Source organism: Acetobacter okinawensis JCM 25146 (assembly GCF_000613865.1).
Taxonomy (GTDB): Bacteria; Pseudomonadota; Alphaproteobacteria; order Acetobacterales; family Acetobacteraceae; genus Acetobacter; species Acetobacter okinawensis.
In genome coordinates, this window is the sequence record NZ_BAJU01000021.1 from 1 (window position 1) to 45240 (window position 45240).

Genomic DNA, 45240 nt, shown 5'->3' on the forward strand with positions numbered 1-45240 from the left:
GGTGGGCAGCCCGCGTTCCGCACTCTCCCGCCATGTTTCAAGTGCTGCCCAGCCTACCATGACGGCATTGTCAGTGCAGAGTTTGAGCGGTGGGGCAGCAAAGCGCAGGCCGCGCTGTTGGGCAACCTCTTCCAACCGGGTGCGCAGGGTGGTGTTGGCCGCAACCCCGCCCGCTGCGACCAGCAGACGGGCCTGCGGCATCATGTCCAGCGCATGGTTGATGCGATCGACCACAACATCGGCCACAGCCTGCTGGAAGGAGGCAGCCAGATCGGCGGCAAACTGGTGGGGCAGGGGCTCCTGACCAAAAGGGGCCAGTTTTTGCGCAATGGCGGTTTTAAGCCCGGAAAACGAAAAATCGCAGCCGGGGCGGCGCAGGAGCGGGCGGGGCAGGGGAATGGCGTTGGGGTTGCCCTGTTGGGCCAGTTTTTCCAGCGCCGGGCCGCCGGGCCAGCCAAGGCCGAGCATTTTTGCAACCTTGTCAAATGCCTCCCCCGCAGCATCGTCTATGGTGCCGCCAAGTTTGCGGTAATGGCCGACGCCATCCACGGCAATGCACTGGCAGTGCCCGCCCGAAACCAGCAGCAGCAGGTAGGGAAAAGGCGCGCCATCAGGCACAATACCGGGCAGGCTGGCGGTGAGCGCGTGGGCCTCGACATGGTTGACGGCAACAAAGGGAATATCAAGCGCCAGAGCCAGCCCCTTGGCAAAACTGGTGCCAACGATCAGCCCGCCAATCAGCCCCGGCCCGGTGCTGGCGGCCACAAAACCCAGATCCGTTGTGCTCAGCCCTGCATCGGCCAGCGTGGCCTCGACCAGAGCGGGTAGAAGGGCCAGATGGGCGCGCGCTGCAATCTCCGGCACCACGCCCCCAAAGTCTGCATGCCCATCTTGCGAGACAACACGCTGGGCAAGGCAGACACCCGTAGGGGAGAGGATGGCGCAGGCGGTCTCATCACATGAAGATTCGATGGCCAGAACAGGCCCGGGAGGCTGAGCTGTGGCGGAAAGGTGACTCATGGACGCACCATAAAAAAAACGGTATTCTTGCACGAATGCAACGGATGGGGAGGGGCGGAATGTTTTTCCGGTCGCGCAAGTTTTTCAGACCAGCCGGGCTTCATCGTATCTTGTCCTTTCTCCATTCCCGGTAATAGACACATCTTATGGATTCAGCCTACCCTTCCTCACCCGTCCTTTCTCCCGCTTTGCAGGAGATCGCCGCGGAAGCCGCCGCACGCCAGAAAAAAGCGGGCAGTCATTCGGGGCGTCACTCCCTGCCTTTGCGCGTGGGTACCCGTGGCTCCCCTCTGGCGCTGGTCCAGACGCGCGCCTTCCTGACCACGCTGACGCGCTTTTGCCCTGTTCTGCGTGACATGAACGCTTTTCAGGAACACCAGATCAACACTACTGGCGATCAGGTGCAAAACCGGCGGTTGGCGGAAATTGGCGGTAAGGGCCTGTTTGCAAAAGAAATTCATGAGGCACTGGCCGACCGGCGGATTGATTTTGCCGTGCATAGCCTCAAGGATCTGGAGACAACACTCCCACCGGGGCTGGTGCTTGCCTGCACGCTCAAGCGTGAAGATGCGCGTGACGCGCTGATCCTTGGCCCCCGGTTGGAACAGTCGGACCCGGATGATCCGTACTCGGCTCTGCCCGAGGGAGCACTGGTTGGCTGTGCTTCTGTCCGCCGTCAGGCGCAGATGCTGCATGTCCGCCCGGACCTGAAGTTTGGCCTGCTACGTGGCAACGTGCAGACCCCGACTCGACAAGCTTGCCGCCCGCCAATGCGATGCCACCCTGCTTGCGCTCGCAGGTCTGCGCCGCCTTGGCATGGCGGAACGTGCAAGCATTGTGCTGTCCCCCACCATTATGGTGCCAGCCGCAGGGCAGGGCATTGTGGGTGTTACAGTGCGCGAGGACGATGTGGAGCTGCGCGAACTGCTGGCCGCGATCGAGGATTACGAGGCCCGTGCCGTAGCAACGGCAGAGCGCGCGCTGCTGGCCGAGCTTGATGGTTCCTGCCGGACCCCCATTGGCGGTTATGCCAGATGATTCCCGTTGTGGCTGGGGATGCGCCCAAACTCCACCTGACCGGCCTTGTTGCGCGGGAGGATGGGTCCTTCCTGCTCAAACGCAGTGTGAGTGGTGCGCCAGAAGATGCCGCTCGCCTTGGACGTGAACTGGGGTGCAGCCTGCGCAAGGACAGCCCGGCAGATATTTTTGAGGAAAACGCATAAAAGCAGGCCAAGACCCCATGCCAGTGCCGCGTGGCGTTATTATCACCCGGCCGGAGCCGGGGCTGGGGGAGACGGCATCCGCCGTGGCGGGGCTTGGCTGGGAGCCTGTTCTTGCTCCTGCACTCCATATAAGACCCTGTCAGGTGGGCGCACTGCCACGGCAGGTGGCAGCTTTGCTGCTGACCAGCGGGCAGGCTGTTGCCATGGCGGCGGCGTGCGTACCGCCATCTGTTCCTGTCTTTGCTGTTGGTGACCGCACGGCGCAAAAAGCGCGGGAGGCAGGGTTTCCCACCGTCTATAGTGCTCATGGCAATGCGCAGGCCCTTGAGCGTCTGTTATGCCAGCACTGTGCTCCAGCACTGGGTAGTCTGCTGCTGTTTTCGGGCGTGGGGCAGGGTATGGAACTGGCCGCCAGTCTGCGTGCGCAAGGCTTCACGGTTGTAAGGCGGGTCGCTTATCGGGCGGACCCTGTGGCTGCACTGCCTGCATTGGTGGATCACGCGTTACTGGCCGGACAGATTGCGGCTATCCTGTTTTTTTCTGCCCGAAGCGCACAAAGCTGGCTCAAACGGGTTCCCTCGGTTGGCATGGGGGCGCGCGTGCGGGGCGTGCGCGCGGTTGTCATATCCGAAGCCGTTGTCAAAACACTGCGTCAGGCGGGCTGGCAGGGGCCTGTCAGTGTTGCGGCAACTCCGGATGCACCAGCCATGCTGCAGACCCTTGGAGCATGGAGCGCATAAAAAACCGGCATCACAGAGATGCCGGTTTTTTGTAAGTAACGCCAGAAAAGCCGGATAGGCTTATGCGTTGCCTGCCGCTTCGGGGAATTCGGCACGGCGTTCCTGCCAGAGTGCGACAAAGTCGATGGGCTGGAGCACAATGGGAGGAAAACCACCATCGCGCGTCACATCGCTGATGATGTTCCGTGCGAAGGGGAAGATCAGACGGGGGACTTCCACCAGCAGGATCGGTTCGATCAGCTCGGCAGGTGGGTTGGTCAGGGTCACTACAGCGGCATAAACCAGTTCGGTCAGGAATACGGTGCGCCCGGCGGGGCCGTTTTCCGTTTCCGGGGCTTCCTTGGCTTCAGCCTTGATGCTCAGGGTGACCTCGTAAATCATCTGGTCATCCTGCAGGCGGTTGGCCTGCACATCAATGTTCACACCGATCTGGGGCTGTGCGCGCAGGGTGGCAAAAATTTCTGCCCCGACGGGCACTTCAAAAGAAAGATCGCGCGTGTACTGGAGGTTAATAGCCAGTGGCAGGGCGGGCGGAACGGACTGGGCAGTATCGGACATTGATGACAGCTTCCTGCTCTCAAACGTATTGGGTTCTTCTAAGGCGGTAGCATGACCTGCGGGGTTAGCCAACACTCCAATCCGGGTATGTTGGGGCCGTGGTCTGTTGCGGCTGATGCATGTGGCGGAACAGGGCAGGCGCAATGGCGCAGGATGCGTGTGAATGCCTGCGTGGTTTTTTTAAAACACGAATACTCTTTTACAAGGGCGGATGGGCTGGTAGTCATTGTATCCGCACTCGGTCATGACTATGTGATGACAAGAACCTGAGGGAAAGAACGTTTTCCCTGTAATAGACAACCCTGCAAACAGTGTGTGCAGGCAGCTTGGTGGACGGTTAACAGATGGATTTTTCTCTCGACCACTTTCCGGTCGATCTGGTTCTTCTGGCTTTGGTAGCCGCTTTTCTGGCTCTGCGCCTACGCAGTGTTCTGGGTAAGCGCGTTGGCATTCAGCCTCCCCCCATGCCTGTAACCGCGCGTGCGGACGTGCCGCCACGTGTAGCGGAAAACAATGTTGAGCCTACAGGCCCCACCGTTGAGTATGATATTCCAGCACCCGGCACCAGAGTTGGGCAACTGCTTGTGGATATTCACAAGCAGGATGCCACCTTTACGCCCCAGCAGTTCCTGATGAGTGTGCAGACCGTTTTTGCACAGGTTGTGGGAGCCTATGCGCAGGGCAACCGTGATGTGCTCAAAACCTACCTGACCCCTGCGGTTTATGCTTCGTTCGATGCGGCAATTACCGCGCGGGAGGCAGCCGGCCAAAAGCAGCGGACCGAGATTCAGGCCGTGCGCGCACTGGCGATTGAAGATGTGCGGCTGACGCAACTGGATGTCGGGCTGGGTGCTGCGGTTGACGTGCGCATTGTGTCTGACCAGATCAGTCTGGTGGAAGATCAGGCGGGGCAGCCTGTGACCGGCACGGATGCAGTGACCGAGTTTTCTGACCTGTGGACACTGGAGCGCCTTCTGGGTGTTGGTGGCAGTGGCTGGCGTCTTGCGGCGGCGCGTAGTGCGTGAGTGCGCAGACACCGGCCGGGGAGGCGCTAGCGCCTCCTGCAAGGGCAAAACGGTATAAGGTTGGTCGTCAGGACATTGTTCAGGGCGATTGCCTGCGGGCGCTACGGCGCATGCAGGCGGAAAGTGTGGATGTTATTGTAACATCTCCCCCCTACAATATTGGCCTATCCTACCGCAGTTACCCGGACCGGCGGGAGGAAGACGACTATCTGGACTGGATGGTGCAGGTTGCAACCCAGTTGCAGCGTGTGCTCCGGCCTGACGGGTCGTTTTTTCTCAATATTTCCGGCTCCTCCGCCATGCCTTGGCTGCCGTTTGAACTGGCAGTGCGGCTGCGCGAACTGTTTGTGCTGCAAAACCATATTTCATGGGTCAAATCCATTTCCGTGGGGGAGGATAGCTTCGGCCATTTCAAACCCATGAACAGCCAGCGCTATCTGCACCGTGGGCATGAACATCTTTTCCACTTCACGTTGGAAGGGGATGTGCCGCTGGACCGGCTGAGTGCAGGCGTGCCTTACAAGGATAAAACCAACATTGCCCGGCGTGGACACCGTCAGGACCGCCGCTGCCGGGGGGATGCGTGGTTTATCCCCTATGAGACGGTGCGTGGACGGGCAGAAAAATTCGACCATCCCGGTACTTTTCCCATAGCGCTGCCCGAGCAGTGCATTCTGCTCCATGGCAAGAGCGGGGGTAGGGTGTTGGACCCGTTCATGGGTACAGGCACCACCTTGCTGGCGGCCCAGCGTCTGGGGTGCAGTGGCATGGGGATGGAAATAGACGCCGAATATGTGGCCATAGCCCGCGCACGGCTGATGCATGATCTGGTGAACAGCCCCCTCGCCTGATCGGTTTTATCAATTATTACGATAAAAATAATCGCTTTGACATTTTGATGTGTATCAAACACAACAGGCCAAAGAGTGAATAAAAGATACAAGAGAAAGAAATAGAACCGGGGGATCGGGGTTTGAAACGTATATTGGTATCTTTGGCTGGCGCAGGATTATTGGCATATGGTGGTACAGTTGCTTTTTTGCAGCATTACGACCATGTAACGGCAACGGAACTGGTGGCCAGTTCCCCAACACATAAGGACCCTGTTGCTCTGGCAGCATTTAATGCGCTCAACGAAGCGCGTTGTGATTACTGCCACGCAACCAAGCGTGACCTGCCATTTTACTTCCACCTGCCTGTAGCCAACGCCATTATGGAAAAAGACCTCCATGAAGGCTTGCGCCACTTCCGCATTGAGCCTGTTCTGCATGCTTTTGAGCACGGTACGGCACCATCGGAGGAGGAATTGTCGCGCATTGAGGAAGTGATTGTGCAGAACCGCATGCCACCCGCGCAGTACCTGCTGCTGCACTGGCATGCCCATCTGTCCAACGCCGAGCGGCAGGCTATTCTCACATGGGTAGAGCAGACCCGGCGTAAGTATTATGCCAATACAGGTGCGACCGAAGCACTGGCGGCGGAGCCCATACGCCCTGTGCCAGAAAGTGTGCCGGTGGACCCTGTAAAGGTGGCGCTGGGTAAAAAGCTGTTTTTTGATAAAAAACTGTCTGGCGATAACACACTCAACTGCGCAAGCTGCCATGGTCTGGACAAGGGTGGTGTAGATAATCTGGTCACGGCAACAGGGATTGGCGGCCAGAAAGGGCCGATCAATGTGCCCACCGTGTATGACGCCTACTTCAAGGTCGCCCAGTTCTGGAACGCCCGTGCGCCTGACCTTGCGGCACAGGCGGCAGGTCCGGTCATGAACCCGCTGGAAATGGGCTCGCACGACTGGTCGGAAGTGGCGGCAAAGCTGGAAGCAGACCCCGATTACGCAGCCATGTTCAAGGCAGCCTTCGGCCGGATGTGCAGGTTGGGCAGCAGAGCATTACGCAGGCTATTGCAGAGTTTGAAAAAACCCTGATTACGCCGGACAGCCCGTTTGATGAATACCTCAAGGGCAAGGAAGATGCGATCAGTGCGCAGGCCAAACGGGGTTACGAGCGGTTCAAGGCCATTGGCTGCTCGGGTTGCCACAGCGGCATTGGCGTTGGTGGTGGTGGCTACGAGGTCATGGGGCTGGAGGGCGATTACTTCAAGGATCGTGGCGGCAAGCAGACTGATGCGGATGAGGGGATGTATGCTGTTAGCCACAACTCTGCGGACCAGAACCGTTTTGTCGTGCCGACCTTGCGTAATATTGCCCTGAGCGCTCCGTACTTCCACGATGGCAGCGTGAAAACACTGGATGAGGCCGTGCGTAAAATGGCGCGCTACCAGACGCCCGATAGCAACCCGTCCGATCAGGATGTGGCGGATATTGTTGCGTTCCTCAAAAGCCTGACCGGTAAGTATGATGGGCATTACCTGACGGATATCAAACAGTAAAACAACAGCATGTGGGGCGGGTGTCGTTACTGGCACCCGCTTTCTTTGCTTGAACAACGGCTCGTTCACAGGCGATAAAGCCTGTTGGGCGGGCCGTTTGTGTTTACGGTTACCCTGCACAGGCCAGATCGGTTGGAATAAAGCGCGGTGGGTGAGACAGGGTGGTAAAAAGGCGGCGTCAGTTACAGGAGGCGGAAAAACAGCTCTGGGCGCTGGTGGTGCGGGATGTCGCCCCCCTGACCGGAGCAAGTCTTGTTCCCCCTGCCGCAGATACAGCTTTTGTGGTGGAAGGGGATGTTCCACCCCCCACCATTCCACAAAAAACTATAAAAAAGGATACACGCGGGCCAAACCCGTGGGGGGGCTGCTGTGGGCAGAACGTCCGCTGGCGGCCGAAGCTCCGGCTCCCCCTCCACTCACCGTGCAGCGTATGCCCCCGGTTGCGGAAAAAATTGGTCAGCGCCAGCCCGGTGTGGATGATTATAGTTGGCGTCGTTTCCAGCAAGGGGACATGCGGGGTGGAAAAACGGCTCGACCTGCACGGCATGGTGGCGCAGGAAGCGTTTGTCCGCCTGATGGAATTTATGGATGTCGCTGCCCATCGTGGCCTGCGCTGTGTGGAAATTATTACCGGACTAGGCACAGGGCAGGAAGGGGGTATTCTGCGGCGTGAACTGCCCCACTGGCTGGATCGCTCGGAAATACGCGCACGCATTCTGGGGCTGGCTTACCCCCATGTGGGCAACAAAGGGTCCGTGCGGATTTTACTGCGCAAGCGCAGGTAGCTGGGGTGGTGCGGATGCAGCACTTTTCCAGCGTGGCAGGTTCAGCGCCAGCCAGCGGCGGAGCGCCATGCCCACATTCATATCAGGGGTCGCCATATTGTAAAAGGCGATGCACTTTGCCCCCGACAGAACTGTCTGCTCACTGGCAAGCGCAATCTGTTGCAGGCTCAGCCGGGCCGCGCAGGTTTCTGCCGCATGGCGCCAGCGAGCCACTTTGGCGGGTGGGGTCAGTAGTGGAAGCACAAGTGCCGCTTTAAGGCTGGCAGCCGTGGCAATAGCCTGCCACGCAAGGGGCAGAAAAGCCGGGGCAGATGTCCTGCGCTCACGCAGCAGAACAGTTGGGAACGTGGGGGGTAACAGCATGTCCGCTGGCGCGGGAGCCTGCTGCGTGACCGTGTTGAGGAAAAGTGGCGTAAAACCTTTTGCTCCCAGCATGGCCAGCCGCTCCCTGAGTGCTGCGTCCATGGGGAGCTGTATGGCATCTACCACGCCGCTGGTCAGGGCAGCCATGGCGGCATCCGGTGTTGCGTAACCGCTGACGGGCAGAGGCCGCAGTGCCAGTAGGTCAAATGCCAAAAGGGTGGGGAGTTCCGGCCCGGTGGGGGTGGAGACAGCAACGCGGGTAGTCTTGCTGCCCAGAATGACCCCCAGTGAGCGATGGAGCTGACATGCCCGACAACCATGCTGGGCTGGCAGACACTCAGCACTGGTAGCCAGCGCTGGTAGGCGTAATGGACGCGGCTGTCCCCGGTCATGGAGGCCATGAGCGCGGTGCCGGGTACCAGCAGGCTGCTGGATGCGCTGCTCAGTTGCTCCTGTGCATCAAACAAATTGGCCCCCGTTACCCCGTCCCACCCGGTGGTGAAGGAGAGGTCAAAAGGGGGCTGCCCCAGTTCTTCCGCCATTTGGGGGGCCAGATGGCTGGCCCATGTGCCGCACGGTGTTTCCGCACTGCCAGCAACGATCAGCCTTGTGGTCTGCTCGGAGGTCGATGTGGCAACCGGACCGACAAGAATGTCATCCGCTGCACGGGCTGCTGTGGTGGTTGCCGCCAAGCAGCCCACAGCGCCCCCCAAAAACAGACGGCGAGAGAGGGTGGCACCCTGGCGTTGATGCATCATGGATGAGGCAGGAAGGAGATCAGACAAACACCAGGAGCCTTATTAAAGTTATTGCCGTTTCATATTATGCGAAATTAACGGCAGAAACACGGCCATTTTATTACGGCCATTTAACCTCTGGCGGCATGCTCATCAGAATGGCTTCTGTATGCCCCCCGGTTTTGAGTCCGAACAAGGTGCCCCGGTCGTGCAGAAGGTTGAACTCCACGTAACGGCCACGGCGTACAAGCTGGGCGTCACGTTGCTCGGGGGTCCATGGTTCCATCATGCGGCCGCGGATAATGCGCGGATAGGCATCCAGAAAAGCCAGCCCGACGTCTTGGTAAAAGCAAAGTCGGCCTGCGCATTGCCGCTATCCAGCCGGTCATAAAAAATGCCGCCCAGGCCGCGCGGTTCGTTGCGGTGGGGCAGGTAGAAGTATTTGTCACACCATGCCTTGAAGCGGGGGTAATACTCCGGGTCATGCGTATTGCATGCCTGCGCAAAGGCGGCATGGAACTTGGCCGCATCATCCTGAGCTTCCTCACTGGCGGGGAACATGGGGGTAATGTCCCCCCCACCGCCAAACCAGCCCTGTGTTGTAATAATCATGCGGGTGTTAAAATGTGCCGCAGGTACAAGCGGGTTGCACATATGCGCAACAAGGCTGATGCCTGTTGCAAAAAAATGCGGATTTTCGCTGGCACCGGGAATGCTGGCGGCAAAGTCGGGCGAAAATGTACCTTCTACAGTAGAGACATTCACCCCCACTTTTTCAAACACCCGCCCACGCATCAGGCTCATGACCCCGCCGCCACCGGGGGTTTTGTCCTCGTTCTGACGGGTCCAGCTTTTGCGCTCAAAGCGGCCGGGCTGCTCATGGCCGGGGAGAATGGGGCTGTTCTGGGCCGCCGCGTCTGTCTCAATCGCTTCAAAAGCGGCGCAGATGCGGTCACGCAGGGTTTCAAACCATGTGCTGGCCGCTTCCCTGAGTGTGTCGTGCGTGGGAACAGAGGCGGGCTTGGTTGGCGTCATGTATCAGGCTCTTTCCATAACAGGTCTGCTGCCTGAGGGGCAGAGAATCGGTTTTGGGCATTTTTCCAAGGGGTGCGCCTTAGGGGCGGTCATTGCAAGATCACGCGGTTCGTCGTTAAACGGAAACCTCGTTCGCCGGGTGGCGGGTCATGGGGGAGAGGTGCAATGGCTGGTAAACCAGTCTGCCACAACACGCAGGAGGCGGTGCCAACACTACGGGGCCAGCTTGGCGCACGTGTTGCGGCCTATGGTGGTCTGCCGTTACCTGCGGATTTGAACTGGTTGTGGACCGTGGGCGCCATCCTGTGCGCCATACTGGCCCTTATGCTGCTTAGCGGGCTAACCCTTACGCTGGCCTATACGCCTGATGCGGGGCTGGCCTTTGGCTCGGTCGAAGGGATTGAACGCCGCCTGCCCGCAGGTTGGCTGCTGCGCGCGATGCACATGACGGCGCATCCTTTTTTATGCTGGCTCTGTATGTCCATCTTTTGCGCGGCCTCTATTACCGTTCCTATCAGCCGCCGCGCCGGGCGGTGTGGATGAGCGGGTGCACCCTGCTGGTCATGGTCATGGTTACGGCATTTGCGGGTTACGTGTTGCCCTGGGGGCAGATGTCCTACTGGGGGGCGGATGTGGCGGGCAAGGCCGTGGGGGCGTTGCCGCTGGTGGGGGGCTGGCTGGAAGGTCTTTTTCTGGGAGGGGATGCACCGGGTACTCCAACCCTGCACCGTATGTTTGCCCTGCACTTTGGGCTGGCGTTCCTGATTGTTGGCATGGTTGTGGGGCATATTGCGTGTGTGCATGCGCGGGGGAGTTCCAGCCCCTCAGCCTCTGCGGTGCCGGAGCGTGGGATGCTGCCCTTCCACCCGTATTTTACGGTGCGCGACATGCTGGCCATTGTGCTGGTTGCACTCGCATTTGTCGCGGTCATGTGCCTTTGGCCGGAGCTGATTACAGAGCCCGCCAATTACCGCCCGGCCAACCCGTTGCACACGCCAGCCGATATTGAGCCTGAATGGTATTTTCTGCCTTTTTACGGAATGATGCAGGCTGTGCCGTTCAAACTGGGTGGTCTTTTACTGTCTGGTGGCGCGGTGGCCATGCTGTTTGCCGTGCCATGGCTGGACCCGGCACAAGGTGCCGGGCGATGCACACCTGCTCTGCTGCGGCTTGGGGCCGTGGTGGTCCTTGCAGGTTCGGCCATGGCAACTGCCTGTGCCGGGTTGCACCACATGCAGGGCGGCTGGCTGCTTGTGGCCCGGTTGGGAATGGTAGGGTACTACGCATATTTTCTGGTTTTTCTGCCTTTGTCGGGCAGGTGCGGGCAGGGGGCGGAGGTATGATGCGCCGCCAGTTTGCAGCCATTGGCGCAGGCGTGCTGTGGGCCTGTAGTGCATGGGCGCAGCCTGTAGGCGGTCCGGCGCATGCGCCCCGGCAGCACTGGTCCTTTGCGGGGCCATTAGGGTCTTTTGACCTGAGAGCGGTGCAGCGGGGCTATGCGGTTTTTGCTGGCTCCTGCGCGTCATGTCATAGTCTGTCCCAACTGCATTTTTCCGATTTTTCGGGCATGGGTCTGAGCACATCGGAAGTGGCGGCACTGGCGGCAACATGCAGGTGCCAGACGGGCTGGATGCAGAAGGTCGGCTGAAGCACCGCACCGCCCGCCCGGATGACGCCCTGCCATCGCCCTATTCCGGGCCGGAGGCGGCTCTTGCGGCTAATCAGGGTGTTGTGCCTCCCGACCTTTCGCGCATTCTCAAGGTCTACCCCGGTGGGCCAGACAGGCTGTATGGGCTGTTGAGTGGATATGCCCCACAGGCTGAACGGCAGAAAGGGCGCGGTTTTTTTAACCCCTATGCAATTGGTCACTTTACGGCCATGCCCCCGCCGTTGCATGGCAACGAGGTCAAATACGCGGACGGCACGGTGCCGGATGTGCAGGCCGAAGCGCGGGACGTTACGACGTTTCTCGCATGGGTTTCTGCCCCCCATCAGGACCAGCGCCGCAGGTTGGGTGTGGGAGCGGGGCTGTATCTGTGCTTTCTTGCCGTGCTGTTTGCCCTCTTAAACCGGAGAATCTGGTCTGATGTCAGAAAATGAAGTTGTGGAACCCGTTATCGGTCTGGTTGGCGGGTCCGGCCTGTATGATATTGACGGTCTGGAAGACAAGGAATGGCGTACGGTGGAAACGCCGTGGGGCATGCCCTCCGACCAACTTCTGTTTGGTCGGCTTGATGGCGTAAAATGCGTATTTCTGCCCCGCCACGGTCGGGGGCACCCCATTCCGCCCTCACGGCTGAACTACAAGGCCAATATTGCCGCGCTTAAAATTTCTGGCGTGACCGATATTGTCTCCCTTTCCGCCGTGGGCTCCCTCAAGGAGGAATTGCCGCCCGGCCGGTTTGTGATTATCGACCAGTTTATTGACCGCACCATTGCGCGCGATAAGAGCTTTTTTGACACCGGCTGTGTTGCCCATATTTCCATGGCGGACCCGCTGTGCAACCGCGTAGGCGATGTGCTCAAGGCCGAAGCTGACAAGCTGGGCATTGAGGCGACGCGCAAAGGCACGTATCTGGTCATGGAAGGTCCGCAGTTTTCCACACGGGCGGAAAGTGAGCTTTACCGCACATGGGGCTGCTCGGTTATTGGTATGACCAACATGCCCGAAGCCAGTCTGGCCCGTGAAGCCGAGATCTGCTACGCGACCGTCGCCATGGTGACCGATTATGATTGCTGGCACACCGAGCATGATAACGTGACCGTGGACAGTGTTGTCAAAATCATGCAGGCCAACTCCGCCAAGGCCAAGGCGTTGGTCAAGGCGGTTATTCCTGCGCTTGGTGGCAAAAAGCGTGGTCTGTGCAGCGCGGGCTGCGACCGTGCACTGGAATACGCCCTGATTACCGCGCCTGACGCGCGTGACCCGGAACTGATGGGTAAGCTTAAAACCATTGCAGGCCGGGTGATCTAAACCACAACAATACTGCTGGCCCGCAGGAGAACTGCCTGCGGAGCCACGGCTTGAGTTTTTGCTGTGCGGGCAGGTCTGGTTGGGGCCTGCCTGTTCTGCTTTGTGGGGAATGGCGCTCTGGGTGTTGCACGGGCCCCAAATGCCAGATTCACGACATTTGATAAAATGCCGTGTGCAAACAGAGAATTTTTCATTTGGAAACATGGTGGAGGGGGTTGGATTCGAACCAACGTAGCGTACGCCAGCGGATTTACAGTCCGCCCCCTTTAGCCACTCGGGCACCCCTCCGACTTGTTGAGCACTGATCTAAAGCCTGATCTGGGGGGTGTCAATGGCTTTGATGAATATTCTTTGCTCATGGTGAGTTAGGGGCTTTTGCCCCGTGTTATCGTATGGGCGGGCTGGTAAAAGATTTACAGTCATTGGGGTGGACATCCACCAAGGTTCGGGGAAAAGCTGCACCCGGTTTTGAGTGTCCGACAGCTACGGGGAGTTCAGGTTTTGAGCAAACACCACACAGTCCGGCGGCATACGCCCCGCTCGCTGGCGGCACTGGATACGCCCATTGTCTCCCTGACTGCCTACACAGCACCCATGGCCCGCCTGCTGGACCCGCATTGCGACCTGCTTCTGGTAGGGGATTCGCTGGGTATGGTGGTGTATGGCATGGACTCCACTCTGGCCGTGAGCGTGGAGATGATGATCGCCCACGGGCAGGCGGTTGTGCGTGGCAGCCAGACAGCCTGCGTTGCAGTGGACATGCCGTTTGGCAGTTATCAGGAAAGCCCGCAGCAGGCGTTCCGGGTTGCGGCGGACATTATGGCCCGGACGGGGGCTGGCTGCGTCAAGCTTGAAGGTGGGCGCGAAATGGCGCCGACCATTGCCTTTCTGGTCCAGCGCGGCATTCCGGTTATCGGGCATATCGGGCTTAAACCGCAGGCCGTGCATGCACATGGCGGCTTCCGCACCGTGGGGCGTGGGGATGAGGCCGAGCAGATTATGGCCGACGCGCTGGCGGTGGAGCAGGCAGGAGCCTTTGCCGTGGTGATTGAAAGCACGATGGAGCCGCTCTCGCGCGCGATTACCGAGGCATTGAGCATTCTGACCATAGGCATAGGGGCATCCCCCATGTGCGATGGGCAGGTGCTGGTGGCCGAGGACATGCTGGGCCTGTTCCCCGATTTTACACCACGGTTTGTGCGTAAATTTGCCAATCTGGGGCAGGAGGTAGAGCGTGCTGCGGCGGACTACGCCCATGCCGTGCGCACACGCAGTTTTCCCGGTCCTGCGGAATGCGTGGGCATGCCCAAGGTGGACTGACCTGCCAGCAGCAGCCCTCCGATGTTGGGGGTGTTGCGTAGGATTTACCCCGCGCAACCGGCGGGGCAAACCTTCCGCACAGGCAGGTAGGCCGTGCGGAAGGGGTGACGTACCTGTTACTGGTAGCGCGCAAGCCACCAGGCGTAGGAGGGGGGCAGAATGGTTTTGGCATCCTTGGCATGCAGGATACGTGCTGCCTCATGCGGCCAGTGCGGGTTGGCCAGCAGTGGGCGGCCTAGTGTGGCCACATCCACAATGTTGTTGCGGACCAGCGCATCGGCCTGACGCCCTTCGCTGATATACCATGAGGTGGTGACAGGCAGCCCTGCCTCCTGCCGGACCCGGTGTGCATAAGGGGCCATAAAGCCCGCACTCCACGGAATGTTGGCATCAGGTGTGGAAAAACCGATGCTGACATCAATGAAGTCCAGCCCGTGCTCTTTCATCTTACGTACAAGAGCAATGGACTCCTCGAGTGTCTGCTCGTCGTTCCCATCAAATTCAATCACGCCAAAACGTGCGCTCAGTGGCCGGTCTTCGGGCCAGACAGCACGGACAGCGGCCAGAGTTTCCAGCAAAAAGCGTCCCCGGTTTTCTGCCGAACCGCCATACTGGTCAGTGCGTTTGTTGGAATGCGTGGACCAGAAGCTCTGCGCCAGATAACCATGGGCAAAGTGCAGCATCAGCCACTCAAAGCCCACATCGCGCGCACGGATTGCAGCCGCCACAAAGTCGCTTTTAACGCGTTCAATGTCCTCAAGGGTCATCTCATGCGGCACGCGGGACAGGGCAGGGCCAAATGCTATGGGGGAGGGGGCAATGGGTTGCCAGCCACGCGGGTCGGAAGGGGGGATATGGTCATCACCTTCCCACGGTATATTAGCGCTGGCCTTGCGGCCCGCATGGGCGATCTGAATACCCGGCGTGGCACCGGTCTTGCGGATACTGGCAACAATGGGGGCAAAGGCCTGCGCCTGTGTATCGTTCCAAAGGCCAAGGCAGTTGGGGGTAATGCGCCCTTCGGGGGAGACAGCGGTGGCTTCCAGCGTGACCAGCCCTGCTCCGCCACGCGCGAGGGAGGCATAATGCACAGCGTGCCAGTCATTGGGTATGCCGTCCTGCGCCTGATACTGGCACATAGGGCCAACAGCAATGCGGTTGCGCAGAGTGCTGCCTTTTAGGGTATAAGGGTCAAAAAGCGTGGGCATGGACCATGTTCCTGCTTACGGGGCGTGATTGCCCGTTAGTTCGAATATAATCGAACTAACGGGCAAAGCAAGAGAAAGACAGGCCAGATCGTGACATGAAGCAGTATGACCACCCCTTGGCGCAGGACCTGCAACTGCCCTGCCTGCTTTACGCCCTGTCCGACCCGTTCCGGCTGGAGGTGGTGCGCAAGCTTGCCCTGTGCCAGCCCCAACCCTGCGCCCCCTTGCAGGACGGGCGGCCAAAATCCTCCGTGTCCCACCATTTTTCGGTCTTGCGCAAAGCAGGCATTATCCGCACCGAGGTGGTGGGCGTAACCCATATGAATTCCCTGCGTGAGCGGGAGCTTGAAGAGCGCTTCCCCGGTGTGCTGCGCGCAATCATGGCCGTAGCCATGGCGGAGAGCGCGCAGGGGTAGGTGCCTGCGGTCAGGGCACCAGCACGGCCGCACCGTCAAACCGCCCGTGGCGCAGGTCGTCCAGCGCCGTGTTGGCGTCCTTGAGTGCGTAAGTGGTTGTGGTGGTGTGAATGCCGATTCGAGGAGCGAGGGAGAGAAAATCCAGCCCATCCTCCCTGGTCAGGTTGGCGACCGAGACAATCTCGCGCTCCTCCCACAGGCTATCGTAGGAAAAAGCGGGAATTTCACTCATATGAATGCCTGCACAGACCACGCGGCCCCCTTTGCGCAGGGTTTTAAGGGCAGCGGGGACCAGAGCGCCATCGGGGGCAAAAATAATGGCGGCATCCAGTGGCTCAGGTGGCAGGTCATTGGACCCACCAGCCCATTTTGCACCCAGAGAGCGGGCAAAGTCCTGTGTTTTTGTATCTCCAGAGCGGGTAAAGGCGTACACCTCGCGTTTTTGCCACACCAGCACCTGCGCAATAATATGGGCAGCCGCCCCAAAGCCATACAGACCAACCTTCTGGGCATTGCCTGTTTTGCTTAGTGAGCGCCAGCCGATCAACCCCGCGCACAGCAGCGGCGCGAGCGAGACATCGGAGCCCTCCTCCCCCATGGGGAAGGCAAAATGCGCATCGGCCACCGCCATTGTGGCGTAGCCACCATCACGCGTGTAGCCGGTAAAAACGGGGTGGTCGCACAGGTTTTCGTGGTCGCTGGCACAATAGGGGCAATGGCCGCATGTGTGGCCAAGCCACGGAATACCCACGCGTTGACCAACCTGAAGGGAGGTCACGCCACTGCCCAGCATGTCCACCCGGCCAATAATTTCATGCCCCGGTGTTACGGGCAGTTTGGGGTGTGTCAGATCGCCATCGACCACATGCAGGTCTGTGCGGCACACGCCGCAGGCCAGCACCTTGACGCGGATCTGCCCGGGGCCGGGTGTGGGGTCTGGCAGTTCCTCCCATTGCAGTGGCGTGCGTGGGCTGTGCAGGCGCATGGCATACATGAAAGCTCTCCCTTTGTGGGGCTGCGGGTTTGCAGGCTGGCATGCCGCACTCCCCCGTGGCCGGGCCACGGTGTGGTGGTCCTTGTTCCAGTATGTGCCGCCATGACGGGGTGCGCAAAGGTCGGGTCTGTGCATTGCCGGGTTACTGTGGCGGCATAACCGTGTGGCCAGCGCCCCAAGGGCGCGGCTGGTGGGTCAGAAAGGTTTGAGCAGACGGTCCAGATAATCCAGTTCCTGCTGCGGGCGGGTCCGTTCTGAATCGCGGCGGCGCAGTTCCTGTTCAATCTCACGCGCGCGCTGGCGGGCTACCGTGTCGGGAATATGGGTGCTGTCATCGGTGTTCTGGTCCGTGCCTTCACCCTCTTTGCGGCCGAGCGGGTCTTTGCCTGTTGTGGTGTCGTCATCCCCGCTGTCGCCTGCGTTGTCTGTCGGCTGGCCGTTATCACTTTGCCCCGCATTGCCCGAACCGGAGGTTCCTTCGCCACTTCCCCCAAAGGAGGGCAGGAAGCTGGGGGGCGCGTTCTGGCCGCTACCTTTCATGCTGTCCTGCATCTGCTTGCGGCTCTGGCGCAGGGCTTCCAGTGCTTTTTCTTCCGCATTGGCGGCGGCGGCATCATCCCCATCGGCGAGCGCCTTGTGGGCTGCGGCCATGTTTTTGCGGGCCGCCTCAAACGCATCGGGGGTTTTGCCGGTGAGTTCTTTGAACTCGTCCTTCAACTCGCTCAGGGCCTGTTCCAGCGCATGCTGGGTCGCACGCTCCGTGCGGCGTGCAGCAGCCTGTGCCTCGGCCTTGGCCGGGTCGGGTAGCCCTGCGGGGGGCTGGGGGGTGCCAGTTGTTGGCGCCGGGACTACCGGTTCCCCCCATGTTCTGGGGACTGGCATCGGGCGGGGCGGGGAGCCCCAGCCTGCGCAGTAGTTCGGATGTGGGCAGGTTGGCGTATTCCGCCGCCTCTCCATCCCCATCATCCGCCAGATCGCTCTGTTGTTGGGAGAGGCTGCGCAGGTGCTCGTCAAGGCGGGACTGAGCGTGGTCCAGCAGGCTGGATTCTTTTGTTGTCAGGTCGTGCAGGGCGGCGGCCTGTTCGCGCGCTTTCTGCTGGGCCTGCATCTGCTGGGCCAGAGCGGCAAGGTCCTGCGGTGTGGCGTTGCGCATGCGCTCGGTTGCATTTTCCATATCCTGCAAACGTTGCATGGCATCGCCTGCGCGGCCATTGGCGGCATCGGCGCGTAACTGCTGCATCAACCGCTCAAACGCCTTGTTCCCGGCGGCAGAAAAACCGGGCAGGTCGGGGATGGCCGTGTGGTTGCGCAAAGCGCTCTCGGCCAGAGCCTGCATTTTGCGGGCAATGGCATCCTGTAGCGCCTTCAGGCTCTGTTCCAGCTCTTCCTGTGCCTGCTGGTTATGGGTGCCGTTACGCTTCATCTCTGCCAGCTTCTGGGCGACGTCGGCCTGTGCTGCCCGTACGTCAATGGAGGCCTGCGCACTGGCATTGTCGCCCGTGCGCCGGTCTTCTATGTCCAGCGCCAGATCCCACAGCAGGTTGGTCGCACTTGTGCGTGCGGTCTTGGCGTCTATGTCGGCATTGTCCAGCAGAGCCACAATGCTGGTTAGGTTGAGGAACATGCCCGTATGCTCACGCACAGGCCCCGGGGCCTCGCCCAGTGCGTCTAGATCCTGCGCTGTGTCCTCGCGCGTTTCCTGCTCCAGTGCAAAGCGCCTGCGAACATCCAGAATGGCGCGGGCGATGGGGGAGTGGAAAACCCGGCCCCCGAGCCTGAACGTAACGGGAGCACTCTCAGCCTTATGCCCGCTGGTAGCGGTGGCAACAATCTGCCCCGTGACTTCCTGCCCGGCCCATGGGTCCTCCGACAAGTCGGGGGATACAACATTTTTAACGGATTTAGGGTGCCCGGTTAAAGGCAGCGGCAGGCTTAGTTCCCGCTTTTGATTGGCGCCACGGGCAGGGTGGGCGGCATGCAGCACAACCTGAAGGTTGGATAGCCCATAGGCATGGCTGGCCGTGTAAGGCAGTCTGGTATGCCAGTCACCCTTTGGCCCGGCTCCGGGGGAGGGCCCCATGCAACCTGTGGTGCCAGATCGGGCAGTACTGTAATGGGCCAGCTTGCAAGTGTGCGCCCACGACCACTCAGGCGGAGCACACCACTATGGGTCAGTGTTGCTTCCAGCTTCCAGCTATGTGGGTCCAGCTTCTGGCGTTTTGCATCCTGCGCGACCATGCCCCGCAGCCCTTGCAGCGCGGGGTGGGACACCATGCCGTTGACAATAACGCTCAGTCGCGCCCCTTCCAGCACCTGCGGTATGGGGTGCCCAGCACTTAAAAAAATGGGGGCATCCGGCGCGTAAGAGGGGGGAGTAATCCACGCATCAATATGGGGGAGGGGTACGTCCGGGTCGTCCCGTCCGGGAATAAAGGCGGCCAGCACACGTCCGGGGGCCGAGGAGCCTGCCATAGCTGTGGCCAGCCCCAGTGCCAGCACCAGAACACCGGCAGTGATCTGGCGGGGGCGGCCCTTGGGCATAAGGTGCGGCCAGCCTGCACGTAATGTACCCAAAGAGGCCAGAAGGCGCTGCCTGTGCGCCTGCCATAAAATGGCGCTGCTGGTATGGGGGAGTGGGGCTGGTGTGTCCGCCAGACTGGCAAGGGGGCGGTTGCGCAGGCCCGATGCCTGCTCGATCCGGTGGTCTATGTCCTCCGGTGTGGCGGGGCGGAGATGTGCCAGATCGGTGTGGAGCCGCCAGCCACACAGGCTGAGCCAGCCCGCTACACCAACAAGGCGCAAACCATCGGGGAGTTGCTGGGGCAGGCGTAGCAGCCCGGCCAGAGTATAGGCGCCAAGCATGGCCAGCGTGGGCTGGAGTGCTGGCCAGAGCTGCTCGGTGTACAAAACAAGGCCCGCGTGGCGGCGCACATGGGCCAGACGGGCCGCCAGTGTGCCGTCCTGCGCGGTTGACGCGGTCAGATCATGCTTCAGACCGCGCATGCGTCATGCTTTTCCGGTCGGGGGGGCGGGCAGGGTTTCATCCTGCCACATTTCCTCCAGCGTCTGCCGGTGGCGTATGACTGTCCATTGACCGTTCTCCACCAGAACTTCCGAGGCCAGAGGGCGGCTGTTGTAGTTGGAACTCATGACTGTACCATAAGCGCCCGTGTCCAGAATGGCTATACGGGATGCGCGCCCAAGGGGGGGGAGCAGGCGGTCACGCGCAAAAGTGTCCCCACTTTCGCACACTGGTCCCACAACATGGATGGGGGCTACAGGCTGGTTAAAGTCCTGTGGTGCCAGGGGGAGGATACCGTGCCAGGCCTCATACATACTGGGGCGGACCAGATCGTTCATGGCGGCGTCAAGCACGAGGAAGGGGCTTGGCAGGCCCTCCTCCTTACGCAGGATAACGCTGCTGAGCAGCACGCCAGCCGGGCCTATGGGCCAGCGTCCGGGCTCAATGCTCAGGCGCAGGCCAAGGTCGCCCAGTTCCGCACGCATGGCGCCAGCCAGTGCTTCGGGCTGGCCTTCCACCTCGTTGCGGTAGCTGATGCCAAGCCCGCCGCCGCAATCCACCACCTCAACAGCCAGCCCGCTGGCGCGTACGCTCCGTACCAGATCGGCTATGCGGGCATAGGCGGCATGGTAAGGGGCGGTGGACAGAATCTGGCTGCCAATATGGGTTGCAAAGCCGACGGGGATCAGGCCCGGCAGGGTAAAGGCGCGCGCATAAAGGGCGGCCGCGTTGGCAAATGGAATGCCAAATTTGTTGTCGGCCAGACCCGTGGTGATTTTTGCGTGGGTCTCGGCATCCACATCGGGGTTGACGCGCAGGGTAATTCTGGCCGGCTTGCCAAGGCGTGAGGCAATGGCCGAGATAATTTCCAGCTCTTCAGCACTTTCCACGTTGATCTGGCCAATGCCCAGACCAATGGCGTGTTCCAGCTCCGCGTCACTTTTGCCTACGCCAGAGAACACGACCCGCTGCGCCGGAATCCCCGCCTTTTGTGTGCGGGCCAGTTCGCCACCGCTGACAATATCCGCGCCATACCCTTCCTGCCCGATAATGGAGAGGACAGAGAGGTGGTCATTCGCCTTGACTGCGTAGTGAATGCGCACGTCCAGCCCGGCATCCGTCATGGCGGTTTGCATGCGTTTGAGGCGCTGGCGGAGCGTGTTGGCCCCGACCACCCAGCATGGCGTGCCCAGAGCATCGGCAATGGCGTTAAGGGGAACACCCTCTAGCATCAGTCCGCAGAGCGGGTCTGTGCTCAGGTGCGGGTGTGTTGCCAGCAGTTCAGCCAGCGAGGGATCGGCATCGGTATAAACTGGTAAGTCAGCCATGAGGCAAACAGGGCCTTGGAAAAAAGAGGTCAGGGGCAGGGTTGGGCAGGCCGGGCAGCAGGCCACCCCCCTGCACGTTTGCGCAAGAGGGTTGGCCTGCGGGACCAGGTGTTATGCTCAGTCCGATGGGTAAACGCGGGGGTAGGTGACATCGCTATGAGGGCCTGGGGCCTGGTTTGGCCCTTTTTTGCCGCAGGCGGCCAGTGGCAGGCACAGGGCTGTTGCCAGAAACAGGCCTATAAACAGGCGGGGGGTCATTGCTCTCAGCCTTCCGCGGTGGTGTGGGTGCCACTGGTCAGTGCCTCAAGCCAGCGGGTGGCCTGTGCCTGCACGTTGGTGGCGGCGGTCCCCCCTTCGCTCGTGCGGGAGGCGATGGAGGCGTCAACACTCAGCACCGAGTAGATGTCCTGCGTAATGCCCGGTTCCTCGGCCTGCATTTCAGCCAGTGTCAGTTCAGCCAGACCAATGTTCTGGGCTTCGGCCCGTGCAACAAGGCGGCCGGTTACGTGGTGGGCCGTGCGGAAGGGCACCTTGAGCACACGGACCAGCCAGTCTGCAATGTCGGTTGCGGTCGAGTAGCCCGAGCCCGCCAGTGCGCGCATCTGCTGGGTGTTTGCGGTCATGTCGCGCACCATACCGTCACACGCAGCAAGGCACAGGGCGGCGGCATCTGTTGCGGCAAAAACGGGTTCCTTGTCCTCCTGCATGTCCTTGGCGTAGGCCAACGGCAGACCTTTCATGACCGTAAGCAGGCCGACCAGGCTGCCATTGATGCGGCCTGTTTTGGCGCGGACCAGTTCAGCGGCATCGGGGTTGCGCTTTTGCGGCATGATGGACGAGCCGGTGGTAAAGGCGTCGGACAGGCGGATGAAGGAGAAGGGGGAGGAACACCAGATCACGATCTCCTCAGCCATGCGGGAGAGGTGCATGGCCAGAATGGAGAGTGCTGACAGGTATTCAACCGCAAAATCCCGGTCCGAGACTGCATCGAGCGAATTGGCTGTCGGACGCTCAAAATGTAGGAGTGCGGCGGTCATTTTACGGTCAATGGGGAAGGACGTGCCAGCAAGTGCCGCCGAGCCAAGGGGGCATTCGTTCAGGCGGCGGCGTGTATCGGCCAGACGTCCGCGGTCGCGGGCCAGCATTTCCACATAGGCCATCAGGTGGTGGCCAAAGGTCACGGGCTGGGCGGTTTGCAGGTGCGTAAAGCCGGGCATGGGGTCTGCCGCATGCTCACGCGCACGCAGGGCCAATGCCCGCATGAGCGAGGCAACCTGCTGGTCCAGCCCGTCTATGGCGTCACGCACCCACAGGCGGAAGTCTGTTGCAACCTGGTCATTGCGCGAACGTGCGGTGTGCAGCCGCTTGCCAGCCTCGCCTACCCGTTCGGACAGGCGGGCTTCGATATTCATGTGAATATCCTCCAGCGCTTCGGAGAAGGTAAAGCTGCCTGCGGCAATTTCCGAGCCGATTTCGTTCAGTCCTGCGCGGATCGCAGCTTCATCATCCTTGGAGATGATGCCCACATGGGCCAGCATGGCGGCATGGGCCAGAGAGCCTGCTATGTCCTGCTTCCACAACGCCTTGTCAAAGCTGATGGATGCGTTGATCGCCTGCATGATGTCTGAAGGACCACCGGCAAATCGTCCGCCCCACTGCGCATTGGCATTGGCTGTGGTGGCGGTTTGGGCCGGAGGCTGGTTCGTCAAGGACATGGTTGGCTGACCTGTTTGGTTGCGTATAGTGTTGAGCCGCAGCCATAATACCGGAGTGGGCTGAATGCAAAGCCCATCCTACCGGCGCATGCCCCGTGGCGCAAACCGCCATGCGTGCGCCAGATCATGCCAGCGCTGCGGCGGATGAGGGCTTTTTATGGCTCATGGGGTGTTTGCAGGGGTGGCTGCACGGGCATTTCTCTGCTTATAAAGTGTTTAAAATACACAGAGTTCAGGAAAAGACCATGGTGCACAAACTTGCAACTTTTGGCGTAATTGACCCGGGCGCAAATGTGCTGCTCGAAGTGATCCGGGCGGAAAACCCGATTGCCGCAGTGCAGCGGCTGGAAGAAAAGATGCGTGGCCCCGAATACGTGGCGGCCCGCACCTACGCTCAGGGTGGAGAAGAATCGCTTGATGGTACGGACCCGGCCTATCTGGTCTATGCTCTGGATGACAGCGGGCTGGATGCGGAAGGCCTGACGGGGGAAGACGCAGGGCGCGTCAGGGCGCAGGCAGCACTTGCCGCCATTGTTGTCTCCTCCGTTAAATAAGACGCTTGAAAAATTGCAGGTCTGTGTGGGGTGGGGGCGTGCTGGCTCCATACCCCACCGGGCAGGCAGGCTAATATTTGGGCACTGATGACAGATATACTGGCTGAGAGCTTCAGGGTTTACGGGCAAGACGGTGGTGGCCCCTTTGTGCTGGTCAGTGACCACGCAGGGCAGGCCATTCCTCCTTCTCTGGGCGATCTGGGGCTGAGTGCCACTGAGCGCGCACGTCATATCGGGTGGGATATCGGCATAGACGGCGTTGGCCGCAGGCTGGCGGATGCTCTGCCAGCGGTGCTGGTTGAACAGGTCTATTCCCGCCTTGTTATTGACTGTAACCGCGCCCCCGGTCACCCCACCTCCATTGTCGCGCAAAGTGATGGCACCCCGGTCCCGCGCAACCAGAATCTGGATGCTGCGGATGTGGCATGGCGTGAGCAGACCATCCTGCACCCGTATCATAACCGGATTGCGCAGGAACTGGACGCCCGGCTGACCAATGGGCGTAGCGTGGTGGTTGTGGCGCTGCACAGCTTTACCCCTGTCATGCACAATGTCGCACGGCCATGGCATGTGGGGCTGCTGCATAACCATGACTCGCGTCTGGCCCATATCATGATCGAACTGTTGCGGGCTGAAGGGTTGGTGGTGGGGGATAATGAGCCTTACGCCCTGACCGATACATCGGACTACACGGTGCCCCTGCACGGTGAGCAGCGGGACCTACCGCATATTGAAATTGAAATCCGTCAGGACCTGATCGCCCACTCCGCTGGTCAGGCGGAATGGGCGGCCCGACTGGCGCGCCTGCTCCCTGAAGCCTGGCAGATTTTTTGCACAAGGTACGAACAGCAGCCATGACCACATCCGCCCCTTCCATTCCCGCGCAGATCATAACCGGCAAGGCCCGACTGGCAGGGGTGTTGGGCTGGCCGGTTGCGCATTCGCGCTCGCCAGCGCTGCATAACTACTGGCTGCGCCGCTATGGGGTGGATGGGGCCTATGTGCCACTACCTGCGGCTCCCGCGTGTTTTGAGGCTGCGGTCAGGGGTTTGCAGGCTGCGGGCTTTCGTGGGGCTAACGTGACCATTCCACATAAGGAGGCCGCCTATAGTCTGGCAGATGAGCTGGACGAGTCAGCCCGCCGGGCCGGGGCGGTCAACACGTTTGTGTTCCGCGAGGATGGTACAATTCTCGGCCTTTCAACCGATGGGGACGGGTTTGTCGCCAGTCTGGAGGCTGAAGGCCTGCCCCCACGCCCGCGGACGCGCGCCTTGTTGCTGGGGGCAGGTGGGGCGGCCCGCTCCGTTGCCGCGGCTTTGCAGGACAGGGGGATTGAGGTGTGCATCACCAACCGCACGCAGGAGCGGGCGACCGCCCTTGCAGCTGCCTGCCGGGTGCGGATGTGCTGCCATGGTCGGTGTGGGAGCGCGAGCTGGGCGCGTTTGCACTGCTAGTCAACACAACCTCGCTAGGTATGGAAGGCGGGCCTGATCCTCGGTTCAGCCCGTCTTTGGCCCATGCGGCGGATGATCTGGTGGTGGCAGATATTGTTTATGTGCCACGCATGACGCCTCTTCTGGCTTCCGCCCAGCAGCAGGGCGTGCGTACGGTGGGGGGCTTGGGCATGCTGCTGCATCAGGCCCGGCTGGGTTTTCGGGAGTGGTTTGGCGTTGACCCGCAGGTGGACAAGGCAACGCAGGACTATGTTCTGGGTAGCCTGTGAGTGCGTGCAGTTCCCTCTGATCGGAGCAGGGTCTGAGCATGAAGATACTGGGCCTGACTGGCGGCATGGGCATGGGCAAAAGCACGATTGCCACCTTGCTACGCAGGGCAGGGGTGCCGGTGTTTGATGCGGATGCGGTCGTCCACCATCTTCAGGCGCCCGGTGGCGCGGCCCTGCCGCCCATTGCACGGCTTGTGCCCGAGGCCGTAAAGGACGGGCAACTGGACCGCGCGGCATTGCGGCAGGCGGTGCTGGCACACCCGGCGTTGCTGAAAAAACTGGAAGCCATCATGCATCCGCTGGTGCGTCAGGCGCGTACGTGCTTTTTGCGCCGCTCTCGCAGGCAGGGGGCAGCGTGGGTTGTGCTGGATATTCCCCTGCTCTTTGAAACGGGGGGCAACAGGCTCTGCCACAAGGTGGTGGTGGTTTCTGCCCCCACATGGGTGCAGCGCAGGCGTGTGGCGCTCAGGCGGAATATGCCCCATACACAGGCCCGGCGGCTGATTGCCTGCCAGATGCCAGATGCCCGCAGGGTGCAAAAGGCGGATACCGTGATCCGCACGGGGTTATCTATTATGGAAACAGAACGGCAGGTCCGCCGTCTGCTCGGGAGTTTGAGGGCGTGAAGCGATCCATCCTGTTTGATACGGAAACAACGGGTCTGGACCCCGCAACCGGAGACCGGGTGATTGAAATTGCAGCCCTTGAACTGGTAGGTGACCTGCCCACCGGCCGGGAATACCGCACCCTGATCGACCCTGAGCGCGACGTGCCGGAGGAGGCAAGCCGCGTACACGGCTTTACCCGGGCAGACCTTGAAGGACAGCCAAAATTTGCCGAGATCGTGGATGATTTTCTGGCGTTTGTAGGGGACGATGCGCTGATTGCGCATAACGCCCGCTTCGACTTTGGCTTTTTAAACGCTGAACTCAAACGCATTGGCCGCAAACCGCTGGACATGGAGCGCATGGTGGACACGCTGGACATGGCGCGGGAGCGTTTTCCCGGCATGCCCAATAGTCTGGATGCGTTGTGCCGCCGTTTTGGCGTGGATCTGTCTGCGCGTACAACCCACAATGCGCTGCTGGACTGCAGATTGCTGGCCGAAGTTTATGTGGAACTTATGGGTGGCCGCCAGCACGGCCTTGGGCTGGTGGCAGAAGGGGAACAGGCCCCGGCTGTGGTGTACGACGGGCCAGCAGAGCGCAGGATTGTGCGGGTGAGCCCCAGTGCGGCCGAACTGGCAGCCCATGCCGGTTTTGTAGAACAGCTTAAAGACCCGATCTGGAATAGCTGAGCCGCCCGGTCATTCCCCCACGACCTTGGAATAAGGCTATGCAGCAGCAAAAGCCTATGCCATGTTTTGGGGGTCCCGACTACCAAGGAGCATTTTTGATGCGTTTAGCATCCCGTCATTTTCTTGCGGCTCTGGCCCTCTCCGGCGCATGGGCTCTGCCCGCAGGAGCAGAGACCCTGCTGGGCCCTGTCATGGCGGAGGTCACCTTCAAGACCCGTTCAGCCGATCTGGGCGTGGGTTACACTTGGGGGAATGGTGTGTTGACGTACGGCGGGCATGAATACCCGTTTGAGGTCAGCGGGGCTTCGGCTGCGGCTGTCGGTTTTTCCTCCGGCAACAGCGTGGGCAAGGTTTACAACCTGCAACGTCTGGAGGATTTTCCCGGCACGTACTGGTCACTTTCGGGCGAGACAACAGTCGGTAAGGGTGTTGCCGGGCATCTGATGGAAAATGATTCGGGCGTACGTATCCGGCTGGATGAAATCCGTACGGGGGGGCGTTTTGCTGCTTCTCCCTCCCGTCTGACCATCCGCTTTCTGCCCGAAGCTAAAAAAGCCACGACCACCCCTCCGGTCAAAAAAGACTAGGCACGGCTAACAGGACGTCTGGTTCTGTTGGCAATGGCTACACAGGCAGGGTGTCGGAGAGCATACCACTCTCCGTATCACCTTGTGTGCTGAGCAAATATTCTGCTGTGCCGGTTGAGGTGTCCCTGACTGCTTGATGCGGCTAACCGGCTCAGGGACGTGCCTACCATGCATCAATATGCCGCGCCTTCACGGTTTACGTCCCCAATTCTCCATGATTTTGCATCGGCCCCATTCTGCAATGGTCACCGGGTGGCTAGGGCTTATTGCCTGTGGTGCATCTATGCGTCCGGGTGAAATGCGGCTTATTCGCTTATAAGGGACAGCGCCCAGTGGATAGGCTTGGGAGGGGGCTGCCCGATTATGGGGTAAGGCAATCCGGTCGTGCCATTTGCTGCTGGCTGAGGTTGTGGAGGTGCGGCGGGGAAGGCGGTCTGGGCTTCCTGACCAGCAAACTGGTCATTCCCTGCTGACAGTAGCCCTACCTCCTGCGGTAAGGGTTGCGTATTCTCCGGTGCGTGGGCCCGTGTTTCAGCTTCTGCGCTGTCAAGCGGAAGGGGCGTGTGGGCTGTGTCTTCAGGCTCTGCCGGCAGCTCGGGGTCTGCGTGCTCTTCCGCTGTGTCAGGTTTAGTCGGGGCTGGCGTCTGTTCCTGTGGCAGGGGTGGGGTCAGGACAAGCTGCAATGTTGCGGTGCGCTGGCCTTGGCCAAGGTAGATACTTTCTTCCACACTGACTTGCCCATCGGACTGGAACAGCCAGCTTTCCTCCTCGCTATGGAGCAGATGCCCGTTTTCCGTCGGTTCTACCATAATGTCGGGGTGGAGGTGGAAGCGCACGCAGGGGGCACGGGCCAGAGTGGCCCCTTCCAGTTTTTCTTCCCCGCGCAGGGTACGCCCGTCTTTGCCCAGATAAAGCTGGCGATGGTACACGCCCCCGCCCTGACTTTCGTACCCATTATGGGTCATGTCCAGCCAGTGGGCACCATCCTGCGTGGCGTGGGTACGGCTAACCTGTGGAGGTCTGCTGGTGCCGCCTCCGGGTTCAAATGTCATGGGGGCCATGTCTACCAGTTCCAGCACGGAATGGGCGGCGGGGTAACGCAGGGCTTCCGCCCAGCCTTTTTGCCTGCTGGCACCGCAATTGACGATCAGCCGCTGTTTGCCGGATGAAAATTCGAACGACAGCATGCCAGCATGGGCCGTATGGTCAAACCCTTTGGGGGCAGGGGCGGCAGCATCGGCTATGAGCAGGGCGCGCCCACTGCTCAGGCGGGCAAACCCGCTTTCTGGCAGTCCAGCGGCCACGACCCGTGCGCGGGAGGCACGGTTGAGCACAAGCTCCACCAGATGCGGGTCGCGCTCGCTGCTTCCGTTAAACAGGGCCAGCCCGCCATCTCCATGTCGCAGGGCGCGCAGGGCGGGGACCGTACGGTTTGCCGCTTCGACCAGCGTTGTGGGCAGGGGTAGACGCGCGGCCTGAAGAATATACAGCATTTCCGCCAGTTCCTTTACGCTCAGGAACAGGCTTTCAGGGTTGCGGGTAATGTGTCCACCATCTGGCAGAATCTGGCTTGTAATCACCTCATCAATCAACCGCAGGTAGCGGGTCAGGAATTCGGGATAATCGGGGATGGAAACGGCAACCGCCAGCAGCCCTTTGAGCGCGCAAAGCGCCTGCCAGCCAGAGGCTGCCTCGGGCATGAGCACCATGATGGAGCGCGCTTCCATCATGAGCGATGCCATAAGGTGCTGGCGAAAACTGTCGTCTGCCGAGGCAGCAAAAAACTCGTAACAGCCAAGCCATGCGCTCAGGCGCGCACCAGTAATGGAGGGGTCAATAACGGCCCGCTCCGCAGCAGGTAGGCGGATCCAGTGCGAAACAAGGGTGCGTGCCTTGATCCGTGCGGATTCTGCACCCAGTTCACGCAGATCCTGTAACCAGGTAAAGCTCTGCAGCCACCGGCGGTAAGCTGCGGGCCATGCCGGGTCGTCCCATACGCCAGACTGGAGTGTGCGTGAGACGCCATCAAACTCGGTTCGGTTCCTAACCAGTTTTTCCCCTACCGTGGCGTTGCCCGGCCACAGGTCACGTAGCACCACCGCCGGTGCGGCAGGAACACGCGCAAATCCACCAAGCGGGTTGCGCATGGCGTAGGCAAGGCGGGGTCCACGGGTCCAGCGGCGAAGGGGCATCAGGCGAGTGTAACTCCAGAGCTGGGGTGTAAGCGATGCTACTCTAAGGGCACTTTATGACAATATTGGGTGTAATTCTGCTTAATATGCATACGGCAGCTCAGGCGGGGCGGAGGGCTGCAATGGCGGCGGCGTAATCTGGCTTGCCGTAAACCGCACTGCCCGCAATGAGCACATCCGCCCCGGCCTGTATGGCCAGAGGGGCCGTTTTTGCATCTATGCCGCCATCAACAGCCAGACGGATATCGCGGCCACTGTGGGTGATCATCTCACGCAGGCGGGTGATTTTGGGCAACTGGCTGCTCAGGAATTTCTGGCCACCAAAACCGGGGTTTACGGTCATGACCAGAATAACGTCCACAAGGTCCATGACTTCGGCAATGGCGTCTGCCGGGGTTGCGGGGCAGAGCACAATGCCCGGCTTGGCCCCAAGCTGGCGGATTAACTGGAGCGAGCGGTGCGTATGTGGCCCTGCTTCGATATGAATGAGAATCTGGTCCGCCCCGGCCTGTGCAAATGCCTCCAGATAGGGGTCTACTGGGGCGATCATCAGATGCACGTCAAAGGGTATGGCGGTGTGCTTGCGGAGTGCCTGCACCACGGCTGGTCCAAAGGAAATGTTGGGCACAAAATGGCCGTCCATGACATCCAGATGGATCCAGTCCGCACCGGCTTGGGCAACGGCTTGTACCTCTTCTCCCAGCCGCGCAAAATCGGCGGCCAGAATACTCGGAGCGATCAGGGGGAATGATGCAGAACTCATTCCCCGTTTATCCGCAATAGCAGCCGCCTGCGCAACTGGAGAAAAACGGATTATGCACTTTTACAGGGCATCTGCCCAAGCAGCGGGCAGGCCATTAAAGTGCGCGGGTAAAGCGGGCAGCAAAAAAACCATCCATGCCCCCTTTATCCAGCCACATGCCGGGGTGGGTGCGTAGCCAGCCCTCGGGGGTTAAGGCTTCTGGCAGAAAGGACAGTTCTTCCGCTGTAAACGGCATGGGGACCAGACCCATGGCCTGCGCAGCTCGTGCGCGGGCGGGGCCTTCCTCTTCCTGCAAGGAGCATACGGCATAGACCAGTCTGCCGCCGGGGCGTAGCATATCCCGTGCTGCGGCCAGCAGTTTGTCCTGCATGGCGGTCAGGGTTGTCAGGTCGCGTGGGCGTTTGACCCATAGCACATCGGGGTGGCGTCTGGCTGTGCCGGTGGCCGAGCAAGGCGCATCCAGCAAAATGGCGTCCAGCGGGGCGTCCGGCTGCCATGTGGAGGCATCGGCCTGTAAGCAGCGCACGTCCAGCCCAAGGCGGGTCATGTTTTCCTTCAGGCGGAGCAGGCGGGCGGGGTTGTTCTCAACAGCTGTAACCTCAGCCCCGGTTATGGCGAGCTGGGCTGTTTTGCCACCGGGTGCGGCACACAGATCGGCCACGCGTTCGCTGGCCTGCACATTCAAGAGGCGGGCGGGGAGAGTTGCCGCGGCATCCTGTACCCAGAAAGCCCCTTCTTCATACCCGGCCAGTTCGGTCACCCGTGTGCCTGCTGGCAGACGGATGGAGCCATTGGGCAGGGCAATGCCGCCTTCGGGCGCCTGTGCGCCGGGGCGTAGGGTTATATCCAGAGGGGCTTCGTGGCTGATGCCCTGCGCTATGGCGCGTGGCACGCCTTTGCCAAGTCCCGCCCATGATGTCCACAGCCATGAGGGGATATCCAGCCGGGGCTGGTCCAGTCCTTCGAGCACACTGGGGCCGTTGCCAGCAACGCGGCGCAGCACGGCATTGGCCAGACCGGCAAACGGCGCCAGCTTGCGCCGGCGTAGCAGAGAGACCGTGGTGCCAACCGCTGCATGTGGTGGTGTTTCCAAAAACAGCAGTTGCGCGCAGCCCATCATCAGCGCAACCCGCACGGGTTCGGGTGGTTCCTTTTTCAAAAAAGGTTCCAGCACTGTGCGCAGTGTGCCCATGTGGCGCAGGGTTGCCGCCGCCAGACGGTGGGCCGCAGCACGGTCACGTGCTTCTGCCTGATGCGCGGTAGCAGAGCGGGAGAGGCTGTTCTCCAGCATCCGGCGGTGTTCCACCACGCCGCACAGAATATCAAACGCAACATCCCGTGTTGGGTCGGGCTGTGGGGGAGCAGGGCGGAACTTGCCACGCGGTTTGGAAGAGGAGGGGCGCGCTGGTGTGGTCATGGGGGCAGAAAAACCGTTCGGAAAGCAGGGTATAAGGTGGCTATGCCACCACAAGCGCAGCACTGTTGGCCGCTGTTGCCGGGTTTTGCGTTAAAAAATGCCGCAAGGCCAGCGGATAAAGCGCATGTTCCTGGCGCAGCACGCGTGCTGCCAGCATATCGGCTGTGTCATCTGGCAGCACAGGGACTGCGGCCTGCCCCAGAATGGGGCCTTCATCCATGCCTTCGGTAACCAGATGCACCGTACAGCCATGCAGGCGCACGCCCGCTTCGAGCGCGCGCTCATGCGTGTGCAGGCCGGGGAAGGAGGGCAGGATGCTGGGGTGAATATTCAGCATCCGCCCGGCCCATGCGTTGGTCAGGTACGGGGTTAGCAGGCGCATGTACCCGGCAAGGCAGACGGTCTTTGCCCCGGCCTCTTCCAGTGCAGCATGGATGGCGTGTTCGTGTGCTGCGCGGTCCTTGCCAAAGGGGCGGTGGTCAATTGCGCGCGTGGGTAGGCCCGCCTGACGTGCCATTTCCAGCCCCGGAGCATCGGGCTTGTTGCTCAGAACAAGGCAGATACGGGCGGGAAAAGCAGGGTCGCGCGCTGCATCAATCAGGGCCGTGGCATTGCTGCCACGCCCGCTGAGCAGAATGGCGACAGGTGTTTTGGCCGTGCTCATGCCGCCCGGAAATCCGGAGTGACCTGCATTTTAAGGTCGGGCTTGGCATCCGGGCTTTCGGCTTTGGCAATGGAGCCGATACGGAAGGCTGGCTCGCCCTGTTCGGCCAGCATGGCCAGAATTTTTTCTGGTTCGGGGGTAATCAGGATCATGCCAATGCCACAGTTGAACACGCGCAGCATTTCCGCCCCGTCCACATTGCCGGTACGGGCCAGCCATTTGAACACGGGGGGGATGGGCCATGTCTGGTCAATGACCGCGTCCAGCCCTTCTGGCAGCACGCGCGGCAGGTTGCCCGGCAGGCCGCCGCCTGTAATATGGGCCGCACCATGCAGCAGGCCTGCCTTGTGCAGGGCCAGCACGGAGCGCACGTACAGGCGTGTGGGCTCCACAAATGCCTCGCCCAGTGTGCGGCCGGGGGCAAAGGCTGCGGGGTCGGTCCATGTCAGATGGGCGTCGGCTACAATGCGGCGCACGAGCGAAAAACCGTTGGAATGCACGCCCGAGGAAGGCAGGGCGATGAGCGTATCCCCTGCGGCAATGCCTGCGGGGAGCAGGGCTGTGCGCTCGGCTGCACCAACGGAAAAACCTGCCAGATCGTAGTGACCATCGGCGTACATGCCGGGCATTTCGGCCGTTTCACCCCCCACAAGGGCGCAGCCGGAGAGTTCGCACCCTTTGGCAATCCCACGCACCACCTTGGCGGCAGAGGCAACGGACAGACGGCCCGTGGCAAAGTAATCGAGGAAGAAAAGCGGCTCGGCCCCCTGCACGATCAGGTCGTTCACGCACATGGCCACAAGGTCAATGCCCACTGTTTCATGCAGGTCGTTGTCAATGGCCACGGTCAGCTTGGTGCCCACACCATCGGTGCAGGAGACCAGAACAGGGTCGGTAAAGCCTGCGGCCTTCAGGTCGAACAGAGCGCCAAAGCCGCCAAGTCCACCCATGGTGCCGGGCCGGTCCGTGGCTTTGGCGGCGGGGCGAATGGCGTCAACAAGGGCTTCGCCTGCCTCAATGTCCACGCCGGAATCACGGTAGGTGAGGCCGGAGGAAGGGGTGCTAGGAGAAGACGTCATGGGTGCGCTCTTGGTCCGAATGAGAGTAAGGTCGATGCTGGGAACATGTTCAGTTTAGGATTCCCGCGAACAGTCTTTACGGCAGGAGACGCGGCGCGCAAAGCGGCATGACACGGTTTGATGAAACAAAAGCATCTTCCATGACCTTAAAAGAGGGCGGGAAGCGGCACATAAGCGAAGGAGACGCGGTGGCGCAGATTGCTTTGCCATTTGTGTACCGCCCCCGATTCGGGCGGTCGGATTTTGTTGCAGCCCCCTCCAACGCGGCTGCGCGCGCATGGGTGCTGGACGCGGAAGCCCCATACCGCTGGCCCGAAGGCGCATGGCGTTATGGGGGGAGGGCGGCACGGGCAAGACGCACCTGCTCTCCATCTGGGCAGGGCGGTATGGCGCGCCTGTTATGGCGGGGGAGCAGTTGAACGAGCCTGCGGTGGCCGCCCTGTTCGAGGAGGGAGGGTTTGGAGCCGTTGCTCTGGATAATGCAGACCGCGTACCCCATGAGCACGATCTGCTGCACCTGATCAATCTGGTGCGTGAGCGCCGCGTGTTCCTGCTCATGGCCGGGCGCGAGCCACCTGCGCGCTGGCCTGCTGCACTGCCAGACCTTGCAAGCCGCCTGCGCGCCACGTCCTCCGTGCCCGTGGGGCAGGCGGAGGAGGACCTGCTGCACCGGCTTTTGCTGCGCTTGCTGGCGGAGCGGCAGATTGTTGTTGCCCCACAGGTGACCCGCTGGCTTTTGCGCCATCTGCCGCGCCGCGCCAGCGCCGTGCGGGACTGTGTTGGCGCGCTGGATCAGGCGGCCATGGCGTCGGGCGGAAAAGTCACACGGGTGCTGGCTGCCAGTGTGCTGGACGGACTTTTTGCTCCCGAAGGAGAGGGGTGAAAGGAATATTTCAGTTTTGTGACATGATGGCGATTTGACGCCTTGGAACATTTCGGCGCTACGGTGTTTGGGATATGCTGAACATGTTTGGTTTTGTGGGCCACGAGTGGTTCTATGAAACAAATGCGGTGATGAGCAGGAAAGGGAGCGCAGGCAAGTGGCGGTACAGGACAAAAAAAAGGCAACCCCCGTCAGTCGCACGCGCGCGCCAGCCAAACGTGCCCCCTCCCGCACCAGAACCCGCTCCACTGTCCGTGCCAAAAAAGTGGTGGAGCAGGCCATTACGCTGCAAACGCCCTCGCGCTTCATCAACCGCGAACTGTCATGGCTCGACTTTAACCAGCGCGTGGTGGAGGAGGCGGATAACGCCCGCAACCCGCTGCTGGAGCGGCTGCGTTTTCTGTCCATCAGTGCCAGTAATCTGGACGAGTTCTATTCTGTGCGGGTGGCAGGCCTTGTCGGGCAGATACGGGAGGGGCTGACCGCCATTTCCCCCGATGGGCGCACACCGGCCCAGCAGTTGGAGGCCGTGCGTGAGCGTTGCGCCAGCCTGCTGCGTGAGCAACAGCGCATCTGGGTGGAACTGCGTGGGCTACTGGCGCAGTCCCACGTCACACTGTGCGAGACGCAGGATCTGGATGATACGGACCGTGAGTGGCTGGAAACATGCTTCATGGACCGTATTTTTCCAGTGCTGACCCCCCTTGCGGTGGACCCTGCACACCCGCTCCCCTTTATCCCCAACATGGGGCTGGCTCTGGCTTGCGGCTTTTGTACGAAGGTACGGGCCTGTTCGCCATGAATGCGCTTATCCTGCTGCCAGCGCAGGTTGAGCGTTTTATCCGCCTGCCGTCCTCGGGCGTGCAGGTTGCGGGAGATCCCGCGCGTGTGCGTTTTATTCGTCTGGAAGACTGATTTCTCTCTTTATTGACCGGCTCTTTGCAGGGCTTGTTGTGGGCGAGAGCGGCGTGCTGCGCGTTGTGCGTGATACGGACGTGGAATTTGAGGATGAGGCAGAAGACCTTGTCCGCTCGTATGAGAGCGCGCTCAAGCGCCGCCGCCGCGGGGTGGTGATCCATCTGGACATGGAAAAGCGCGTGCCTGCCGAGCTGGCGGACGCCATTGCCTCCGACCTTGACCTGCCCGCGGACGAAATTGCCGTACATGCGGGCATGATCGGCGTGGCCGACCTCAAACAGATGATTGTGGATGACAGGCCGGACCTGCTCTTCCCCCCTTACACACCGCGCTTTCCCGAGCGGATACTGGATTTTAACGGGGATTGTTTTGCCGCTATCCGGGCAAAAGACCTGCTGGTCCACCATCCGTTCGAAAGTTTTGACGTGGTGGTCCAGTTCCTGCGGCAGGCGGCACTCGACCCCAACGTAATTGCCATCAAGCAGACCCTGTATCGCACATCGCGGGATTCCCCCATCGTCAAGGCGCTGATCGAGGCGGCAGAGGCGGGCAAGTCCGTGACCGCCATGGTGGAACTGCGCGCGCGCTTTGATGAGGAGGCTAATATCCGCCTCGCCCGTGCGCTGGAGGCTGCAGGCGTGCAGGTGGTGTTTGGCTTTGCAGACCTGAAGACTCACGCCAAGCTCAGTCTGGTGGTGCGCAGGGAAGGGGCGCAGGTGCGCTCTTACGCCCATTTTGGTACAGGCAACTACCACCCTATTACGGCGCGCATCTACACCGATCTGTCGTTCTTTACGTGCAACCCGGCCCTTGCACGAGATTCTGCGCGCCTGTTCAACTACGTGACCGGCTACGCCATGCCTGCGCAGATGGAGGAGATCGCTTTCTCCCCCATTACCATCCGCAGCACGCTCAAAACGCTGATCGAGGAGGAGATCGCGCACGTCAAGGCAGGCCGCTCCGGCACGATCTGGCTTAAAATGAACGCGCTGGTGGACCCCGACCTGATTGACTGCCTGTACCGTGCATCCTGCGCCGGGGTTAAGATTGTGGGTGTCATACGCGGCATCTGCTGCCTGCGCCCCGGTGTTGCCGGGCTGTCGGAGAATATCCGCATCAAGTCTGTGGTTGGGCGTTTTCTGGAGCATTCGCGGATCTTCGCGTTTGGCAACGGGCACCGCCTGCCCTCGCGCCATGCCAAGGTCTTTATTTCTTCCGCCGACTGGATGACCCGCAACATGGACTGGCGGGTGGAAAGCATGGTGCCTATTACCAACCCCACCGTGCATGCGCAGGTGCTGGACCAGATCATGGTGTCCAACATGCGCGATACCCTTCAGTCATGGATTTTGGAGCAAAATGGCGTGTGGCGTAGGCTGAGTGCCGGTGCAAAGCCGTTTTCCTCCCATGAATGGTTCATGACCCATCCCTCCCTCTCGGGGCGGGGGTCCGCTGCGCATGAGAGCCTGTCCAGAGCGCCTGCATCCCTCTCTCAGGCCAAAGACCTGATGCTGGATGACTGATAACGGGGTTTCTTTTTCCGGCATGTCGCGTATGTCTGTGCACTTTCAGAGTGCCGGGCAGCATAATGGCCTGTGCGGGAACGGCTGGTAATGGAGACGGACATGCAGCGTCGTTCAGCGGTGGTTGACCTCGGGTCCAATTCGGTCCGTCTGGTTGTGTTCGAAGGTGTGTCGCGCAATCCGCTGCCCATTTTCAACGAAAAAGCCGTTCTGCGGCTGGGGCGTGGGTTGACCACCACAGGCCGCCTGAATGAGGAAGGCGTGGGCATGGCCATGGAGGTGCTCAGTCGCTTCCATGCCATTGCGCGGGCCATGCAGGCTGACCCGTTTGAGGTACTGGCCACGGCTGCGGTGCGGGATGCGACAAACGGCCCGGCATTTGTGGAAATGCTGCGCCAGAGCATGCCCGGTGTGCCGGTGCGTATCCTGTCTGGCAAGGAGGAAGCTGACCATTCCGCCATAGGCGTGATGTGCGGTATTCCCGGTGCGGACGGTCTGGTGGCGGATGTGGGGGGTGGCTCGCTTGAGTTGATCCACCTGACCGAAACCGGACGGGACGATGCCACAACCCTGCCCTTGGGCATGATCCGCCTGGCTGATCGCAGCGAGGGGGATCTGGATGTGGCCAAGCTGCTGACCGATCAGGATATTGATAGCGTGGAATGGCTGTCACGGGTCAAGGGGCAGCCGCTGTATCTGGTTGGTGGGGCGTTCCGCGCCCTAGCACGTTTGCAGATTGCGCGTACGCAGTACCCGCTCAACATTGTGCATTATTATACGCTGGACGTGCAGGAAGCGCGCGAGATGACCGGCTGGCTCCAGAACAGCTCCCGCCGGAGTCTGGAACGTCTGCCCGGTGCGCCGCGCAAGCGACTGGATGATATTCCCTTTGCCGCCGTGGTCCTGCGCAGGCTGATGAAAAAAATCCAGCCAAGCAAGATCGTGTTCTGCGTGGATGGCCTGCGTGAAGGGTGGTACATGATGAATGTTGCCCCCAGCTACCTGCCGCAGGACCCGATGGAAAGCGTTGCGCGCGATATGTGCGCGCGCTTTGGCCGCAGCAACACCTTGCCAGAAATCCTGTGGACGTGGACAGGGTGCATCAAACCCGATGAAACGGCGGAGGAGCAGCACCTGCGCCGCATTGCCTGCTGGCTATCTGATATAGGAAGTCACGATCACCCCGAATACAGGGCCGAGCAGACTTACCTGCGGATTTTACGTGTTCAGGGGGCGGGGTTTGACCATCGTGCGCGGGTCTGGCTGTCTTTGGCGCTGGCGGTCCGTTATTCGGTAGATATAAGCGCGCCTGCTCTTATGCCCTCTTTTGCCCTGTTGAGCGAGGTAGAACGGCGCGATGCCACGGCCTGTGGTCTGGCCCTGCGTCTGGCCTATTCGCTCTCAGGCGGGGCGGGGAGCCTGCTGGAAGGTACATCCCTTGCGTGGGAAGGGCAGGAACTGGTGCTGACCCTGACCTCCGCCCGTGTGGCCGTAAAGGGCGAGAGTGTGCGGCGCGGGCTGGAGCGCCTCGGCCAGACGCTTGGAGTGCAGACACGTTTTGAGGTTGAACTGTCGGTCTGACCTGCCTCCACCCATTGGGGGTGGACAACAGGGTTGGTGACAGGCACGTTACCGATTATACATCTCTGTTGTATGCAAAAGCGGCTGCCCGCCAGCATGCCCCCTGCTGCATGCAGGATGATGGTGGCGGGGGCGTGAATGCACATGACCAACAGGCAGTGGAATTTGGTGCGTGTCTTCTGAAGAGATCATAGACCCGACAGTCCAGCACAATGCATCCGTTCGGCGGGTGCTGCTGCACATGGTCCTCCCCTTCGTCCTGATTATCATGACAGTTGGCGCCATTGTGTGGGTTGGCATCAACTCGTATCGCACGACCAGCGAGGGTGTGTCGGTGCTGACGCGCGAGCTCATGGAGGCAACGCAGCAGTACATCGGGCAGGAAGTGGGGGATTACATTGCCCCCTCGGCTGCGGGGAACCTGATTGCCGGCGGCATGATCGAGCATGCTCCCCCCCTTGTCTCGGACAAGGTGTTCTACTCCTACGGTAGCGTCATGCTGCAGAAAATTCCGCAGTTGCAGTCTTTTTATCTGGCGGATGATCTGGGTAATTTTACACTGATTACCCGTTCTGCCACCAAGGATGTGCTGGACCATGTGCGGCTGGTGACGGGAGCGGATGGTAAAAAGTTTCTCCAGCATACGCTCTACAATGCAGCGGGGCAGGTAGTCGGGCATTATGATGCTCCGGCCGATAACTATGACCCCCGGACCCGCCCGTGGTACAAAAACACCGAGAACAAAGACACCATCCAGTGGACACAGCCTTATCTGTTTCCATCCGATAAGCAGTTTGTCATGACCAGTTCGCTCCGCTTCAAGCGGGACGATGGGCATGAAATGGTTTTTGCCACCAATATTTCGCTCAATGAGCTGAGCGCGTTTTTGGACAAGATCAAGATCGGCAAGAGTGGCAGCGCCATGATTGTGGATGCAAATGGCAGGGTCATAGCCGGGCGGAATCTGATGCAGCATGCGCAGGCCGCAGGCTGGGACCCGGACAAGATGGTGCTCGACCCCAAGGACTACCCCGTTTTTGCCTTGGGTTATGACCATTACCGGGTGCGTGGCTTTGGCCCCAAACATGTGGAATGGGACGGAAAAACCTATATTGCCATGGCATCGGCCCTGCCGCGCTATTCGCAGGGTTGGGTTTTGCTGATTGTTGCGCCAGAGAACGACTTTGGCAGCTTTGCGCACCAGAGCAGCAGGCAGAGCTTGCAGTTTGCAGGCATTGTCACGGTTTTCTCCCTTCTGCTGGGTGGGTTGTACCTGCGCCAGCTCCGCAGGACAGAGGCTGGCAACCGCAGGTTGTCCGTGCACCAGTCGCAGGTCGCGCAGGAAAGTGGTGCGCTACAGCAGGTGGCTGTAACCCCCCATCTGTTTGACCCGACAGCCGAACCACTGGTGATTACGGAGCAACTGGCACAGGTTACAGGTGCACGCCGCGCCAGCCTGTGGCGCTTTCTGCACGATGGTGCTGCCATGGTCTGTGATGATACCTATGACCGGACCCAGAACACCCATTCCGGTGGGTTTGAAATGGGGCGGCAGGAACTGGGCAAGTTCTTTGACGCGGTGGAGGAGGGAAATTCCTTTTTTGTCTCCAACGCGGCAACGGATGAACGGACCACCCGTTTTGAACGGCTTGTCATGCGCGAAGTCAGTACGCATGCGCTTGCGGTTTACCCTGTGCATGGTCCGCATGGCACATTGGGCATGCTGGCGCTTGAAGAGCCTGTCATGCTGCCGCACCTGCTTTATTTTGTAGAGCTTATGGCCAGTATTGCAGGCACGCGCTTTGCCGCACAGAGCGCGCTGGAGGCCCAGCAGAGCCCTGCGGTGGCGGGGAGTGGGCTGCCCGCGCCCAATGCTCCCCTTGGACCAACCAAGTCCGATAACCTGCTTATGCGCGCGGATGGAATGGCAGCGGTAACAGGGGCCAGCATTTACCCCTCCGTGGCTGTGCTTGTTGTCAGCTTCTCCGACCCTGTTGTGGAAGGGAACAAGGAGACCGCAACCCTTATCGCCCTGATTAACCAGCTGGCCACACAGGTCCAGAGTGTGGCGCAGGAAGAGCAGTTGTTTGCGGTGGAAGTTGCCGGTCACCGCATGATCTGCATGGCGGGCTGCACAACGGAGCCCGACCCTACGGCCCTGTTCCGTCTGGCCAATGCGGCGCTCAAAATGCGTGAAACCTTTATGGGAGCACTGGCTGCGGCTGATCTGGAGCCGGTGTTTACCATGGGTATGGATTTTGGCCCCGCATTTGGTGGTGCAGTTGGTCAGGCACCTACGGTGTTCAACCTGTGGGGGCAGACTGTGTCTCTCGCGGAACTGATGGCCGAGAGCGCTATAGACCCGGGCACCATTCAGGTGACGGAGCGGGTTTATGCCAGCCTGCGTGACCGGTATCTGTTCCGCAGCCGTGGTTCGTTCTTTGTGCCGCATCTGGGGCTTGGTCGCGCCTATACACTGGCAGCGCGCCGATGAGTGAGGAAAACTCACAACCTACGCAGTCCTCCGCCCCCCCGACCGACACAACGCGTGATCCGGTTCTGGCAGGGCAGACGGGTGGCGGCAGGGTCTTCGCGCCCATACAGTGGGCACTGGGCAAAATGGCATGGATCGGGCGGCTGACACGCAGGCAGGCCCGCTTTTTGCTGATTATGCTGGGTGCGTCATGGGGGGTGATTTTCGAGAGTTTCCGCGCTCATTCATGGCGCAGAACGGTGCGGTACGAATTTATCAGCACCATGAATGGCATTATCCGTGGCGGGTTGATCGCCACCATGTTTGCCGGTGTGCTGACCGGGGTGGCTGCTGTCTCGCAGGTTATTTACTGGCTGGGCCTGACCGGCCTTGCCACCATGACCGGCTCAATCCTGATCAATATCGTGGTGCGCGAAATTGCCCCCATTCTGGTGGGGATGCTGCTGCTGGGGCGTAACGGCATGCTCTCCACGACCGAGTTGGGGCTGTTGAGCATTGGGGGGGAAATCCGCTCCATGCAGGCTGTTGGCATCGACCCGTTTTTGCTGCTGGTGCTCCCCCGTACTCTGGCTTTTACCGTGGCGGGGTTTACGCTGGGTATCCTGTTTTCGTTCGCATCCCTTGTGACCGGTTATGTGATGAGCCGCATGTCCGGTGTTATCAATAACCCCGTCTGGGTTTTTCTGGATGACGTGGCAACGGCCATGTCCGGGACGGATTATATTATTATTCCGCTCAAATTCATTACCGTTGGGTTTGTGGTGGGGCTTGGAGGATGCCTGACCGGGCTGACCGCCACAAACGAGGATTCACTGCGCACACTCCTGCCACGCGGTTTTTCCCGCGGGATGCTGATTGTGATGGTGGTGAGCGTTCTGTTCAGTCTGGACCTGTAAGATGGATGTTTACACTTCCGGCCCACTGCTCGAACTGAATAAGGCCATCCCCTCGTTTGATGAAAGCGGGCTGCCCCCTGTTCCATTCAGCATGAAGCTGATGCCCGGTGACTGCATGGTGGTGGAGACGCGCGACGTTGGCCACGCCACCATGTTTGCGGACCTGTGCAGTGGCCTTGTCCCGCTGGATGATGGGGCCGTGCGGTTTATGGGGCTGGACTGGACCGATCTGGGGGATCGTGAACTCAATGCCCTGCGCGGGCGCATTGGTCGGGTGACACACCGGGCAAGCTGGCCCGAGTTTGTTCCCATCCACCTTGCGATCGTGCTCCAGCAGTTACATCACACAACCCGTCCGATTGATGATCTGGTGCAGGATGCAGCCCATCTGGCAGAGCGCTTTGGTCTGCCTGGCCTGCCAACGGAAAACCCAAGTTTTTTGCCCGAGGATGACCTGCTGCGCGTAAGCTGTGTGCGGGCTTTTCTGGGGCGTCCGCATTTATTGCTGCTGGAAGACCCTATTGAGGGTGGTCCGGCGGAATTGAGCAATTCTTTTCTGGCTGCAATAACCGAGGCGCGCGATAGGGGTGCCGGGGTTATCTGGCTGGTAAGGAATAACGCAGTCTGGCAGGAATATCGGCAGGGTATTACCGCAACCTGGCGGCTTGCAGATGATGGTCTTGTAGCAGTACGGATGGGATAATGTTCCAACTCCGCTTACGACAGAAAGTAAAACCGCTCATTTCTCTGCGCTATGCGGATGAATGGGTCGGGTTTCTCGTGCTTCTGAGCATACTCATTTTTGGGGGCGCGGTTATCGAGGCTGGCGTGCTGCGTGACTGGCTGACCCCTCCGGCACGGTTGCGTGTTGTGCTGCCCGCATCGGGTGTTGGCGGGCTGACCGTAGGGGGCGATGTGCAGCTTATGGGGGCCCATGCGGGGACCATTCGCAGCATCAAACTCAATCCGTCGGGGAATATGTATGCCATGGTCGATCTGGACCCACAGGCAAAGCCCTTTATCCGGCGAGACAGCACAGCCCTTATCCGCAAGCAGCTTATTGTGACGGGTGCATCCTATCTGGACCTCAGCCGTGGGCATGGTGACCCGATGGACTGGAGCTATGCCGTTATTTCGGCAACGCCGGCACCCAACCCCGCAGACCAGATTACGGCAACTCTGAACAGTATTCAGGCTGAAATCATGCCTGCTCTAGCCAGTGCAAGGCACATGATGGCGCAACTGGATGGTACCATTACCGACATGCATGCCGGCAAGGGCACAATTGGGCAGTTGATGACCAATGACCAGCTTATCCGCCAGTCAGAAGCTACGATTGCCTCTTTGGATGCTGTGATCGAGCGGCTCAAGCCGATTGAAAAACAGGTATCGGGGATTATGGCCAAAACAGACGCGACCATGGGCAACCTCAAATCCGCGACCAAGGACGTCAAGGATGCAACGCCGCATCTGCCTGCCATTGCCAGCAATGTGGAAGCCAGCACGGCGGACCTGCCAGCTATGCTGGCGCAGGCCCAGACAACGCTGTACGGGCTGCAGCAGTTGACTGACCAATTGCGCGGCATGTGGCTGCTGGGCGGTCAGAAGGTCACACACCATAAACGACTGGCCCCCAAACAGGTGCGGCCATGAGACGGCTGAGACACATGCTGCTGCTGGCTACACCGCTGGTGTTGGTCGGGTGTGGCGCAAGCCAGAGCAAACCCACAGCGCTTGATGATGCAGCATGGGACCAGGCCATGGCGGCGGGGCGGGATTCGTTTGAGCTGGGGCGTTACACGGTTGCCGTGTCCCAGTACCGCAAGGCCGCCAATCTGGCTCTTGTGCGTGATGATGGATCTGCTGTGGCGGAGGCAGGCTATGACCTTGCCGTGTCCCAGTTGGCAGCGAATACGCCAGCGGACGCGTTGCAAACAACGCAGGCAACCCGGCAGGCTGTACAGCTCCGCGGGGGGCAGGAGCAGTTCTCGCTTGATCTGGTGGAAGCTGCCAGCACTACAGGCTTGGCCATTATGGGCAGGCAATCCCTCTGGCAAGCCATGCCATGCTCTCGCCCGACACAGGGGTTGCGGCACGGGCGGCACTTGTTCTGGGCCTTGCTGCGGATGCGCAGGGCGATCAGGCGGGGTTACAGAGTGCGGCATCCTATCTGAGCACCCTCAAAGCACCACTTTCTGTGACACAGCAGGCAGACAGGGCCGAAATTCGGGCTCGTGTGCTGCGCAGGTCCAACCCTGCGCTGGCCGAACAGCAGGCTGAAGATGCAGCCTCTCTGCGCCAGAGCGAAGGGTCATACCATGATATGGCCCGCGCCCTTGCCCTGGCCGCGCGGATAGCGGCCAGTCAGGGCGATCAGGCCAAGGCGCGCGTGCTCTGGGCGCGGGCGGCGCAGAGTGCCGCGGCCCAGTCTGGTGCGCTCAACAGGGCAGATGTGCAAACGCTGGCGCATGGTGCGTTGACCAAAGGCAATGCGATCCCGCCAGAGGATGATGCGCAGGTATGGGCACGTAATGCCGGAAGTGTTGTGCTTCGACCGTTCGATGAAGGAGCGGGAACACCATAAGGTGGCGTTCCATGCTGTAAATTACCCAAAAAATGGGATGAGCCTATTGCAGGCTTACCCCACAACCAAAATGGACTGCGCTGCCCCACATTGACGGCTGCGGGGCGGCATTAACCCTGCGCTACTCGCATTTATTGCGAATGGGCCTGCTGCAATATGTCACCAAAGTTAAAAACCGTTACATTGCCGGTGTTGGGTATGTCTGTTGCGTATCCGACACCGGCGGTTGATACCTTGGCAAGATTGGGCGAATGCCGGGCATTCAGCAAAACCCAGATAAGGCTTTTTGGTAACCACATTTGAGAAGAAGACGGGAGGCCGAACTCGTCATACCGTAAAAAAGGTGCCAGTGTTTCTTCCCGCCGTGCCAGAACAAAATATACGGATGCAGCATTGTCGAAGTTATTGATTTTAGACAGATATTGAGCCGTTAGGCGCAGTTCGGTGGACTGGGGTTTGGCAAAGCCGTTTTTTACATCGCTATGGGCAATCCATGCGCAGAGTATAAGCATGACGCTCATGCATGGCGTCATATACTGACTGGCTTTTATCGTCTTTAACCACGACCAAAGTGCGATGGTAAAATAGAGTAGGAGCAGACTGGTTAATGCAGACTGGGTGCGATACGCAGCCCAGTTCTCCTGCACAACAAGATTGGGCAGATAGCTGAGCGGAACCAGAAAGATGCAAATAAGAACTTTCTGATACTTGAAGTATTGACTAGCTCTGTAATGAACAACAAAGCCAGACACTATAAAAATAAGAACCAGTATGGATAAGAGAGTGCTGCCCTTGGCGTAGGGAAGGTCTAGCGCATTACGTAAGGCTTTAAGCAAAAACCATGTAATTTTCCCACCTATGTCAGATACCAGAGCCGTGCGGTTCATGGGGGGTATTGCATGAAAAACAAGAGAGGGGAGCGCCTTGGTTGCAATAAAATCAAGAATTAACGCCCCGGCCATAACTGCACAGGTTGTCAATAATACCTTGAGTGCAGGGAGCGGTTTGTCAGACGCAAGCCATGCCGTGCCTGCAAAGACCCAATACATCATTGCGGAAGGCTGGTAGGTACAAATGGCAAGACCAAGCAGCAGGAACGAGAAGAAAAGCCTCTGCCACTGTTGTTTGGGGTTGTGTTGTACAAGACGGTAACTCAAGCCAGCTATAAAGCTAGCCCAAGGGAAAGGGAAAGTTATTGACCACGCCGAAAATACTTGAAAGGCTGGCATTA

The 45240-nt window shown here is 60.2% G+C and carries 38 protein-coding genes, 1 tRNA gene and 9 pseudogenes; 28 read left to right on the forward strand and 20 right to left on the reverse strand.

All coding sequences use genetic code 11. The annotated features are described in order from the left end of the window. Positions 1 to 1020 (reverse strand): tRNA (adenosine(37)-N6)-threonylcarbamoyltransferase complex transferase subunit TsaD (gene tsaD, locus JCM25146_RS09535; protein ID WP_025827594.1); only part of this gene is annotated, 1020 nt, incomplete at its 3' end. A gap of 146 nt (positions 1021 to 1166) precedes the next feature. Between tsaD and hemC the strand changes: the two are divergent. Further along, positions 1167 to 2243: pseudogene (hemC, locus tag JCM25146_RS18530) on the forward strand (hydroxymethylbilane synthase). A gap of 17 nt (positions 2244 to 2260) precedes the next feature. Further along, entirely contained in the window at positions 2261 to 2983 is a 723-nt protein-coding gene (locus JCM25146_RS09555) for a uroporphyrinogen-III synthase (protein ID WP_025827602.1), read from the forward strand. Between the two features lie 60 nt (positions 2984 to 3043). Here the strand turns inward: JCM25146_RS09555 and secB are convergent, their stop codons facing one another. Next, complete coding sequence (gene secB / locus JCM25146_RS09560; protein ID WP_025827604.1) at positions 3044 to 3541, reverse strand: protein-export chaperone SecB; 498 nt, start codon at positions 3539 to 3541, stop codon at positions 3044 to 3046. Positions 3542 to 3592: 51 nt separating this feature from the next. On the opposite strand from secB, the gene JCM25146_RS09565 reads away from it, so the two are divergent. The 5 genes and pseudogenes from JCM25146_RS09565 (at position 3593) to JCM25146_RS20795 (ending at position 7742) form a co-directional block, all read left to right on the forward strand. Then, complete coding sequence (locus tag JCM25146_RS09565) at positions 3593 to 3811, forward strand: hypothetical protein (protein WP_148299037.1); 219 nt, start codon at positions 3593 to 3595, stop codon at positions 3809 to 3811. Between the two features lie 74 nt (positions 3812 to 3885). Further along, positions 3886 to 4566, forward strand: a complete 681-nt coding sequence (locus tag JCM25146_RS09570; RefSeq protein ID WP_025827607.1) for a Tim44/TimA family putative adaptor protein — start codon at positions 3886 to 3888, stop codon at positions 4564 to 4566. After that, positions 4563 to 5417 carry a DNA-methyltransferase gene (locus JCM25146_RS09575; RefSeq protein WP_025827609.1) on the forward strand — a complete coding sequence of 285 codons (855 nt, stop codon included), beginning with the start codon at positions 4563 to 4565 and terminating at the stop codon, positions 5415 to 5417. Before JCM25146_RS09570 ends, JCM25146_RS09575 begins: the two co-directional genes overlap by 4 nt. A 122-nt stretch (positions 5418 to 5539) precedes the next feature. Further along, positions 5540 to 6957 (forward strand): annotated as a pseudogene (locus JCM25146_RS18535) (cytochrome-c peroxidase). Between the two features lie 161 nt (positions 6958 to 7118). Further along, positions 7119 to 7742, forward strand: a complete 624-nt coding sequence (locus tag JCM25146_RS20795; RefSeq protein ID WP_242401038.1) for a Smr/MutS family protein — start codon at positions 7119 to 7121, stop codon at positions 7740 to 7742. Here the strand turns inward: JCM25146_RS20795 and JCM25146_RS20800 are convergent. The 3 genes and pseudogenes from JCM25146_RS20800 to hemF form a co-directional block, all read right to left on the reverse strand. Beyond that, the gene (locus JCM25146_RS20800; RefSeq protein ID WP_051544187.1) at positions 7722 to 8252 is read right to left on the reverse strand and encodes a hypothetical protein; all 531 of its coding nucleotides are present in this window, start codon (positions 8250 to 8252) and stop codon (positions 7722 to 7724) included. The two genes, JCM25146_RS20795 and JCM25146_RS20800, sit on opposite strands and share 21 nt — an antisense overlap. Further along, complete coding sequence (locus tag JCM25146_RS20805; protein WP_051544188.1) at positions 8240 to 8890, reverse strand: hypothetical protein; 651 nt, start codon at positions 8888 to 8890, stop codon at positions 8240 to 8242. The genes JCM25146_RS20800 and JCM25146_RS20805 overlap by 13 nt, the downstream gene beginning before the upstream one ends. 73 nt (positions 8891 to 8963) lie before the next feature. Next, positions 8964 to 9877, reverse strand: a pseudogene (gene hemF, locus JCM25146_RS18550) (oxygen-dependent coproporphyrinogen oxidase). Between the two features lie 165 nt (positions 9878 to 10042). Here hemF and JCM25146_RS25230 point away from each other — a divergent pair. From JCM25146_RS25230 to JCM25146_RS09610, 4 genes and pseudogenes are all read left to right on the forward strand, one after another. Continuing rightward, positions 10043 to 10779: pseudogene (locus JCM25146_RS25230) on the forward strand (cytochrome b); the annotation flags it as partial. 27 nt (positions 10780 to 10806) lie between these two features. After that, complete coding sequence (locus JCM25146_RS25235) at positions 10807 to 11220, forward strand: hypothetical protein (protein WP_242401042.1); 414 nt, start codon at positions 10807 to 10809, stop codon at positions 11218 to 11220. Next, positions 11217 to 11977: pseudogene (locus JCM25146_RS18560) on the forward strand (cytochrome c1). Before JCM25146_RS25235 ends, JCM25146_RS18560 begins: the two are co-directional and overlap by 4 nt. Beyond that, a complete protein-coding gene (locus JCM25146_RS09610; protein WP_025827611.1) occupies positions 11964 to 12851 on the forward strand; it encodes an S-methyl-5'-thioadenosine phosphorylase in 888 nt (295 codons plus the stop codon). Before JCM25146_RS18560 ends, JCM25146_RS09610 begins: the two are co-directional and overlap by 14 nt. 203 nt (positions 12852 to 13054) lie before the next feature. Here the strand turns inward: JCM25146_RS09610 and JCM25146_RS09620 are convergent. Next, positions 13055 to 13139, reverse strand: a tRNA-Tyr gene (locus tag JCM25146_RS09620). Between the two features lie 213 nt (positions 13140 to 13352). Between JCM25146_RS09620 and panB the strand changes: the two genes are divergently transcribed. Further along, positions 13353 to 14171 carry a 3-methyl-2-oxobutanoate hydroxymethyltransferase gene (panB, locus tag JCM25146_RS09625; protein ID WP_025827615.1) on the forward strand — a complete coding sequence of 273 codons (819 nt, stop codon included), beginning with the start codon at positions 13353 to 13355 and terminating at the stop codon, positions 14169 to 14171. A 116-nt stretch (positions 14172 to 14287) separates the two neighbouring features. Here the strand turns inward: panB and JCM25146_RS09630 are convergent, their stop codons facing one another. Next, positions 14288 to 15379: an NADH:flavin oxidoreductase/NADH oxidase gene (locus JCM25146_RS09630; RefSeq protein ID WP_025827616.1), complete on the reverse strand. Its 1092-nt coding sequence runs from the start codon at positions 15377 to 15379 to the stop codon at positions 14288 to 14290. 95 nt (positions 15380 to 15474) lie between these two features. Between JCM25146_RS09630 and JCM25146_RS09635 the strand changes: the two genes are divergently transcribed. Then, complete coding sequence (locus tag JCM25146_RS09635) at positions 15475 to 15795, forward strand: ArsR/SmtB family transcription factor (protein WP_025827618.1); 321 nt, start codon at positions 15475 to 15477, stop codon at positions 15793 to 15795. A gap of 10 nt (positions 15796 to 15805) precedes the next feature. On the opposite strand, the gene JCM25146_RS09640 is transcribed toward JCM25146_RS09635, so the two are convergent. The 7 genes and pseudogenes from JCM25146_RS09640 to argH all read right to left on the reverse strand — a co-directional run bounded on the left by JCM25146_RS09640 (position 15806) and on the right by argH (position 22854). Then, on the reverse strand, positions 15806 to 16789 hold the full coding sequence (locus tag JCM25146_RS09640) for a zinc-dependent alcohol dehydrogenase family protein (RefSeq protein ID WP_025827619.1): 984 nt from the start codon (positions 16787 to 16789) through the stop codon (positions 15806 to 15808). A 195-nt stretch (positions 16790 to 16984) separates the two neighbouring features. Continuing rightward, on the reverse strand, positions 16985 to 17755 hold the full coding sequence (locus JCM25146_RS24540) for a DUF4175 family protein (RefSeq protein ID WP_369347405.1): 771 nt from the start codon (positions 17753 to 17755) through the stop codon (positions 16985 to 16987). Between the two features lie 43 nt (positions 17756 to 17798). Continuing rightward, positions 17799 to 18773, reverse strand: a pseudogene (locus tag JCM25146_RS24545) (DUF4175 family protein); the annotation flags it as partial. Then, positions 18722 to 19792, reverse strand: a complete 1071-nt coding sequence (locus tag JCM25146_RS23815) for a DUF4175 family protein (RefSeq protein ID WP_242401039.1) — start codon at positions 19790 to 19792, stop codon at positions 18722 to 18724. The pseudogene JCM25146_RS24545 and the gene JCM25146_RS23815, both read right to left, overlap by 52 nt. Before the next feature lie 3 nt (positions 19793 to 19795). Then, entirely contained in the window at positions 19796 to 21139 is a 1344-nt protein-coding gene (gene lysA, locus JCM25146_RS09650; protein ID WP_025827622.1) for a diaminopimelate decarboxylase, read from the reverse strand. A 117-nt stretch (positions 21140 to 21256) separates the two neighbouring features. Next, positions 21257 to 21397 (reverse strand): hypothetical protein, encoded by a 141-nt coding sequence (locus JCM25146_RS22900; protein ID WP_199897723.1) that lies wholly within the window; start codon positions 21395 to 21397, stop codon positions 21257 to 21259. A 5-nt stretch (positions 21398 to 21402) separates the two neighbouring features. After that, positions 21403 to 22854, reverse strand: coding sequence for an argininosuccinate lyase (gene argH, locus JCM25146_RS09660; RefSeq protein WP_025827624.1), 1452 nt, complete (start codon positions 22852 to 22854; stop codon positions 21403 to 21405). 245 nt (positions 22855 to 23099) lie between these two features. Between argH and JCM25146_RS18570 the strand changes: the two genes are divergently transcribed. The 6 genes and pseudogenes from JCM25146_RS18570 to JCM25146_RS09690 all read left to right on the forward strand — a co-directional run bounded on the left by JCM25146_RS18570 (position 23100) and on the right by JCM25146_RS09690 (position 27015). Then, on the forward strand, positions 23100 to 23408 hold the full coding sequence (locus JCM25146_RS18570) for a hypothetical protein (protein WP_035372362.1): 309 nt from the start codon (positions 23100 to 23102) through the stop codon (positions 23406 to 23408). 87 nt (positions 23409 to 23495) lie between these two features. After that, on the forward strand, positions 23496 to 24266 hold the full coding sequence (locus JCM25146_RS09670) for an N-formylglutamate amidohydrolase (protein WP_025827627.1): 771 nt from the start codon (positions 23496 to 23498) through the stop codon (positions 24264 to 24266). Next, positions 24263 to 25131, forward strand: a pseudogene (locus JCM25146_RS18575) (shikimate dehydrogenase). The gene JCM25146_RS09670 and the pseudogene JCM25146_RS18575 overlap by 4 nt, the downstream one beginning before the upstream one ends. 38 nt (positions 25132 to 25169) lie before the next feature. Further along, positions 25170 to 25757, forward strand: coding sequence for a dephospho-CoA kinase (gene coaE / locus JCM25146_RS09680; RefSeq protein WP_025827628.1), 588 nt, complete (start codon positions 25170 to 25172; stop codon positions 25755 to 25757). Beyond that, entirely contained in the window at positions 25754 to 26428 is a 675-nt protein-coding gene (gene dnaQ / locus JCM25146_RS09685) for a DNA polymerase III subunit epsilon (protein WP_025827629.1), read from the forward strand. Before coaE ends, dnaQ begins: the two co-directional genes overlap by 4 nt. Positions 26429 to 26526: 98 nt before the next feature. Then, positions 26527 to 27015, forward strand: a complete 489-nt coding sequence (locus JCM25146_RS09690; RefSeq protein WP_025827631.1) for a hypothetical protein — start codon at positions 26527 to 26529, stop codon at positions 27013 to 27015. A 305-nt stretch (positions 27016 to 27320) separates the two neighbouring features. Here the strand turns inward: JCM25146_RS09690 and JCM25146_RS09695 are convergent, their stop codons facing one another. The 5 genes from JCM25146_RS09695 to purM form a co-directional block, all read right to left on the reverse strand. Then, positions 27321 to 29207, reverse strand: coding sequence for a heparinase II/III family protein (locus JCM25146_RS09695; RefSeq protein WP_025827633.1), 1887 nt, complete (start codon positions 29205 to 29207; stop codon positions 27321 to 27323). Between the two features lie 100 nt (positions 29208 to 29307). Beyond that, positions 29308 to 29970, reverse strand: coding sequence for a ribulose-phosphate 3-epimerase (gene rpe / locus JCM25146_RS09700; protein WP_025827635.1), 663 nt, complete (start codon positions 29968 to 29970; stop codon positions 29308 to 29310). 94 nt (positions 29971 to 30064) lie between these two features. Further along, complete coding sequence (locus JCM25146_RS09705; RefSeq protein ID WP_025827637.1) at positions 30065 to 31387, reverse strand: RsmB/NOP family class I SAM-dependent RNA methyltransferase; 1323 nt, start codon at positions 31385 to 31387, stop codon at positions 30065 to 30067. A gap of 40 nt (positions 31388 to 31427) precedes the next feature. Beyond that, the gene (gene purN / locus JCM25146_RS09710) at positions 31428 to 32051 is read right to left on the reverse strand and encodes a phosphoribosylglycinamide formyltransferase (RefSeq protein ID WP_025827639.1); all 624 of its coding nucleotides are present in this window, start codon (positions 32049 to 32051) and stop codon (positions 31428 to 31430) included. Then, complete coding sequence (purM, locus tag JCM25146_RS09715; protein ID WP_025827641.1) at positions 32048 to 33130, reverse strand: phosphoribosylformylglycinamidine cyclo-ligase; 1083 nt, start codon at positions 33128 to 33130, stop codon at positions 32048 to 32050. Before purM ends, purN begins: the two co-directional genes overlap by 4 nt. Positions 33131 to 33237: 107 nt before the next feature. Between purM and JCM25146_RS18580 the strand changes: the two are divergent. The 9 genes and pseudogenes from JCM25146_RS18580 (at position 33238) to JCM25146_RS23825 (ending at position 44009) form a co-directional block, all read left to right on the forward strand. Next, a pseudogene (locus JCM25146_RS18580) lies at positions 33238 to 34013 on the forward strand (chromosomal replication initiator DnaA). Positions 34014 to 34170: 157 nt separating this feature from the next. Continuing rightward, positions 34171 to 36454, forward strand: a pseudogene (locus tag JCM25146_RS18585) (RNA degradosome polyphosphate kinase). Between the two features lie 90 nt (positions 36455 to 36544). Next, a complete protein-coding gene (locus JCM25146_RS09735; protein WP_025827643.1) occupies positions 36545 to 38035 on the forward strand; it encodes a Ppx/GppA family phosphatase in 1491 nt (496 codons plus the stop codon). A 172-nt stretch (positions 38036 to 38207) separates the two neighbouring features. Continuing rightward, the gene (locus JCM25146_RS09740; protein WP_025827645.1) at positions 38208 to 40529 is read left to right on the forward strand and encodes a cache domain-containing protein; all 2322 of its coding nucleotides are present in this window, start codon (positions 38208 to 38210) and stop codon (positions 40527 to 40529) included. Next, entirely contained in the window at positions 40526 to 41425 is a 900-nt protein-coding gene (locus JCM25146_RS09745) for an MlaE family ABC transporter permease (RefSeq protein WP_025827647.1), read from the forward strand. The genes JCM25146_RS09740 and JCM25146_RS09745 overlap by 4 nt, the downstream gene beginning before the upstream one ends. A gap of 1 nt (position 41426) precedes the next feature. Beyond that, positions 41427 to 42128 carry a P-loop NTPase family protein gene (locus JCM25146_RS09750; protein WP_025827649.1) on the forward strand — a complete coding sequence of 234 codons (702 nt, stop codon included), beginning with the start codon at positions 41427 to 41429 and terminating at the stop codon, positions 42126 to 42128. Continuing rightward, positions 42128 to 43078 carry an MlaD family protein gene (locus tag JCM25146_RS09755; RefSeq protein ID WP_025827651.1) on the forward strand — a complete coding sequence of 317 codons (951 nt, stop codon included), beginning with the start codon at positions 42128 to 42130 and terminating at the stop codon, positions 43076 to 43078. Before JCM25146_RS09750 ends, JCM25146_RS09755 begins: the two co-directional genes overlap by 1 nt. Beyond that, entirely contained in the window at positions 43075 to 43599 is a 525-nt protein-coding gene (locus JCM25146_RS23820) for an outer membrane protein assembly factor BamD (RefSeq protein WP_242401040.1), read from the forward strand. The genes JCM25146_RS09755 and JCM25146_RS23820 overlap by 4 nt, the downstream gene beginning before the upstream one ends. A gap of 23 nt (positions 43600 to 43622) precedes the next feature. Continuing rightward, on the forward strand, positions 43623 to 44009 hold the full coding sequence (locus tag JCM25146_RS23825) for a hypothetical protein (protein WP_242401041.1): 387 nt from the start codon (positions 43623 to 43625) through the stop codon (positions 44007 to 44009). Between the two features lie 131 nt (positions 44010 to 44140). On the opposite strand, the gene JCM25146_RS09765 is transcribed toward JCM25146_RS23825, so the two are convergent. Next, positions 44141 to 45240, reverse strand: a 1100-nt coding sequence (locus JCM25146_RS09765; RefSeq protein ID WP_206777541.1) for a hypothetical protein, incomplete at its 5' end; no start/stop codon positions are given.

Excerpts from the sequence above, each read along its gene's own strand:
- JCM25146_RS09555 (WP_025827602.1), top strand. The coding sequence starts at position 2,261 with ATGCCAGTGCCGCGTGGCGTTATTATCACCCGGCCGGAGCCGGGGCTG.
- secB (WP_025827604.1), bottom strand. The coding sequence starts at position 3,541 with ATGTCCGATACTGCCCAGTCCGTTCCGCCCGCCCTGCCACTGGCTATT.
- JCM25146_RS09565 (WP_148299037.1), top strand. The coding sequence starts at position 3,593 with ATGACCTGCGGGGTTAGCCAACACTCCAATCCGGGTATGTTGGGGCCG.
- JCM25146_RS09570 (WP_025827607.1), top strand. The coding sequence starts at position 3,886 with ATGGATTTTTCTCTCGACCACTTTCCGGTCGATCTGGTTCTTCTGGCT.
- JCM25146_RS20800 (WP_051544187.1), bottom strand. The coding sequence starts at position 8,252 with ATGGCTGCCCTGACCAGCGGCGTGGTAGATGCCATACAGCTCCCCATG.
- JCM25146_RS25235 (WP_242401042.1), top strand. The coding sequence starts at position 10,807 with ATGTGCCTTTGGCCGGAGCTGATTACAGAGCCCGCCAATTACCGCCCG.
- JCM25146_RS09610 (WP_025827611.1), top strand. The coding sequence starts at position 11,964 with ATGTCAGAAAATGAAGTTGTGGAACCCGTTATCGGTCTGGTTGGCGGG.
- JCM25146_RS09630 (WP_025827616.1), bottom strand. The coding sequence starts at position 15,379 with ATGCCCACGCTTTTTGACCCTTATACCCTAAAAGGCAGCACTCTGCGC.
- JCM25146_RS09635 (WP_025827618.1), top strand. The coding sequence starts at position 15,475 with ATGAAGCAGTATGACCACCCCTTGGCGCAGGACCTGCAACTGCCCTGC.
- JCM25146_RS09640 (WP_025827619.1), bottom strand. The coding sequence starts at position 16,789 with ATGTATGCCATGCGCCTGCACAGCCCACGCACGCCACTGCAATGGGAG.
- JCM25146_RS24540 (WP_369347405.1), bottom strand. The coding sequence starts at position 17,755 with ATGATGGGGATGGAGAGGCGGCGGAATACGCCAACCTGCCCACATCCG.
- JCM25146_RS23815 (WP_242401039.1), bottom strand. The coding sequence starts at position 19,792 with ATGCGCGGTCTGAAGCATGATCTGACCGCGTCAACCGCGCAGGACGGC.
- lysA (WP_025827622.1), bottom strand. The coding sequence starts at position 21,139 with ATGGCTGACTTACCAGTTTATACCGATGCCGATCCCTCGCTGGCTGAA.
- JCM25146_RS22900 (WP_199897723.1), bottom strand. The coding sequence starts at position 21,397 with ATGACCCCCCGCCTGTTTATAGGCCTGTTTCTGGCAACAGCCCTGTGC.
- argH (WP_025827624.1), bottom strand. The coding sequence starts at position 22,854 with ATGTCCTTGACGAACCAGCCTCCGGCCCAAACCGCCACCACAGCCAAT.
- JCM25146_RS18570 (WP_035372362.1), top strand. The coding sequence starts at position 23,100 with ATGGTGCACAAACTTGCAACTTTTGGCGTAATTGACCCGGGCGCAAAT.
- JCM25146_RS09670 (WP_025827627.1), top strand. The coding sequence starts at position 23,496 with ATGACAGATATACTGGCTGAGAGCTTCAGGGTTTACGGGCAAGACGGT.
- coaE (WP_025827628.1), top strand. The coding sequence starts at position 25,170 with ATGAAGATACTGGGCCTGACTGGCGGCATGGGCATGGGCAAAAGCACG.
- JCM25146_RS09690 (WP_025827631.1), top strand. The coding sequence starts at position 26,527 with ATGCGTTTAGCATCCCGTCATTTTCTTGCGGCTCTGGCCCTCTCCGGC.
- JCM25146_RS09695 (WP_025827633.1), bottom strand. The coding sequence starts at position 29,207 with ATGCCCCTTCGCCGCTGGACCCGTGGACCCCGCCTTGCCTACGCCATG.
- rpe (WP_025827635.1), bottom strand. The coding sequence starts at position 29,970 with ATGAGTTCTGCATCATTCCCCCTGATCGCTCCGAGTATTCTGGCCGCC.
- JCM25146_RS09705 (WP_025827637.1), bottom strand. The coding sequence starts at position 31,387 with ATGACCACACCAGCGCGCCCCTCCTCTTCCAAACCGCGTGGCAAGTTC.
- purN (WP_025827639.1), bottom strand. The coding sequence starts at position 32,051 with ATGAGCACGGCCAAAACACCTGTCGCCATTCTGCTCAGCGGGCGTGGC.
- purM (WP_025827641.1), bottom strand. The coding sequence starts at position 33,130 with ATGACGTCTTCTCCTAGCACCCCTTCCTCCGGCCTCACCTACCGTGAT.
- JCM25146_RS09735 (WP_025827643.1), top strand. The coding sequence starts at position 36,545 with ATGGAGACGGACATGCAGCGTCGTTCAGCGGTGGTTGACCTCGGGTCC.
- JCM25146_RS09745 (WP_025827647.1), top strand. The coding sequence starts at position 40,526 with ATGAGTGAGGAAAACTCACAACCTACGCAGTCCTCCGCCCCCCCGACC.
- JCM25146_RS09750 (WP_025827649.1), top strand. The coding sequence starts at position 41,427 with ATGGATGTTTACACTTCCGGCCCACTGCTCGAACTGAATAAGGCCATC.
- JCM25146_RS09755 (WP_025827651.1), top strand. The coding sequence starts at position 42,128 with ATGTTCCAACTCCGCTTACGACAGAAAGTAAAACCGCTCATTTCTCTG.
- JCM25146_RS23820 (WP_242401040.1), top strand. The coding sequence starts at position 43,075 with ATGAGACGGCTGAGACACATGCTGCTGCTGGCTACACCGCTGGTGTTG.